The sequence below is a fragment of the Paenibacillus sp. HW567 genome, from assembly GCF_000374185.1.
Classification (GTDB): domain Bacteria; phylum Bacillota; class Bacilli; order Paenibacillales; family Paenibacillaceae; genus Paenibacillus_AQ.
In genome coordinates this window covers 3468631-3526301 of record NZ_KB910518.1, presented here as the reverse complement: position 1 = coordinate 3526301, position 57671 = coordinate 3468631, and the positions used below count along the sequence as shown (strand labels likewise).

General features: G+C 51.4%; 52 protein-coding genes (2 of these 52 only partly in view). 36 read left to right on the top strand and 16 right to left on the bottom strand.

What is annotated here, in order from left to right; all coding sequences use genetic code 11:
- Window positions 1-2583, top strand: the 3' portion of a protein-coding gene (locus B212_RS33210) for a choice-of-anchor I family protein (RefSeq protein ID WP_019911965.1). The gene continues 4242 nt to the left of window position 1, outside the view; 2583 of the gene's 6825 nt are visible here — the last part of the coding sequence; the start codon falls outside the window, past its left edge; its stop codon occupies window positions 2581-2583.
- A gap of 165 nt (window positions 2584-2748) precedes the next feature.
- Here B212_RS33210 and B212_RS0116165 read toward each other — a convergent pair whose 3' ends face one another.
- Window positions 2749-3300 carry a hypothetical protein gene (locus B212_RS0116165; protein WP_019911964.1) on the bottom strand — a complete coding sequence of 184 codons (552 nt, stop codon included), beginning with the start codon at window positions 3298-3300 and terminating at the stop codon, window positions 2749-2751.
- Window positions 3301-3473: 173 nt separating this feature from the next.
- On the opposite strand from B212_RS0116165, the gene B212_RS0116160 reads away from it, so the two are divergent.
- Window positions 3474-3860 (top strand): iron chaperone, encoded by a 387-nt coding sequence (locus tag B212_RS0116160; RefSeq protein WP_019911963.1) that lies wholly within the window; start codon window positions 3474-3476, stop codon window positions 3858-3860.
- A 102-nt stretch (window positions 3861-3962) separates the two neighbouring features.
- On the opposite strand, the gene B212_RS0116155 is transcribed toward B212_RS0116160, so the two are convergent.
- Complete coding sequence (locus tag B212_RS0116155; protein WP_019911962.1) at window positions 3963-5654, bottom strand: M3 family oligoendopeptidase; 1692 nt, start codon at window positions 5652-5654, stop codon at window positions 3963-3965.
- A gap of 98 nt (window positions 5655-5752) precedes the next feature.
- On the opposite strand from B212_RS0116155, the gene B212_RS0116150 reads away from it, so the two are divergent.
- On the top strand, window positions 5753-6247 hold the full coding sequence (locus B212_RS0116150; RefSeq protein ID WP_019911961.1) for a DUF1801 domain-containing protein: 495 nt from the start codon (window positions 5753-5755) through the stop codon (window positions 6245-6247).
- Here B212_RS0116150 and B212_RS33860 read toward each other — a convergent pair.
- Window positions 6207-6992, bottom strand: a complete 786-nt coding sequence (locus B212_RS33860) for an alpha/beta fold hydrolase (protein WP_019911960.1) — start codon at window positions 6990-6992, stop codon at window positions 6207-6209. The genes B212_RS0116150 and B212_RS33860 overlap by 41 nt on opposite strands.
- 134 nt (window positions 6993-7126) lie before the next feature.
- Between B212_RS33860 and B212_RS0116140 the strand changes: the two genes are divergently transcribed.
- Both B212_RS0116140 and B212_RS0116135 read left to right on the top strand, forming a co-directional pair.
- Window positions 7127-7564 (top strand): GNAT family N-acetyltransferase, encoded by a 438-nt coding sequence (locus B212_RS0116140; protein ID WP_019911959.1) that lies wholly within the window; start codon window positions 7127-7129, stop codon window positions 7562-7564.
- Between the two features lie 250 nt (window positions 7565-7814).
- Window positions 7815-8537, top strand: a complete 723-nt coding sequence (locus B212_RS0116135; protein WP_019911958.1) for a GNAT family N-acetyltransferase — start codon at window positions 7815-7817, stop codon at window positions 8535-8537.
- Between the two features lie 18 nt (window positions 8538-8555).
- Here the strand turns inward: B212_RS0116135 and B212_RS0116130 are convergent, their stop codons facing one another.
- The gene (locus B212_RS0116130; RefSeq protein WP_019911957.1) at window positions 8556-9371 is read right to left on the bottom strand and encodes a sugar phosphate isomerase/epimerase family protein; all 816 of its coding nucleotides are present in this window, start codon (window positions 9369-9371) and stop codon (window positions 8556-8558) included.
- 168 nt (window positions 9372-9539) lie between these two features.
- Here B212_RS0116130 and B212_RS0116125 point away from each other — a divergent pair, with 168 nt between their 5' ends.
- Both B212_RS0116125 and B212_RS0116120 read left to right on the top strand, forming a co-directional pair.
- Window positions 9540-10532 carry a Gfo/Idh/MocA family protein gene (locus B212_RS0116125; RefSeq protein WP_019911956.1) on the top strand — a complete coding sequence of 331 codons (993 nt, stop codon included), beginning with the start codon at window positions 9540-9542 and terminating at the stop codon, window positions 10530-10532.
- Between the two features lie 49 nt (window positions 10533-10581).
- Complete coding sequence (locus B212_RS0116120) at window positions 10582-11409, top strand: GNAT family N-acetyltransferase (RefSeq protein WP_019911955.1); 828 nt, start codon at window positions 10582-10584, stop codon at window positions 11407-11409.
- Between the two features lie 258 nt (window positions 11410-11667).
- Here the strand turns inward: B212_RS0116120 and B212_RS0116115 are convergent, their stop codons facing one another.
- Window positions 11668-12894 carry a hypothetical protein gene (locus B212_RS0116115; protein ID WP_019911954.1) on the bottom strand — a complete coding sequence of 409 codons (1227 nt, stop codon included), beginning with the start codon at window positions 12892-12894 and terminating at the stop codon, window positions 11668-11670.
- 27 nt (window positions 12895-12921) lie between these two features.
- Complete coding sequence (locus tag B212_RS31625; protein WP_019911953.1) at window positions 12922-14175, bottom strand: S8 family peptidase; 1254 nt, start codon at window positions 14173-14175, stop codon at window positions 12922-12924.
- Between the two features lie 167 nt (window positions 14176-14342).
- Here B212_RS31625 and B212_RS33200 point away from each other — a divergent pair, with 167 nt between their 5' ends.
- On the top strand, window positions 14343-14714 hold the full coding sequence (locus tag B212_RS33200) for a hypothetical protein (protein ID WP_019911952.1): 372 nt from the start codon (window positions 14343-14345) through the stop codon (window positions 14712-14714).
- Between the two features lie 177 nt (window positions 14715-14891).
- On the opposite strand, the gene B212_RS0116100 is transcribed toward B212_RS33200, so the two are convergent.
- Window positions 14892-16112, bottom strand: a complete 1221-nt coding sequence (locus tag B212_RS0116100) for an IS110 family transposase (protein ID WP_019909933.1) — start codon at window positions 16110-16112, stop codon at window positions 14892-14894.
- Window positions 16113-16437: 325 nt separating this feature from the next.
- Here B212_RS0116100 and B212_RS33195 point away from each other — a divergent pair, with 325 nt between their 5' ends.
- The 4 genes from B212_RS33195 (at window position 16438) to B212_RS0116075 (ending at window position 22371) form a co-directional block, all read left to right on the top strand.
- The gene (locus B212_RS33195) at window positions 16438-17154 is read left to right on the top strand and encodes an alpha/beta fold hydrolase (RefSeq protein WP_019911951.1); all 717 of its coding nucleotides are present in this window, start codon (window positions 16438-16440) and stop codon (window positions 17152-17154) included.
- A gap of 466 nt (window positions 17155-17620) precedes the next feature.
- Window positions 17621-18472 (top strand): phosphotransferase family protein, encoded by an 852-nt coding sequence (locus tag B212_RS0116085; RefSeq protein ID WP_019911949.1) that lies wholly within the window; start codon window positions 17621-17623, stop codon window positions 18470-18472.
- A gap of 150 nt (window positions 18473-18622) precedes the next feature.
- Entirely contained in the window at window positions 18623-20047 is a 1425-nt protein-coding gene (locus B212_RS0116080; RefSeq protein WP_028530881.1) for an FAD/NAD(P)-binding protein, read from the top strand.
- Between the two features lie 482 nt (window positions 20048-20529).
- Window positions 20530-22371, top strand: coding sequence for a UbiD family decarboxylase (locus B212_RS0116075; RefSeq protein ID WP_019911947.1), 1842 nt, complete (start codon window positions 20530-20532; stop codon window positions 22369-22371).
- A gap of 914 nt (window positions 22372-23285) precedes the next feature.
- On the opposite strand, the gene B212_RS0116070 is transcribed toward B212_RS0116075, so the two are convergent.
- Both B212_RS0116070 and B212_RS0116065 read right to left on the bottom strand, forming a co-directional pair.
- Entirely contained in the window at window positions 23286-24449 is a 1164-nt protein-coding gene (locus tag B212_RS0116070; RefSeq protein WP_036668231.1) for a copper amine oxidase N-terminal domain-containing protein, read from the bottom strand.
- A 141-nt stretch (window positions 24450-24590) separates the two neighbouring features.
- Window positions 24591-25373, bottom strand: coding sequence for a helix-turn-helix transcriptional regulator (locus B212_RS0116065; protein WP_019911945.1), 783 nt, complete (start codon window positions 25371-25373; stop codon window positions 24591-24593).
- Between the two features lie 107 nt (window positions 25374-25480).
- On the opposite strand from B212_RS0116065, the gene pyk reads away from it, so the two are divergent.
- From pyk to B212_RS0116050, 3 genes are read left to right on the top strand one after another with little or no spacing between them, the layout of a single operon-like run.
- On the top strand, window positions 25481-26899 hold the full coding sequence (gene pyk, locus B212_RS0116060; protein ID WP_028530880.1) for a pyruvate kinase: 1419 nt from the start codon (window positions 25481-25483) through the stop codon (window positions 26897-26899).
- Window positions 26900-26925: 26 nt separating this feature from the next.
- Complete coding sequence (locus B212_RS0116055; RefSeq protein ID WP_019911943.1) at window positions 26926-27489, top strand: GNAT family N-acetyltransferase; 564 nt, start codon at window positions 26926-26928, stop codon at window positions 27487-27489.
- 6 nt (window positions 27490-27495) lie between these two features.
- Window positions 27496-28413 carry a helix-turn-helix transcriptional regulator gene (locus B212_RS0116050; RefSeq protein WP_019911942.1) on the top strand — a complete coding sequence of 306 codons (918 nt, stop codon included), beginning with the start codon at window positions 27496-27498 and terminating at the stop codon, window positions 28411-28413.
- Between the two features lie 127 nt (window positions 28414-28540).
- Here the strand turns inward: B212_RS0116050 and B212_RS0116045 are convergent, their stop codons facing one another.
- Window positions 28541-29701, bottom strand: coding sequence for a glycosyltransferase family 4 protein (locus B212_RS0116045; protein WP_019911941.1), 1161 nt, complete (start codon window positions 29699-29701; stop codon window positions 28541-28543).
- Between the two features lie 145 nt (window positions 29702-29846).
- Here B212_RS0116045 and B212_RS0116040 point away from each other — a divergent pair, with 145 nt between their 5' ends.
- The 6 genes from B212_RS0116040 to B212_RS0116015 all read left to right on the top strand — a co-directional run bounded on the left by B212_RS0116040 (window position 29847) and on the right by B212_RS0116015 (window position 35694).
- A complete protein-coding gene (locus tag B212_RS0116040; RefSeq protein WP_019911940.1) occupies window positions 29847-30566 on the top strand; it encodes a lantibiotic protection ABC transporter ATP-binding protein in 720 nt (239 codons plus the stop codon).
- Window positions 30559-31317, top strand: a complete 759-nt coding sequence (locus B212_RS0116035; protein ID WP_019911939.1) for a lantibiotic immunity ABC transporter MutE/EpiE family permease subunit — start codon at window positions 30559-30561, stop codon at window positions 31315-31317. The genes B212_RS0116040 and B212_RS0116035 overlap by 8 nt, the downstream gene beginning before the upstream one ends.
- A 1-nt stretch (window position 31318) precedes the next feature.
- The gene (locus B212_RS0116030; protein WP_019911938.1) at window positions 31319-32083 is read left to right on the top strand and encodes a lantibiotic immunity ABC transporter MutG family permease subunit; all 765 of its coding nucleotides are present in this window, start codon (window positions 31319-31321) and stop codon (window positions 32081-32083) included.
- 20 nt (window positions 32084-32103) lie between these two features.
- Complete coding sequence (locus tag B212_RS0116025) at window positions 32104-32790, top strand: response regulator transcription factor (RefSeq protein WP_019911937.1); 687 nt, start codon at window positions 32104-32106, stop codon at window positions 32788-32790.
- A gap of 14 nt (window positions 32791-32804) precedes the next feature.
- The gene (locus tag B212_RS0116020; protein ID WP_019911936.1) at window positions 32805-34238 is read left to right on the top strand and encodes a HAMP domain-containing sensor histidine kinase; all 1434 of its coding nucleotides are present in this window, start codon (window positions 32805-32807) and stop codon (window positions 34236-34238) included.
- A 139-nt stretch (window positions 34239-34377) separates the two neighbouring features.
- Window positions 34378-35694 carry an MFS transporter gene (locus B212_RS0116015; protein ID WP_019911935.1) on the top strand — a complete coding sequence of 439 codons (1317 nt, stop codon included), beginning with the start codon at window positions 34378-34380 and terminating at the stop codon, window positions 35692-35694.
- A 170-nt stretch (window positions 35695-35864) separates the two neighbouring features.
- Here B212_RS0116015 and B212_RS0116010 read toward each other — a convergent pair whose 3' ends face one another.
- Window positions 35865-36845, bottom strand: coding sequence for a zinc dependent phospholipase C family protein (locus B212_RS0116010; RefSeq protein WP_019911934.1), 981 nt, complete (start codon window positions 36843-36845; stop codon window positions 35865-35867).
- A gap of 192 nt (window positions 36846-37037) precedes the next feature.
- Here B212_RS0116010 and B212_RS0116005 point away from each other — a divergent pair, with 192 nt between their 5' ends.
- The 3 genes from B212_RS0116005 to B212_RS0115990 all read left to right on the top strand — a co-directional run bounded on the left by B212_RS0116005 (window position 37038) and on the right by B212_RS0115990 (window position 41617).
- The gene (locus B212_RS0116005; protein WP_019911933.1) at window positions 37038-37454 is read left to right on the top strand and encodes a VOC family protein; all 417 of its coding nucleotides are present in this window, start codon (window positions 37038-37040) and stop codon (window positions 37452-37454) included.
- A gap of 244 nt (window positions 37455-37698) precedes the next feature.
- Window positions 37699-39525 carry a methyl-accepting chemotaxis protein gene (locus B212_RS0116000; RefSeq protein WP_019911932.1) on the top strand — a complete coding sequence of 609 codons (1827 nt, stop codon included), beginning with the start codon at window positions 37699-37701 and terminating at the stop codon, window positions 39523-39525.
- 307 nt (window positions 39526-39832) lie between these two features.
- Entirely contained in the window at window positions 39833-41617 is a 1785-nt protein-coding gene (locus tag B212_RS0115990) for an aminopeptidase P family protein (protein ID WP_019911930.1), read from the top strand.
- Here the strand turns inward: B212_RS0115990 and B212_RS31610 are convergent.
- Together B212_RS31610 and B212_RS31605 are read right to left on the bottom strand one after the other, a co-directional pair.
- Window positions 41610-42530 (bottom strand): NAD-dependent dehydratase, encoded by a 921-nt coding sequence (locus B212_RS31610; RefSeq protein WP_332258064.1) that lies wholly within the window; start codon window positions 42528-42530, stop codon window positions 41610-41612. The genes B212_RS0115990 and B212_RS31610 overlap by 8 nt on opposite strands.
- Window positions 42530-43282 carry an RNA polymerase sigma factor gene (locus tag B212_RS31605; protein WP_019911929.1) on the bottom strand — a complete coding sequence of 251 codons (753 nt, stop codon included), beginning with the start codon at window positions 43280-43282 and terminating at the stop codon, window positions 42530-42532. The genes B212_RS31610 and B212_RS31605 overlap by 1 nt, the downstream gene beginning before the upstream one ends.
- 240 nt (window positions 43283-43522) lie before the next feature.
- Here B212_RS31605 and clpP point away from each other — a divergent pair, with 240 nt between their 5' ends.
- From clpP to B212_RS0115955, 5 genes are all read left to right on the top strand, one after another.
- Window positions 43523-44104, top strand: a complete 582-nt coding sequence (clpP, locus tag B212_RS0115975) for an ATP-dependent Clp endopeptidase proteolytic subunit ClpP (RefSeq protein WP_019911928.1) — start codon at window positions 43523-43525, stop codon at window positions 44102-44104.
- Window positions 44105-44123: 19 nt separating this feature from the next.
- Entirely contained in the window at window positions 44124-44330 is a 207-nt protein-coding gene (locus B212_RS0115970) for a hypothetical protein (RefSeq protein WP_019911927.1), read from the top strand.
- A 506-nt stretch (window positions 44331-44836) separates the two neighbouring features.
- Entirely contained in the window at window positions 44837-46036 is a 1200-nt protein-coding gene (locus B212_RS0115965) for a saccharopine dehydrogenase family protein (protein WP_019911926.1), read from the top strand.
- Between the two features lie 20 nt (window positions 46037-46056).
- A complete protein-coding gene (nspC, locus tag B212_RS0115960; protein WP_028530878.1) occupies window positions 46057-47193 on the top strand; it encodes a carboxynorspermidine decarboxylase in 1137 nt (378 codons plus the stop codon).
- 483 nt (window positions 47194-47676) lie between these two features.
- Window positions 47677-48657 (top strand): phosphotransferase enzyme family protein, encoded by a 981-nt coding sequence (locus B212_RS0115955; RefSeq protein WP_019911924.1) that lies wholly within the window; start codon window positions 47677-47679, stop codon window positions 48655-48657.
- A gap of 354 nt (window positions 48658-49011) precedes the next feature.
- Here the strand turns inward: B212_RS0115955 and B212_RS0115950 are convergent, their stop codons facing one another.
- Both B212_RS0115950 and B212_RS34545 read right to left on the bottom strand, forming a co-directional pair.
- The gene (locus tag B212_RS0115950; RefSeq protein WP_198015865.1) at window positions 49012-49233 is read right to left on the bottom strand and encodes a copper amine oxidase N-terminal domain-containing protein; all 222 of its coding nucleotides are present in this window, start codon (window positions 49231-49233) and stop codon (window positions 49012-49014) included.
- A gap of 69 nt (window positions 49234-49302) precedes the next feature.
- A complete protein-coding gene (locus tag B212_RS34545) occupies window positions 49303-49440 on the bottom strand; it encodes a hypothetical protein (protein WP_156830144.1) in 138 nt (45 codons plus the stop codon).
- 160 nt (window positions 49441-49600) lie between these two features.
- On the opposite strand from B212_RS34545, the gene B212_RS0115945 reads away from it, so the two are divergent.
- The 5 genes from B212_RS0115945 to B212_RS0115925 all read left to right on the top strand — a co-directional run bounded on the left by B212_RS0115945 (window position 49601) and on the right by B212_RS0115925 (window position 54468).
- Window positions 49601-50224, top strand: coding sequence for a deoxynucleoside kinase (locus tag B212_RS0115945; RefSeq protein WP_019911922.1), 624 nt, complete (start codon window positions 49601-49603; stop codon window positions 50222-50224).
- Window positions 50221-50880 carry a deoxynucleoside kinase gene (locus B212_RS0115940; RefSeq protein WP_019911921.1) on the top strand — a complete coding sequence of 220 codons (660 nt, stop codon included), beginning with the start codon at window positions 50221-50223 and terminating at the stop codon, window positions 50878-50880. The genes B212_RS0115945 and B212_RS0115940 overlap by 4 nt, the downstream gene beginning before the upstream one ends.
- Before the next feature lie 39 nt (window positions 50881-50919).
- Window positions 50920-52101: a MalY/PatB family protein gene (locus B212_RS0115935; protein ID WP_019911920.1), complete on the top strand. Its 1182-nt coding sequence runs from the start codon at window positions 50920-50922 to the stop codon at window positions 52099-52101.
- 28 nt (window positions 52102-52129) lie between these two features.
- Window positions 52130-53080 (top strand): nucleoside hydrolase, encoded by a 951-nt coding sequence (locus B212_RS0115930; RefSeq protein ID WP_019911919.1) that lies wholly within the window; start codon window positions 52130-52132, stop codon window positions 53078-53080.
- Between the two features lie 143 nt (window positions 53081-53223).
- The gene (locus B212_RS0115925) at window positions 53224-54468 is read left to right on the top strand and encodes a stalk domain-containing protein (protein ID WP_019911918.1); all 1245 of its coding nucleotides are present in this window, start codon (window positions 53224-53226) and stop codon (window positions 54466-54468) included.
- A gap of 62 nt (window positions 54469-54530) precedes the next feature.
- Here B212_RS0115925 and B212_RS0115920 read toward each other — a convergent pair whose 3' ends face one another.
- On the bottom strand, window positions 54531-55343 hold the full coding sequence (locus tag B212_RS0115920) for a polysaccharide deacetylase family protein (protein ID WP_019911917.1): 813 nt from the start codon (window positions 55341-55343) through the stop codon (window positions 54531-54533).
- Between the two features lie 189 nt (window positions 55344-55532).
- Between B212_RS0115920 and B212_RS0115915 the strand changes: the two genes are divergently transcribed.
- A complete protein-coding gene (locus B212_RS0115915) occupies window positions 55533-56492 on the top strand; it encodes a radical SAM protein (protein ID WP_028530877.1) in 960 nt (319 codons plus the stop codon).
- A 189-nt stretch (window positions 56493-56681) separates the two neighbouring features.
- On the top strand, window positions 56682-57671 hold the 5' portion of the coding sequence (locus tag B212_RS0115910; protein WP_019911915.1) for an L-rhamnose/proton symporter RhaT. 24 nt of this gene lie beyond the right edge of the window; only the first 990 of its 1014 coding nucleotides appear in the window; its start codon is at window positions 56682-56684; its stop codon lies off the right edge, out of view.

Sequence of the window (57671 nt, the reverse complement as noted above, 5' to 3'; positions counted from 1 at the left end):
GACTATGACGGGAATTACAAAACGCATTATAAGGCTGGCGTACAGCCTGACATGGTAACCTTCACGCCTGACAACAAATATGTGCTGACGGCTGACGAAGGAGAACCTAGAGAAGGCTACACCGCTCCGGCAGTGGACCCTAAAGGCTCTGTAACTCTGATCAATCTGGAGAAGCAGACGGCCAAGGTGATTGATTTCACCGCGTTCGACAGCAGCGAAGCACGAAATGCACTTTTGTCCAATAATGTAATTTTGAAAAAACAAACTGCGCCTTCTGTGGATCTGGAGCCAGAATATATCGCAGTATCCGCAGACAGCAAGCGGGCATTCGTATCCCTTCAGGAGGCCAATGCCATTGCCACGCTGAATCTTGAAACAGGTGTTTTTACAAGCATTAAGGGTCTGGGCTTCAAAGACCACAGTGTTCCTGGCAATGAGCTGGATATGCGCCGGGACGGCAAAATTGACATTAAAGCCGAACCAAATGTACTAGGCATGTACAATCCGGACGGAATCACTACCTACACTGCCGGCGGTAAAACCTATGTAATCACGGCAAACGAAGGCGATTCGCGGAGCTGGAAAGACTACACCAATGAGAAGGATGTTACACTCGGCAAAGGCCAGGATGGCGATGCTACCAAGAATATGAAGGTAACGACCTTTGACACTTCGGATTATGAGGTGGGAGCAGGCGGTGCAGGATTTGTGAGCGGCAAAACCTATCTGTTCGGTGCACGCTCCTTCTCCGTCTGGAACGCAGAGGACATGTCTCTGGTATATGACAGCGGAGCAGATTTCGAGCAGATTACGGCTAGACTGGTTCCGGAAGGCTTCAACTGGTCGAATGATGATTACGTCTTTGAGAAACGAAGCGCCAAAAAAGGCCCAGAGCCTGAGGATGTCAAAGTTGGCGTTGTAGACGGCAAGCCGTATGCCTTCATCGGGCTTGAGCGGGTCGGCGGCAATATGATGTATGACCTCTCGAACATCAGCGCGCCTGTCTTCTACGACTATCTGAATACAAGAGATTTCAAGAACTCGGTAGATAATTCAGGTACCAAGCCGGCTTACCGGATTGCCGGGGATGTATCGCCTGAAGGCCAGAGCTTCATTCCGGCGGATCAAAGCCCGACACGTTATCCGCTGCTGCTTGTAGCCAATGAGGTATCGGGAACGGTATCCGTCGTTGAAATCGCAAAGGGCTATTACACACCGCCAACGCCTACATCGACACCAACGCCGACTCCGACTCCGACAGCATCGCCAATTCCGACAGCGTCGGCATCGGCAACGCCGACACCAACACCAGCGCCAACACCGCCGTCAGGGACGGCAGCACCTGCAACAGCAACCGTGCAGCCAAGTGCTTCGCCACAAGCAACGTCAGGCGTTACGGTTACGGATACTGTGGCAGTAGCGGCAATGACGCTGAATAAAGAGTCAGGCGAAGCGAAAGTCGTACTGACGGATGATGCCAGCCAAAAGCTGCTGGATAACGCCAAGGCAAGCGAGAAGGCAGGAAAACAAACCGTGGTGGAGATTCGCGGGGAAGCTGTGCAGGGAGCTACCAAAGTAACGGTTGAGCTGAGCACCGCATTCTTGACGGGGCTGTCTTCCGGCACACAGGCTGATCTGAAGATCGGCACCGGGTTCGGAGCAATTACCTTGGGAAGCCCGGCCCTGGCCGCGATCAGCAAGGCAGCCAAGGGCCAAACCCTGAACATCAGTATTGCACAGGCTTCAAGCTCGGCTTGGAGCGGCAGCACTCAAGAACTGACAGCAGGCAGACCGGCCTATGATTTCACCATCTCCGATGGAGCAACCACCATTACAAGCTTTGCAGGCGAAGCGGTTAAGGTGCAGATCCCTTATAAGCGTGGCGCAGCAGAGAATGGAAATGCGGTTGTGGTATATTATGTGAATAACAGCGGCAGCGCCGAAGCTGTAGCCAGCAGATACAATGAAGCGGCACAAACGGTGGAGTTCAGAACCAGCCATTTCTCCACCTTTGCCGTCGGCTACCATGCCGTAGGCTTTAACGATATTGCGAATCATTGGGCGAAAGACAGTATTGACTTTGCGGCAGCACAAGGCTGGCTCACAGGCACTTCAAGCAGCACCTTTGCGCCGAACCAGACCGTAACCCGCGGGATGCTGGCAACGATTCTTGGAAGAATGTCGGGTGCGGATCTGACTGCCGCCCAGTCCTTTACAGATGTGAAGGCTAATAAATATTATTCGCCTTACATTGCCTGGGCTGCATCGAACGGCATCGTTCAAGGAACCGGCAACACAACCTTTGCCCCGGACCGGATGGTTACGAGAGAAGAACTGGCAGTGGTACTGAACAATTATATGAAATATTCGAAGCTGCCGCTGAAGAATTCGGGTACTGTCGCTGCATTTGCAGATGATAGACAGATTTCAGGGTGGGCGAAAGACGCGGTAGCAACAATTCAAGGCCAAGGCATCATCAGCGGCAAAGCGGGCAATGTCTTTGATCCGAAGGGAACCGCAACAAGAGCCGAGATTGCCACGCTGCTGAAGCGGATTTTGAATAACAGCCTGGATGTAAAGTGATTTTTCAGTAAAAAGCATACAGCATGAATAATGAGGGGCTGTCCCGCTAAATGGGACAGCCCCTTCATTTATCCAAAAGACATCATCTAACGCCAAATCTATCAATCAAATCTGCAAACAATGGACTAAAATCACAAGGACCTAATGGAAATAGGATTTCAATCTTCAAATTCCCGGTTGATTTTTTGCCTTTCTCGGCCAAATAAAATAAGAGCTGGTGATGATCAAATCAATTCCCACAACCATAGACCATATCTTAAGCACACCTGACAGAGCTTCAGTGCGTAACGGATCGTCAATCCAAGTAACCAGGCCGAACAGAATCCCTGCTCCAATCAGAAAAGCCAGCACATGCCTCAAGAAGCTTTTCAAATAATGCCTGGCATGCTCCATCCCATACCGCTTGATTGGCTTGGGTCCCTGTTTAGTTACATAATAGCGGAAACGTTCATCGGACCAGGCAATCATGCTTTTGCCGAACACAATAGATACGGAAATATAAATGGCGGCCAGCGCATGTGCTGTTGTGGCGGAGGCGCCGTGATACAGATCAATGCCTGCAATCGCCAGCAAAATAATATCGAGAACAGGAGTCAGAGCCAGGAAGAACAGCCCGAGCTTCTTTCTTGAGAAAATATACCGTGCTGTAAAGCCTGCTAAGATCACAACCCAGAATAAAACCTCACAGGTGACGATTGCCCATGCAACAAAATTCATTCTTACACCCCTTAAGTAAAATCAATCGTTTTATGACAACAAATGGATTATATCAGTGGAATTTAATTAATACAAATGTATTAAATTAATTTTTGGCTTTGATTCTGCCGCAGGCTATAATAAGGACATGTTATAAGAAGGATCATACGGAGAGAAGCAGAGGGGAGAATAGTATGGAGTCTGAGAAGATCACCTATGAATCCATTGATGATTACATTGCCAAATCGCCGCTGGAGGTTCAAGAGAAGCTTGAAGCTCTAAGGAAGGTGATCAGAGAGTCTGTGCCCGAGGCCCAGGAGAAAATAAGCTACCAGATGCCGACCTTTTACTTGCATGGAAATCTGGTGCATTTCGCGGCGTTTAAGAAGCATATCGGATTCTATCCGGCGCCCCGGGGCATTGAGGCTTTCAAGGAGGAGCTGGCACAGTATAAAGGGGCTAAAGGGTCTGTGCAGTTCCCTCTGAATCAGCCGCTGCCCTATGACTTGATCCGCAGAATCGTTAAGTTCAGAGCAGATGAGAATATCAGCAAGGCGGAAGCAAAAGCCAGGAAGAAGTAGTTCTGGACGCGGTTTCCGGCGGTCATACTAAAGACCGGAAGGGCGGCTGCTCTTCCGGTCTTTAGGTTTAGAATTCAGTGGAGCGGATGTCCGCTCTTCAAATTACAGTTTTTTGTCGTCTACCCCGTTCAGCCAGCCTTCAATATCTCCAATGACAGAGCTGATGCAGCCATCCTCAAAAGGCGAGGTCAGCCCGGCAAGCTCGACCAGCTTGAGGAAAGACAGGCTTCCCCCGGCTTGACAGAGCCGCAAATAATCGCTCCAGGCGGATTTGAAATCCTCATTGGACCGTTTCCAGAACTGGAACGCACAGAGCTGGGCTAAGGTGTAGTCAATGTAGTAGAACGGAGAGCGGAAAATATGGGCCTGCTTGTGCCAGAACCCGCCATTCTCCAGATATTCATTGCCGTCATAATCGCGGAGGGGCAAATATTTCTTCTCAATTTCCCGCCAGGCCTGCTTGCGTTCGGCAGGGGTCGCTTCAGGATTGGCATAGACAAAATGCTGGAATTCATCCACGGAAACTCCGTAAGGAATGAACTGCAGGCTATCTCCCAGATGGTTGAAGCGGTATTTGCCGGCATCCTCCTCAAAGAACAAGTCCATCCAAGGCCAGGCAAAAAACTCCATGCTCATCGAGTGAATTTCCGCTGCTTCATAGGTTGGAAAAGCATATTCCGGAATGTGGATATGGCGGCTCTGATAGACCTGGAAGGCATGCCCCACCTCATGGGTCAGAACATCAATATCCCCGGAGGTTCCGTTGAAGTTGGAGAAAATAAACGGCGCCTGGTATTGGCTGATATAGGTACAATATCCCCCAAACTGCTTGCCCTTCTTGCTGACAAGATCCATAAGCCCATTCTCCTGCATAAACGTAAAAAATTCATCCGTTTCCGGGGACAGCTCTTTGTACATTTTGGCCCCGTTCGCAATAATCCAGTCAGGATCGCCTTTCGGAGTAGCATTGCCGTTATTGAAGTTCAGACTCTCGTCGTAATGTTTCAATTCTGCCAGACCTAAACGCTCAGCCTGGCGATTCTTCAGCTTCCCGGATACAGGAACGATATGCTCCTGCACCTGCTTGCGGAAGCCCGCAACCATTTCAGCGTTGTAATCGGTGCGCATCATCCGGTCATAGCCGAGTTCTACGAAGCTGCTGTATCCGAGCTTTTTGGCGATACCGGTGCGGACCTTAACCAGATCGTCGTAAATACGGTCAAATTCAGCCTCATGCTCTGCCATGAAATTAAATCTGGCCGCCGCTGCGCGCTTACGCATATCGCGGTCTGGAGATAGCTCAAAAGGTGTAAGCTGGGACAATGTGCGCTCTTCGCCTTCAAACGGAATCTTGGCGGAGGCAACAAGCTGCGAATACTCTGTGGAGAGCTTATTCTCAAGCTGCAGATCCCCGATGATTTCCGGACTGAATGTCCGAAGCGAGATTTCCGCAATCTGGAGCAGTTGCGTACCCCATTCCTGCTCAAATTCGGCTCTGAACTTGGAGTGGACAAGCGCTCTGAAGTAATCGGTTATGTACTCTTGAACGATAGGCCCGGCTTCATCCATATAATCCTGCTCTGCTTTGTAGAATTCATCCTCCGTGTTGATGGAGTGTCTGATGCTGACCAGTGTCTCCATTGTGTTAAATTCATCGCGCAGCTTATTAATCGCGGTAAAAGCGGTGCGCTGCTCCTCCAGACTATCCGCGCTCAGACCTTTGAGCAGCTCGGTAAAGGAGGTCTTCAACCGGTCTACATCCGGCCGCTCATAACGGTATTCGCTAAATTTCATGACAACATCAACATCCCTTCAGGTTAACTTTTATAACATGCATATTTATTATATAATCTGGAGGACATTTATTACAGCCGCAGATTGGAGAAAAAAGGATGAAATTCGAATCGGCAAGTCCCGGGGAGTATATCAGCCAGCTCCCGGAAGAGCGGAAGGAAGCCGTGGAGAAGCTTAGACAGACGATGAAGGCAAACCTTCCGGCAGGGTTCCAGGAAACCATGTCCTATGGAATGATAACTTACGTTGTCCCTCACGGGCTGTATCCGCCGGGCTATCATGTCAATCCGGAGCAGCCGCTGCCTTTTATCAGCATAGCCTCCCAGAAGAACTTCATCGCACTGTATCATATGGGAATCTACATGTCGCCCGCGGTGCTGGCTTGGTTTCAGGAGGAGTATCCGAAGCATGTCCAGACGAAGCTTGATATGGGAAAGTCCTGTGTGCGTTTCAAAAAAATAAATAACATTCCGTATGACCTCATCGCTGAACTAAGCAGGAAGATCAATGTGCAGGAATACATCGAACGATATGAGAACGCCATAGCCGAAACTAATTCGAAGTCAAAACGGAAGCCGGCACCGAACCAATAGGATGCATCATCAAAAATTGCAGAATTGAATCATTCACCAAAATTGGGTTCTCTCGCAGCATATGCGGTCTGTGGCTGCATCCCGGAACAACAAGATACTCAGAGCGCTCAACTAGGGCTGTCAACAATTGAAGCTGCGCTTCCTTTACAAAAGGATCATACTCTCCGGCGATAAACAGGGCAGGACAATGGATGCTGCGGAGCTGTTCCTCAGTTAGCTGAGGAAATAACCTCCAATCCGCAGCGCTCTGCCGCATGAATTCCTGCCAGTTCCCCCGGTGCGCCTCCTCATGCCTTTCGAGCATTTGCTGGATGATGTCGTGCTTGCCGTGTGCTATAAGCCATTCGGGTTCATATTCATCTGCGCCAGCCGGATCATTAAATCCACTGTGGCCGATGGCAGTCAAGGAAGCTGCCCGCTGCGGCGCGTTTACAGCAACATACGCGGCGACACCCGCCCCCAGGCTGTAACCGATTAAATGCGCTTTGGAGATATTCAGCTTGTCCATAAACTCCGAAATATCCTCAGCGAGCTGCGGGGTGCTCCAAGCCAAACTCTCACATCTGGTTCTGCCGTGACCTCTGAAATCCGGGAAATAGCAGGTGTACGCATTCTGGAAATCAAGAATTTGACTGGCAAAAGCCAGAATCCCCCGCGAATATGAGCTATGGAGAAAGATTACGGGCTCTCCGCTCCCCATTTTCTCATAAAACATGTCTAAACCGTTCAACTGGATGTATGGCATGATACCCTCCCTATAAGAACAAATGTTCTTTACATTCTACTCCTAATAATTGGATATGTCACGGTCAAAATTTACAGCTTCATGTGATATAATGTGTAGGAATTTATTTCCTGTATAGAGGAGTGCCGACACCAATGATTAGTCTTAGAGAGATTGACAAGGGCAACTTTTGGAGAATTATCAGCCTTAGTGTAGCCGATGAACAGAAGGATTTGGTGGCCAGTAACGCAATCTCCATTGCACAATCCAAAGTACAGCCCGAATGCGTGGCACTCGCTGTTTATTATGAGGATACACCTGTAGGGTTTGTAATGTATGCTATGGACACGGATGATCATGAGTATTGGATTTACAGGCTGATGATCGACAGGAAATTCCAGTCCAAGGGATATGGACAGCAAGCAATGAAGCAACTGCTCTCTTTGATCCAGAAGGACAAAGGTCATCAGGTCATCTACATCAGTTTTGAGCCAGCGAACGAGAGGGCTAAGCTGCTGTATCGGAGTCTGGGCTTTATCCCGGATGGCCGGATTATTGAGGATGAGGTTGTTTATAAATTAACGTATAAGTGAGTTATATGAGCTGAACTTGAAAAATGAATCCATGGGCAGAAGTGTGTATATTCAGGAAATTAGTCAACTGCCCGCAGATCATGTCTGCGGGCAAAAACATTTTACATAAGTTCTGTGCCTACTGCCGTCCTTCCCAATCCCTTACAATAAAGACAACACAATAGTAGGGGATGAGTGCATATGGCAATAAATTATAGGGCGTATACTTCGGACGATATGATGAGAGTGCGCCAATTTCTCTCGCTCTCCTATGCAAGATTCAAACGGCCGAGCAACAGATAATGGAGAACTGGCTGCCGTAGTTTGCAGGGATGGGGATTTTTATTTTCAGCTTGATACGGACGACCCGCAGGAGGAGCTGCTGCGTGAGATGTTCGAATTCATCGAAGAGAGGTCAGCGCCGGGAGCCGTGAAGCTTGCGATTCCACAATTCATACCCAAGCTGCAAAAGATGGCTTACAGCCGGGGGTATGCGCTTTTTCCAAATGAAAGTGATAATGTTGTCTCGATCAGGCTGGATCAGGATTTTCCGGTGGACATTCCTCCGGGCTTCAAGCTTCAATGCGGAGAGGAAGCAGCGGATAGAGCGAAGGCGCAGGGGCATATTATGGCGTTCAATTATGCGGGTACTGCACATGCAGAGCAGATGCTGCAAATGTACGGGGGAATTCGTCAAGCACCGGGCTACCGTCCCGGACTGGACCTGTCACTCGTCAATGAGCAGGGGGAGGTTGTATCCTTCTGCAATGCTTTTGTGGATGAGGCGAACGGCATCGGAATTCTTGAACCTGTAGGAACGCATGTCGATTACCGGAGACGGGGGCTGGGCCGGGCAGTAATCTATGCAGCCCTGAACAGACTGCGCTCATTGGGCATGGTTCAAGCGTATACGGGTCCTATGCAGCCCTTTTATCAGCATATTGGCTTTGAGCTGGATGTGGAGTTCCAGGTGTGGGGATCGCAGCGTGTCTGAGACCCCCCCATGCCCGTCCTATTTGAAAATATCCTGAAGCCACGCCGCCGATTTCTCCATGTAAGCCAACTGATCGGAAGCATCAAAATGCTCGATAGCCAGCGTATCCCCGTATCCCATTGCCTTCAGCCGTTCCGCGATTTCCGCCATCGGGATGCAGCCGGAGCCAACGGGAGAAGGAAACAGCCGGGTTCCATTGGTGCTGATCTTGGGCGTTTCATCACTGTGCTCCTCCAGCGAGCGGTCTTTGCAGTGAACATGAACGATTCTGGATTTCAGCTTCTCGAAGGCGCGCAGCTCATCTTCACCGCGATAGATGAAATTGCCCGTATCGTAGGTGCAGCCGAGCTTCGGAATCTGCTTCAGGAACCACAGCAGTTCACCGGAAGTGGAGAAGGGCGCACGGCTGTCATCGAAATCCTCCAGGGTGACTGTAATTCCTTTCTGTTCCGCATAGTCACATAACACTGTCAGTGCTGCAGCCATCCTGTGAAGTGCATGCTCCCGCTCTTCCTGGGTGGCCGCTTCGTCAATAAATCCGGGGATCACCAGCACTTTTCCCGCACCTAAATATTCAGCCGTATCTATGAATTTCAAGCCGGGCTCCACACCCGGATCATTGCCGAAATCAAAAAATGCATACATCGAAGCCACCGAGATCCCGGACTGCTCCAGCAGCGCTTTCATGTCCTGCCGGCTTGGCTGCACCTCGTCGAGATCAAGCTCCACTGCGCTGATGCCAAATTCGCGGGCCCGTTTCAGCACCTCCGGCACCGGCAGTCCCGTCTGCTTGCCCGCAGTAACAATATGGTTGTAAAAAACAGAAATGTGCATCTCCATATCCCTCCTGTTCCATTGGAATCCTGTAATCGCTTCCTTGCTAAGTATATTGGATATTCAGCAAGGATTCCACCGGTTATGGATAGTAAGGACAGTTGATCTTCGCTACCAGTCAAGGAATGGGCTATTATGGAATTATTGCTCTAAAGGGAGAGGATACGTTTGAGTACAGCGAAGCTTAGCTTTATCGGTGCGGGGTTCCATGCGTCGACTAATATTTTTCCATCGGCAATAGAAGCAGGTGCGGAGATCACCGCCGTTGCGACCCGTAATCTTGAGCGCTCCAAGTCCGCACTTCTGCGGTTCGGCAGCAGCGGCAAGCCTTATGACGATTACCACAAAATGCTGCAGAATGAAGAGTGCGATGGAGTAGTAGTTGTTGCCCAGCCGCATGATCAAACCCCGCTGATACTGGACTGCATCCGTGCCGGGAGACATGTGTATGTGGACAAACCTCTCGGCTGGAATGGACCGGAGGCCCTTCAGCTTGCCGATGCCGCAGAACAGGCCGGGGTTGTGCTGATGGTGGGATTCATGAAACGCTACGCGCCTGTCTACATGAAATTGAAGGAGCTGATTACTGAAGGGACATTGGGAGCGGCGCGTTCTTTTCAAGCCCGGTTTGCGGTAGACAGCACCCCCTTCTGTAAGAATGAGGAGCAGTTCCTGAAGCTTGCCGCCATTCATATTGTAGATTTGCTGCGTTTCTTGTTTGGCGAGGCGGTACAGATATCAGGATTCACTAACAACAATGGCGAACAGATCTCCCAGAGTCTCTCGCTGAGATTCAAGAACGGGATTGTCGGAAGTGTGTATTTTGCAGGGATGAGCGCCTGGTCCAGAGAAAGCGAGAGCGTAACGGTTACGTTCGATCACGGATTTGCCTGTGCGGATGAAATTGTGAAGCTGTCGGTTCACCATTCTTTTGCAGCCAGCGGCCTGCCTTGGCAATCGCTTGCGGAGCAGGATACGGTGTTCACCCCATCTGCGTCAGCGATGTCCGGCGGCTACAGAGATCTTTATTTACGCGGCTTTGTAGGCGAAATGGCGCACTTCATGAAATGCTGCCGGGAGGGTCTGACACCTGCTTCCAGCGGCAGAGATAACGTGAAAACTATGGAGCTGTGCGATGCGATTCTATCTGCCTTAAGATAAAGATGAGGTTAAGAGCCCGGACGGATACCTGATATGGAGGTCGTACAAGTTGATAACTGAGCTGCGCAAAACAGAGTTTTACAGGATCAGGCACATTGCAGACACCTGCAATAATATTGAGGTGAAAGCTATCGTAAGCGGAATGAATCCGGGCAGGGTATTTGCCGATCACCCTGAGAATATAAGGGCTGCTCTAATCTGGATTCAGGGCCAGAGCGGGTTCCATATCGTGGGAGATCCGCAGAGCAAAGCTTTTGTAGACGGCCTGGCGTCCTACATGCAGCGTGAGATTGAGCCCTGGCTAAACAAGCTGGATATCGGCTATGTCGAAATTAGCTGTGAAACAGCAGGCTGGATGGAAGCGATAGAGGTTATTTTCGGTAAATACAAGCTTTCGAATTGTCATCAGCATGTCTACAGGCTCGGGGAAGCTATGAAAATGGATGGAATCCCGAGCGGTAACGTGACGGTTCATAGAATGGACAAAAGTCTATTCTATGACAAGCGGGTCAGCAACCTGGCATTTGTAGAGGACAAGCTATCCCGGTTCTGGGACTCGCCGGATGATTTCTTCCGGCACGGGTTCGGTTATTATGCCCGGTGCGACCATATGGTGGTAAGTCTTTGCTTCTCCGCTTTTGTTGCCGGTCAGACTCATGCCATTGATATCGAAACGTTAGAAGGGTATAGAAAAAGAAACTATGCGGCCGCAGCAGCACGGGCGTTTGTGGAGGAATGCGGCAGCAGAGGGGTTCAGCCGTATTGGGACTGTTCCCCGGATAATTCCGGCTCACTTCGTCTGGCGGGAATGGTGGGGATGGTTCCTCATTTTGACTACAGGATATTTTGGTACAGCTTACAGTCTGTAACTTCTTAAACGTGTATTCGTAAGCAGTACTATATCAGTTGAACTTAAAAAATCATAAAAATGGGAGAAGTGACGGAGGGGAAGTTTGGATACTTACGGAGCGAACGCGTCCGCCTTTGTCTTCAGGTTTCATCCGCTAAGCGCGGTATAGTTCAAGAAACTTGAAGGCGGGCAGCGGCCGGAAGTCCAAACATTCCCCGTAGTTACGACCAGAGCCTGATATGAAAATCTAAAGTTCAACTTATGTAGCAGCCTCTACCGAAATCATTATCCGCAAAAAATATGCAAATCCGCCCCGGCAACGTAGCCGTAACTCGCATAACGGCCGGCAATGCTGTGAACCGCTTGCTTGGAGTGAAGATCTATTAGCTCGAACAAAAAGGCATCCTTAGCCGGCAGGTACTTGCGGGTGGAGGCATACCGTCCGTTGACCAAACGGACCATCGCTCGGGCCTCACCAGTGAACAATATTTCGCCGTTGCTAACATTGACTATACTTTCTTGTGTTCCATCGTTGTGAATACCAAAAGCCCGTAAATTTTCAGTCAAATAGAGCCGCTCATAGGTAGCTTCCATCCGTTGCCTCAGCATCTCTTGTGTAACCGGATTGTACAGACACAACTCGGAAGTATCCTCATCAAAATGATGCTTGTACAAAGAAACCGCGCCACTAATACGGGAGATATATGCATATCCGCAGGTTGGGTCACACTGATCAATGACAAAAGATTCATCGAGAGGGGTGTTGTTCTTAACCCGGTCAACGAAAGCCTCCAGCGGGATGAGAACGACGCTGTGGGTAGCGCCCCCTTCGATCATGTCATATTTGCGGCGCTTCCATTCCTCTCGCTTCTCGTAAGCTTGAATTCTGCCGGTTACGAGCACAAGCTGCTCCTCAACCTCATGCTCAAGCACAGCAACCTCAGATGTATGTACAACCCGGTCCTTCGGCCCGATGCTGTCCGGGACGCTGAAGTGCTCCTGAAGCTCAAGGTCAATCAGCAGGTACCCGGAGAAGCCGGAGTTATGTTTCCTGCAGGATGAATCATCAATTTCAGGCACCGCTACGAGAACGTACCGCTTGCTGAGCCCATGGAATTCAGCCCGCCGCAAGGCGGACTGTTCCATGTTCTCCGCAAAATCATCGGTTAACCGAAGGGTGTAGACTTCCTGTGTCTTCATGCTTCTGCAATCCAATTGATACAGGACGTAGACAGCAGTCTGCTCCTCCCATTTCAGATCCACGTAGTAAATCCACTCTTTGGCAGATGAGATATTTTCAATATAGGAGCCTGGCCCGTAGCTGACAAACTCCTGCGATCCGTTCACTAAGTCATATCGCAGTACACCGGCCATATACGGCTCTGCTGCGGTAAGCTCCTCCCCAACTCTAATGTCAGTGACATAGAAAAGAGCATATCTATCTTCTATTGTAATCCCTGCGTAGCTCACAAATTGGTTCACAAATCCTTGTATATGCCTGGTACGGACCATTGAAGTGGAATCTCCTCTCTAAAGGTTCTAACGGTGTTTCAGAAACCGTACGTTCACCTCGCCGCTGCCTGCGGTGTTCGGCTTCAGCCCTAATCGAAACGCATGTTTCTTCAGCCTGGCTTTAACTTGACAGGGAGTCAGGGCGGGGCAGCTCTGCAGCAATTGTGCGGCCGCACCGGAGACGATCGGCGTAGAGATGCTGGTCCCGGACAGCACGAAATATTGTTTGCCGAACCTGAGGTACGGAAATTGCCTTGCCAGTTTAGAGCCGGGAGCCTTAAGCGAGATGATGGACTCTCCCGGAGCTACGAGATCCGGCTTGATTCTTCCTCCCGGCGCCGGTCCCCGGCTGGAGTAGAAGGTGATTCGGTCGTCGCCTTGCCGGACAGTCCGGCGGTCATCCACTGCCCCGACTGTGATTGCGGAGGGGCTTATCCCCGGCGATTCTATCGTTCCCCGTCCGGGGCCGCTGTTGCCGGCGGCGATCACAACGGTGAGCCCGGCCTTGACCGCTTTTTCAACCGCTTGGCTGAGCAGATCATCTTTGCTTGAGGCACTCACCGGTCCGCCGAAGGACATCGACAGAATACGCAGCTTTAACCGCTTGCGCTGGGCAATACACCACTCAATTCCCTTGATGATCGTGGAGTCATAACCGTCACCGTTCCGGTCCAGGACCTTGACGCCGACTATTCCCGCATCAGGGGCCGGTCCCTTGTATTTTCCTTTGCTGGACCAGCCATTGCCTGCCGCATCCCCAGTGATATGTGTGCCGTGGCCATTGTCGTCATAGGGGTGTTTGCGGTGATTGATAAAATCCTTGAAGGCGATGATGCGGTTCACGGGCCGGATCAGATCCGGATGACGGAATACACCGGTGTCGAGAATGGCGATGTTGATTCCTTTTCCGGTAAGTCCTCTCGCTCTTTGGACCGCTGTTGCACCAATGGAGGGAGTAGCGATATTTAAAGATATTGTTTTAACTTCGTTGAGGTAGACCTTGTGAACTCCGCTCCAGCAGCACATCCGTTCCAGACATTTCAGAGAAATGTGCGAGGATACCGCATTCAGCAGGGGAATCCGGTGCTTGACAGGAAAGGTGTGCGGGCCTAAATGCTTTTTCAAGGCTTGTATGCGGGAGGGAGAAATTTGTTGCTTGAATTGAATAATGACCGGAACCGCCGCTGGCGTGCCACCTGATTGCACAGATTTCCGAATATGGCGCTTCAATGGCCGATTGATTTTGGCAGCATGCTGCTGCATCCAGAGTGTATCACTCATTGCTGTAAGATCACCTCTTCTGTGCAGGATATGCACGGAAAGAACAGGCGGATACATATCTATGAAACTGAGGTACCGCCACATTTTTGAACGATAGGCAGGAATTTGTTTCAGACAACATGCAAATAGCATCTACTAATGTATCCTAAAAGAAAGTGGTGATGCAAATGAAAGAGTCCGAAAAGAAAGCATTGATGGCAAGAAAAGCACTGCTGGCAAAAAAAGCAATGATGGCGAAAAAGGCGAATGCGGCTGCAGTGAGACGCAGACGCAGAGTTAGACAAACGTTCGACAGATTCGTCGTGCTTGCTACCAGCCTCGGCAATGTGAATAAGGACACTACTGGCTGGACAGCTTCCTTGACTACCGGTACAGTAACGATAACTACCGATTTTGACGATTTTGGTGTGGCTAGATTTCCTACTATTGTAACTTTAACAACGGTATCCTATATTCTGAGAATCAGAGATGACGCCGGCAATCTCTTAACGACCAAAAATGTTTCCGCCAATCGTGAGTTTTTTGTCGCCAGATTCTAATTATATTGATTCAAGGAGTGAAGGAAGCAGTGTGTGCCGCTAATGGCGGTATGTGCTGCTTCTTTTTTGGCTGTCCAATGCCCTGGTCATTCTGCCCTGAAAATAAAGTTGCTCTAAGGAACCAAAAGTGCGCATACCAAAACAAACCCCATGTTTTTATTTTTTTGAAATTGGCCGTTAGGCCGATTGTTCACTCAGGTTTACTTGATACCCGAGCGATTCCAAGCGTTTTATGGATCGGTTCATTACCATCTCGCGGTTTCGTTGGTCGAAGTAGTCAAACCCTAATTCTTTATATGCTTGTCTTCGCGTTAACAAGACATAGACTATCGCTAAAATGCTGTGCCCGACGGCTACGGCTGCTCTGTTTTTCCCTCGCCTGCCTGCGATCCGGTGATATTGGGCCGACAGGTAGGTGTTCTTTTTTCGTCCTGCCGCTCGCGCCGATTCCACCAGTGCACTTCGCAGCTTTTTATTCCCTTTTCGTGTCCTTGCTGATCGTTTTTTCCCCGCGCTTTCATTGTGACCTGGAGTCATACCTGCCCAAGAGCATAAATGCCCTGCGCTCGGAAACCGTGTCATGTCGGTCCCAATTTCCGCCAGAATTTGTTCGGCGGTTCGTTTACCGACACCGGGAATGGTATCCACTAACTTCAGGTCCTCTGCAAAAGGGGCCATTCGGCGCTCAATCTCTTCATCCAGTTCAGTGATCAACCCATTCAACTGGTCAATATGTCCTAATTGTTTCTCCAGCATGAGCAACTGATGAGGACCTAGGCTTCCCTCTAGTGCCAGCTTTAATTGTTCTTTCTTGGCTTTCAGCTTCTTTTGCGCAAAGTCCGCTAGAATCGAAGGATCCGTTTCGCCCTGAATCATCGCTTCCAACATGTTTCGTCCTGACACTCCAAGCACATTGGATGCCACGGACGAGAGCTTGATATTGCCTCCTTCCAGCACCTTTTGCAATCGGTTCACTTCCCGGCTTCGCTCTTCGATGATACTTCGCCGATACCGGATCACTTCCCGAAGTTCCCGCTGCTCCCGATTCGGAATATAGCTCCCTTGCACCAGCCCATGCCGGAGTAATTTCGCAATCCATTCCGCATCTTTCACATCTGTTTTGCGTCCGGGCACGGCTTTGATATGCTGCGCATTCACGACAACCGGCTTGACGTCTTCCAGTTCAAGCAGGTTATAAATCGGTTTCCAGTAATCTCCGGTGCTCTCCATCGCGACATGGGTGCACCGCTCGCTTTTAATCCAATCCACTAAATCGACTAGCCGGCGAGTCAGCGTTTCAAAGCTTCGAATCTCCTTTCCTTTCGGGGTGATGATACAGGCTGTGATACTCTTCTTGTGTACATCTAATCCACAACAACGTTCAATGAGGATCTCCATCTTTTCTGTCTCCTGCCTGCTGGCGCTTATTAAGGCTGGTGCAAAGACCAATGCTAAGGTTATTCTGCCCTGCGTGCTTCCCCGGAGGGAGCAACAATCTGTGATGCACCGGGTCGTTGGGGTCCGTCTTATATTCGGGTTCGTAACACCAAGAAGTTCCGACCTACCTTCGCCAGCCCAGTAACCAGTATAGACAATATTTTCATTCCTCAGTGATGCCGCGCAGCGGCATGGGTGTCTTATATCATTTTCGGAATAACCGCTTCCATGATATTCTTTAGGAGGTTGAATTTAGGGACATGAATCTTTCTTGGAGGGATTTCGATTGAAAAGCTATTTTGTTCATAATGGACCTGTGGTGCTGCATGTACTGGAAAATGGAGAGTCAACGGCCACAAGGCCGTCGCTCCTGGTGATCAGCGGGTTATGGGAGCCTGCCGAGCGGGCGATTCCGCTTTTGACCCATCTGCCGGGGCATGTGGTGGCGTTTAGCTTTCGCGGCCGAGGGTTAAGCTCAACACCGCAAGCTGGTTATGATCTTGAGGATCACCTGTCAGATATCGCGGCTGTGGTTGCGCATTGCGGGCTTGAGAACTACTGTGTATTGGGATTTTCCAGGGGGGCTTCCTACGCGCTTGGCTGGAGCTTGCAGAATCAGCATCAAATGAAAGGCCTTATTCTTGTAGATCAGCCGCCTATCCATCGGAGTCTTTCAGCGGAAGCCGTGGATTTTTGGAGCGGGCTGGTGTATATGCAGGTGCCTATCCTGAACTTCATGCGCCGCGAGGCAATTGAGGGGCTGGGAAGGGATGCCCGCGAGGTGGACTTCACTGCGCAGCTATCTCAGCTTAAGCTCCCTGTTACGTTGTTTGCCGGAAGAAACCCGGCTGCCGAGATTCCATCTGATATCTCAGATGAGACATTAGACAAGTACACCCGGTATCTTTCATCCTTTCATGTGGTTGAGTTTATGCATTCCGGGCATATGATCCCGGACGAAGAGCAGCAGAAGTATATTGCTGAGGTCGGGTTATGCCTATAATGGAAGTTGAGATTATGGGGAGGGCAGAGCATGGAGAACGTTCAGGTTAGGACAGCCAGGCTTTGTGATACGCTGTGCAAGGATTTTATTGCGGGAAGAGAAGTGTTTTACTCGTTATAGCTGGTTAAGTAAGAAGAGGAACCTCTTTTCAGCGGCCCTCCTCTTTAGGGGTATATTTGTCTAGGATTGGTATTTTGTTTTCATTCTCAAGGATTTTATTAGTTATTTTAGTATTTAAGAGCACCTGAATGCCGATAAAGGAAATAATCAATATCCCAATCAAAATGATAATTATAGTGATTATTTTTTGTTTCATAATTAAGTTGCTCCTTTTATTGGAATTTTAATCTATTTAATAATAGCAAATCCTTGCAGAAATCCAACATGATTATATATTTTTGCCACTGTTGACCTTAGCAAAAGGTTCACAGCTAGAGGCTACTCATAGAAGGAGAGGCAACAAGCTATGAATACTATACTGGGAAAAAAAATCGGAGAAGGTGGATGTTCGGAAATACACGAATGGGAAGATGCGAAGAAGATCATTAAGCTGGGGAAAAGCAACACCGGAATGGATGCGCTTCACAATGAGTTGACCAAAACGCAGCTTGCTTGGGATCATGGGCTGCCGGTACCCCGTCCTTATGGACTGACTGAAGTCGATGGCCGTCCGGGGCTGATAAGTGAACGGATCTACGGAGAGTCGCTGATGGAACGGTTCATGCGGCTGTTCATGCAGCCGTCCGAAGGCAGGGAATGGGGCGCCGAGGATGATGAGAATATACGTATCGCTGCCCGCATTTTAAGTGGTATTCATAGCCAATCCATCCCGTCGATGCCGCCGCAAAAAGAAATGCTGATCTGGGGCATCCGTGCAGCTAATTACCTGACCTCCTCAGAGAAGGAGCAGATCGTTCAAATGCTGGACGGCCTGCCTGCCAAATACCAGCTCTGTCATGGAGATCCCAATCCGGGGAACATCCTGGTCCGGGAGGGGGAGCCGGTACTCATTGATTGGATGAATGCCTCAACCGGTAATCCCGAAGCCGATTTGGCTGAATATATTATCATGATGAGGTACGCCATTTTGCCGTCCGGTCTGCCAAGAGATGTACCTGATTTCTTTGATTCGATAAGAGAGCATATTATCGCTGTATTTTGTGAGGAGTATGAACGGCTGACTGGACTTGCTTACCGTGAAGTGGAGCCGTGGCTGGTGCCAACTGCAGCACGTAAGCTAAGCGCTGATGGGATTGGTGAAGAAGAGAAGGAGCGGCTGCTGAAGGTTATAAGAGAAGGACTTTTGTCAAGATCATAGACATGTTAAAGACAAATTGTTAGTGATGGTTTACAAAGAGAGCGGCGGATTTTGGCTGCCATGACAATAAACTTGACATCACCATTCAAAAGACGGGGCATACACGCTATAATATGGCCTAAAGATGCCACCCGAAAGGTCTGAGGAATGATGAGTCTGGAAATTTTAAATGAACGAGTGCAAACCGATCTTTCCTACCTTGCCTATGGCGGCGCAGACTGGGTTCGTCCGCTGGACCATGCGGAAGGGCATGTGTATGACGTTGTGATTGTTGGCGGCGGACAGAGTGGCCTCGGGGCTGCTTTTGGATTGCTGCGTGAACGGATAGCCAATATTCTGGTAATCGACGAGAACCGTGAAGGAATGGAGGGGCCTTGGGAGACATACGCCCGTATGGTCACGCTGCGCACACCCAAGCATTTAACCTCTGTAGATCTGGGAATTCCTTCGCTGACCTTCCGTTCGTGGTGGGAGGCGCAGCATGGACCGGAAGGCTGGGAGGCAGTGGACAAAATCCCGCGCGGCGACTGGATGGATTATTTGCGCTGGTACCGCAAAATCCTCAGCCTGCCTGTGGTAAATGAAGTCCGGCTCAAGCTGATTGAGCCTGGGCAAGATGGAATTCACCGCCTGCATATCGCAGGGGCGGGGGCACGGTCTGAGCAGCTTCTGGCGCGCAAGGTTGTGCTCGCAACAGGGATTCAAGGCGGCGGCGAGTGGCATGTGCCGCCGATGATTAAAGACCGTCTGCCCAAAGCGCTGTATGCCCATACCTCGGAGGCTATTGATTCTGCTTCGCTCCGGGGCAAACAAATCGCCGTTCTCGGCGGCGGCGCCTCGGCCTTCGACAACGCCAACTTTCTGCTCTCGGAAGGGGCGGCAGAGGCGCATGTATTTGTCCGCCGCGAGCAATTGCCGGACATCAATCCGATCCGCCAGATGGAGGTGTCGGGCATGATTGAACGGTTCCATACGCTGCCGGATGCAGATAAATATGCAGTCATTTCGCATTTCTTCAAATATAATCAGCCGCCGACCAATGATACCTTTGCCCGTGCGGCCGCTTGGCCGGGCTTCCGGCTTCATCTCGGCTCACCGTGGCTGAAGGTGGAAGCAGCAGGCGGCAAGGCGGTGGTCACAACCCCGAAAGGGGAATTCTCCTTTGACTTCCTGGTAGTGAGCACCGGCCTGCTCAGCGATCCGGGTCTGCGTCCCGAACTGCGGCTGGTGGAGAGCCATATCGCCCGCTGGAGCGACCGCTACGAAGCTCCGCCCGGGCTGGCGAATCCGCTGCTGGAGGCGCATCCGTATCTCAGCCCCGGCTTTGCGCTGCAGAGCCGGGACAGCGCAGGCCACGCGCTTGTGCATGGGCTGTTCGTCTTTAATTACTCCGCGCTAGCCAGTTGCGGGCTGTCGGCGTCGGCCATCTCCGGCATGAGGAATGCGGTGCCGAAGCTTGTAGCCGGGGTAGCAGATCAGTTGTTTCTGGATGACCGCCAACAGACTTTAAAGGACTTTTTCGACTATGATGAGGTTGAATTTACCGGTGTGTGGCCTTTGAAGACGCAGGAGTGATGCGCCCGTGAAGCCCGCGAGATATATGTACTTCAGGAACCCCAATTAGGTTTGGGGTTTTTTCTGTTCTATTGCACTTTATACAGCAGACATCCATGCCGCTCTTTAGCGGCACTTTAGACGATGAAATTTCATAGAAGACCCTCAATTTGGCTTCGCCAAATTCGAGGCTTCCATAACAATGTCCTCTGTTCGGACATCGTTATTTCAGGATAGACAGCAGAGATATTCACTGGAAAATGAATGCTGTTGTATTTGGTACAGCAGATTTCCGCTCAGAAGCAGAAGAGTGGCGGGTTTGGTCTTTATGAGTGTAAAAAGTGCAATAGAATTGAAAATCCGTTTGAACGAGACCCAATCTATTGCAGAAAGTGCAGCAGAAGAGTTCGCGTGGTCTTAAATCCTCCCTGGCGTTGACCTTGAGTCTCCCCTCATTGATAATAAAGAGAGTTCACATTTCTTCTGAAGATTGGAGTAAGACCATGAGATACCGCAATATGGAAGAATGTATTATGGATTTGGAGAAGCACGGACATCTGATCCGTATTCATGAGGAAGTTGATCCCCATCTTGAGATGGCGGCGATTCATCTGAAGGTCTATGAGGCGGGAGGTCCGGCCCTGCTGTTCGAGAAGGTCAAAGGCTCGAAGTACCGCGCGGTGTCGAATCTGTTCGGGACTATTGAACGCAGCAAGTTCATATTCCGCGATACCTGGGAATCGTCCCAGGCAGTTATTGCTCTGCGCAGTGATCCCATGAAGGCGCTCAAGCAGCCTTTCAAATATATTGGAACGGGCCTCTCGGCGAGAAAAGCGCTGCCGCTGAAGAAGCGGGGCGGAGTTCCCTCCGGCTTCGAGGAGATTCAAATCTCCGATCTGCCGCAGATCAAGCATTGGCCGGAGGACGGCGGGGCGTTCGTGACGCTGCCGCAGGTCTATTCCGAGGACCCGGATAAGCCGGGGATTATGAATTCCAACCTTGGCATGTACCGTATCCAGCTTAGCGGCAATGAGTACGAGCTGAACAAGGAGGTCGGTGTCCATTACCAGATTCACCGGGGAATCGGCATCCATCAGGCGCAGGCGACAAAAAAAGGCCAGCCGCTGAAGGTTAGCTGCTTCATCGGCGGTCCGCCGGCCCATACACTGTCCGCGGTGATGCCGCTGCCGGAGGGCCTCAGCGAAATGACCTTTGCCGGACTGCTTGCCGGACGCCATTTCCGGTACAGCTATGTGGACGGCTACTGCATCAGCAGCGATGCCGATTTTGTCATAACGGGCGAGATTTATCCCGGTGAGACCCGGCCTGAGGGGCCTTTTGGCGACCATTTGGGCTACTACAGCCTGACTCATCCCTTCCCCGTTATGAAGGTGCATAAGGTATATGCCAAAAAAGGGGCGATCTTTCCCTTCACCGTTGTCGGACGCCCGCCGCAGGAGGATACCTCCTTCGGGGAATTGATCCATGAGTTGACCGGCGGGGCTGTGAAGTCGGAGGTGCCGGGGGTTAAAGAGGTGCATGCCATAGATGCGGCGGGTGTGCATCCGCTGCTGTTCGCTATCGGCAGTGAGCGCTACACGCCTTATCAGCAGCTCAAGCAGCCTGCGGAGCTTCTGACCATTGCCAACCGCATACTCGGGACCGGCCAGCTCAGCTTAGCGAAGTATCTGTTCATTACTGCGGAAGAAGAACGGGCGATTAGCACGCATGATATCCCCGATTTCCTGACTTATATTCTGGAGCGGATCAATCTGCGGCGGGATATTCATTTTCAGACGAATACAACGATTGATACCTTGGACTATTCCGGTACGGGAATCAACAGCGGCAGCAAAGTGGTTTTCGCGGCGGTGGGGGAGCAGAAGCGGAGTTTATGCACAGAGGTGCCGGGGCTGCTGAAGACGTTGCCGGTATTTGGGCAGGCCCGCATGATTATGCCCGGCATCGTGGCGGTGCAGGGACCAAAGTTCGTGAGCTACAAGGAAGCGCAGCTCGAAATAGACAAGTTGTGCGACACCATCCAGGAGCAAGGTCCGCTCGAGTCCTGCCCTATGCTCATTTTGTGTGATGACAGTCTGTTCATGAGCGAGACCTTGAGCAACTTCCTGTGGGCCACCTTCACACGCAGCAATCCCTCGCATGACATTTACGGTGTGAACAGCACGGTGGAGAACAAGCATTGGGCTTGCGACAATGTCATCATTGATGCCCGCGTGAAGCCGCACCAGGCACCGCCTCTCATTCCCGATCCTGCTGTGGAGCGGAATATTGAACGGCTGTTTGCGGCAGAGGCCAGTCTGGGCCGTCTGAATCTCCGGCGATAGGTCCGTCTTTGGGGCAGATCCCCGCAGGAAGTGCAGAAGAGGAGCTGAACTACCGCAACAACTATACAGCGGGGTGGCGTAAAAAGTAATGGCTAACCGCGGCGGCGGGCGCAAAGGACGCATGCCGCGGTTTTTTTAAGACACTTGTAAGGAAAGGTTCATAGGATCGCTGTGATAGTAACATCAACTGTATAGGACGTAAAATCAGGTGCGGGCGAGCATCGGCTGCCTAGTTGGCGCTAATTGTATTTTGTACAGTTAAAAACGCAAAAAATAGGTGCTTTCAAGAGATACCTGCATTTTATACAATTACTTGGACGGGATTCGGCGTTAAGAGCCTATTTGGTCTAATCTAACTGCAGCAAATACATCTAAAGTTGAGAAGCAACCATTTTTCCCTAAAATAACTGCAGCAAATACAATTAGAATGCTCCAGCCCAACTCAGCCCAACTCAGCCCAACTCAGCCCAACTCAGCCCAACTCAGCCCAACTCAGCCCAGTTCAGCCCAACTCTAGCCCAACTCAGCTCAACTCCAGCCCAACTCAGCCCAACTCTAGCCCAACTCAGCTCAACTCCAGCCCAACTCTAGCCCAACTCAGCTCAACTCCAGCCCAATTCAGCCCAACTCAGCCAGACTCAGCCCAACTCAGCCAAACTCCAACCAAACTCAGCCAAAACTCCAGCCTAAATTCAGCCGAGACTCAGACCAGTAAGCCTAGATCACCCCAACTTCGCGCCACTCGCAAGCAGTTACGTACCAGTTCAATACATTCCCTTACAGTCCAGTCCTGGACCAGTTCTATGCTAGTCCCGCAACCTCCCGTTCCGTGTCTATCCCGTGCCGTCAATCTCCCCTCACGAGCTTCCATCACTGCGCCTGAACCTTCCCCCGCCTCTGCATTCACAGAAGAGTTACTTCCCTGCCGGTAAAGTGTAGGTGTACACCTGATCCTTGCCTACGTTGTTATATCCGGTAAAGGTCAAGGTGTTGCCGCTGCGTCCCGTCAGGCGGATGTAGTCACCGGGGAACATGGCGTCCGTCTGCTCCAGTACATGCTGCCGGTTGGCGTCGACGAGCTCCTTATAGAGCACAGTTTGAGCACCGGTGCTGCGGTTGACGAGTGTTAGAAAGGCTGTATCGCCGGGGCGGACGAGTAGTATATCGGGATACACAGCCTCAACGTTGTAATATACATTCTTCGTAACAGTGCTGCCCATCAAGCGGGTCAGATTAATGGTTTCGCTGACTGCTCCCGAGCCGTCCTCAATCAGCCGGAGCGTCTGGCCGTCATTCAGCACCAGCTTGCCATCTGTCCATAGGGCGGGATCGCCGAAGGTGGTATGAAAATCGGTATGGCCCTGGCGCAGGATGCTGCCGTTCTTCAAAAGGAAGGTGTAATACTCCTGGTGGATATGCGGTTCACCGTAATTGTTGCTGACGCGCAGCAAGGTCAGGCCTGCCGGTGTCTGTTCGAAAATGAGGTCAACAACATCCAGCCCGCTGTGAAGGCTGGCGAGCTTGCGTTTTGCATTTTTGCCGGAGGAGATGTACAGCTCGCCGGAATCGGGAGACACGGAGTAAACATAACCGCCGAAGGATTCAGAATAGCTGCGGTACATATGCAGACCGGTTGCCTGAATTACGTTATTCTTGGAATCCCACTGTACAGGGCCGCCTTCCAGCGCGGATACAATGAATTTAACCGGGATATAGAGCTCCTTGTTGTACATATAGGGAATCCCGCCAATGTCGATCTTCTTTCCATCGAGCACGCCGGTGCGGCTGCCAAGCTGTACGGTGAAGCTTTTTTCCCAGCCGCTAAAAACAGCACGTTTACCTGAAGTCTCCCATTTGATCTTAATCCCGGCTTCGCCCACCATCCAGGCCGGCATATAAGAGACCCCATTTTTTACTTGGCCTCCCCCCCTTTCATCACTGGATAGGGTATAGCCGTTACTAAAGGTCAGTAGAACCTGTGTAGTTGGCGATGGTGCAGCCAAAGCCGGGGGCGGTGTTGCAGCGGATAAGAGCAGGAGAGAGAGGGCGGAGAGCAGAAGAAGTTTTTTGACTCTCAATGAGGTTCATCCTTTCAGGATTAATATGAGGACTTATCTCCAGTGCGCGACTGTTCATATAGACGAAATTGGAAAAGGAAGGTTTCGGTAAAGTTTGGCTATAAACTAAAAATGTATGAAAAATATGGATTCCGGGGCTCTCTAGAGATGTATTGATTTATTGAGCAAATAATCTGAAGGGGATACTCCGATGATTTGCTTAAAGATTCTACTGAAATAAGATACGTCATTGTAGCCCAAAAATTCAGATAATTCTGTGATTGTTAACTGAGATTCCTCCAACATGTACACAGCGGTTCTCATCCGAATGGAGTGAACATAATTACTTATCGTCTGGCCGGTAATCGAACTGAACAAGGTGGCTGTATGATTGGGACTCTTTTGAATTACTTCGGCCAGCTCTTCTTTCGTTATTTTTTCCCGATAGTGTTCCTGTATGTATCTTTTCATTGATTCCACGTACCTATGTTTCATAGGGGTGATATCCGCACGATCCAGTTCGCGATTTATATGTATGAGGATTTCTATCAGCATTGAGGAAGTATACAATTCAAAGTAGGGTGTCTTCTCAGTCCATTGTTTCCCAATAATTTTCATCTTCTCATAAATTACACTAAAACAACCTACCTGCCTATGTAAGTAAACTTTGGATGCAAGAATCGGCAATAGCGGGTACTTTGAAATTGGTTCGAAATGAACGACATATTTTGTATGGAATACCGTGGGTATCTGTTTCCATCTGTATTTAATTCCATTAGGAATTAAAAGAATATCCCCCTTGTTCAAGACGATTCTATTATCGTTGACCCAATATACGCATTTCCCATAGGTCATTAAGCAAAAATGAAAGTCAGTAAAATCTCCTTCGGAGTTATCCGACATTGGAGCCGTCATATCGACTTGTAGTGCTCTAATTGTTAACAAGCCCTATTCACCTCATCGTACAATAATACATCCATAATACTATTTTTTATGGGACTATAATGCATTAACTGTTATATTGTAGGAAAATAATGAATGGGGGCATGAAAATGCGAAAAACAAAAATACTCTGCACGATGGGACCTTCTTGTGATTCTCCTCAGGTACTGAAGGATATGATTGATTATGGAATGAATATTGCCAGACTCAATATGGCGCATGGCGAACCGGAGGAGCATAGTGAAAGAATTAGCAGAATCCGCCAGATCGCAGAAGAACTCAACGTTGTTATTCCCATACTGATGGATATTAAAGGTCCGGAGATCCGGATCGGCAAATTAAAAGAAGCCTCGGTTGAACTGTCAAAGAATGATGAAATTATTTTGACTACGGAAGATATACTTGGCGATTCTCACAAAATTCCCGTTAATTACATAGATATGCCGAGTATAATGAAACCGGATTCAAGGATATTGTTGGACGATGGATTAATCGAATTGGCAGTAGCTTATGTTCAGGGGCCGGATATTCATTGTAAGGTAATCAACGGAGGCAAATTAAAACCGAGAAAAGGGGTAAACCTTCCTGGAATAAAAACGACATTGCCGGGAATTACAACGAGGGATGTGGCTCACATCAAGTTTGGACTGGATCATGGAATTGATATTATTGCGGTTTCCTTTGTTAGAAAAGCTGCCGATATTGAAGAAGTTAGAAGAATTCTAAAAGAAAGGAATGCCGAGCATATCCAAATTATCTCCAAAATTGAAAATGAAGAGGGGGTAGCAAATTTGGATGAGATTATTGAAGTATCAGACGGAATCATGGTAGCCCGCGGCGATCTAGGCGTTGAAATCCAGGTCGAGGAGGTTCCACTGGTTCAACGGGAAATTATAGAGAAGTGCAACATCGTTGGGAAGCCCGTAATTGTAGCTACTCATATGCTGGATTCCATGCAGGTCAATCCAAGACCAACCCGGGCTGAAGTCAGCGATGTATTTACCGCAGTGCTGCAAGGCGTGGATGTACTCATGCTCTCCGGAGAAACTGCCGCAGGAAAATATCCTTCGGGTTCAGTTCACACTATGGGTATGATTGCAGATAAAGCGGAATCAATGATTAATTATACAGAGCAGTTTGTACAACGAAAAAAGAAGCATTCAGCAAATGTGACTGAAATTATCAGCCAAGCTGCGGTTAGTTCTTCGTTAGAGCTGGATACAAAAGCCATCATTGCTCAAACCGAAAGAGGGTTTACCGCCCGGATGATTTCTAAATATCGTCCGAAAGCGCCGATTATTGCGATCACCCAGCATCGCAGCGTGTTGCCAAAGCTTAGTCTTATGTGGGGAGTTATACCTGTATTAGGTAATCAAGTGCGGTCGACGGATGATATGTTTGAATCTGCCATCGAAAATAGTAGAAAGACAGGAATAATTAATGATGGAGATTGTGTTGTCATCTCAGCCGGGGTTCCTATTTCGAAAACAGGAACTACTAATTTAATTAAAATTCATCAAATTCATTAGAATTGAGTAGTGAAAGGATGAAAGAGATGGAAACAAAGCGATTATTGATAAGGGGCTTCAAGCCGGAGGACTGGGAGGACCTGCACGAATATCTGTCACAGGAAGAGGTCGTGAAGTACGAGCCTTACGGTGTTTTTGATGAAAAGGCCAGCAGAGACGAGGCGCTCAGACGTTCTACGGATCATGCGTTTTGGGCGGTATGCCTGAAGGATACAGGCAAGGTAATCGGTAACCTGTATTTTCAGCAGCAGGAGCCGGAGCCGTTCCGGACGTGGGAGCTTGGTTATGTGTTCAATAGCCAATTTCAGGGCAAAGGTTATGCGGTAGAAGCCTGCATCCGGCTGCTGGAGTATGGATTCGGCGAGCTGCAGATTCGAAGAGTGGCGGCCCATTGTGATCCGCGCAACTCCCCTTCCTGGCGGCTGCTTGAGCGGCTGCGGCTACGGCGGGAGGGGCATTTTCTCCAGACTGGTTATTTCAAGACCGATGCTGACGGTCAGCCGATGTGGCATGACACCTATGCATATGGGGTGCTCGGACAGGAGTGGCTGGTCAGCCGCCGGGAATCAGCGGAGAAGGAGCAGGGATAGCCGAAGATGAAAATCGACCGCTTGCTGGGCATCGTAGTCTATTTGCTGGGCCGGGATACGGTCAGCGCCCGGGTGCTGGCTGAGAAGTTCGGGGTGTCGCCGCGCACGATCCAGCGTGATATCGAATCTATCAGTCTTGCGGGAATTCCCGTTGGTTCGCTGCAGGGGCAAAGCGGGGGATATTTTATTGTGGACAGCTTCAAAATGAACCGGCAACTGCTGCAGGCTGAGGATTATGCGATTATTCTGGCTGCGCTTAAGGGGCTGCTCTCCGGGTATGACAATGAACGGGCGCAGAACGCGGTGGATAAGATGATGGCGCTCTCTCCAGACAGAGCATTGCCTCAGCAAGCATTTCAACTGAACCTGGGCGTGCTGCGCGAAGGAAAGAATACAGCTCAGGATATGGCCGTCTTGGAGCAGGCGATAAAAGAGAAAAAGGTGATCCGGTTTCAGTATACGGATGCGCGAAATATAGTTTCGGACAGGTGTGTGGAGCCGCTGCTTCTGACCTACAAATGGTATGCCTGGTATCTGTTCGCCTATTGCCGCGATAAGCAGGATTACCGGCTGTTCCGCATCTCCCGGATGCGGCAGGCTGCTTCTATGTCGAAGCCCTTTGCCGCCACTCATGCAGACGCGGAAGATCTGCTGGCAGCTCACACGGATCACCGGCACAGCATTAACGTCAAGCTGCTTTGTGCGGCGGAGGGCAGGGTGCTGCTGGAAGAGGCTTTTCCAAACGCAGAGCTGCTGGACGTCCGTGAAGTTGGGCTGGTGATGTCCTTCTCCGTTCCCGAAGAGGAGAGCGGCTGGTTCGGACGGTTGCTGGAACACAGTGACCTGGTTACTGTGCTTGAGCCTGAGAGCCTCAGGGAGAGGATGCGCAGCCTGGCAGAGCGGATGGTGAAGAAATATGGCTGAAATGATGGGAGATATCCAGGCTGCTCTCAGTATGAACTAACAAAAAAACTATTGATCTCCCTGGCTAAAAAGGCTAGGACAGTCAATAGTTTTTTTGTCTGTTAACAGACTTGCGCCCCTTTGCCGGTCAAGCCGTAAATATCCCCGCTCTGCTCTTCACGCGTCTGTTATCAATGACCTCTTCATAATCGGTGATTAGTCCGTCGAAAATCTGCTCCCAGGAGCGCCCGAGCGCTGCTCTCCGTCCCTCAACGCCCATAGCTGCCCGCTGTACGGGCTGATCGGCTATTTTGCTGATTTCCTCCACCAGCGCCCCCGGATTCTGCGGCTCAAACAGCCTGCCGGTAACCCCGGGCAGGATCAGTTCCTTGCTTCCGCCTGCACCGGCGGCAATAACCGGGAGACCTGAAGCCATCGCTTCGAGCACGACGTTGCCGAAGGTTTCCGTGCTGGACGGAAAGACGAACAGGTCGCCGGAGGCGTACAGCTCCGCCAATTCCTCGCCGTGCTTGGCACCGGTGAAGGTGACATTGTGAGGTGCGTTCGCCCGCAGCTCGGGCAGCAGCGGGCCGTCGCCAACCACTAGCAAATGAATTCCGGCTGCGAGGGATTCCGGCAGTTGCCGCATGGCCTGAAGGAGGGTGGCGATATCTTTTTCCGGAGCAATCCGCCCAACATACAGCAATACCAGCGGCGCGGCAATTCCATACTGTTCCCGTACTCTGCGGGCGTTGCGTTTGTCCGGGGAGTACATCCGGCAGTCAATTCCTCTGGACCAGAGCTTCAGCCGCTCAATACCTTGGCGGGAAAGAGTGCTGACCGTTTCCTGGGACGGGGCAAAGGTGGCGTCGCAGGACCGGTGGAACCATTTCATGTATTTCCAATAGAGGGGAACAATCGGGCGCATCCGGTAATATTCGAGATAACGGTCGAAGTGGGTATGGTAAGAAGCTACGTGAGGAAGGCCGTGCTTATGTGCATAACGGAGGCCGCAGAGGCCAATGTTGAACGGCGTGGCCATATGCAGCAGATCGGGCTGGAATGATTTCAACTGATTCTGGATGGAAGACATGCTTGGCAGGGCCAGCCTGCATTCGGGGTACAGAAAAAAAGGGATGCTGGCAATAGGACGCACCGGGTCAGGATAGCTGTCCTCCGGTGAGGATTTCGGCGTGAACAGCAGATGCTCAATCCCCCGGCGGTTCAAATGTCCGGTTAAGCGGCTAAGCGTACGGGCTACACCATTCGTCTGCGGAAGAAACGTGTCTGTAAATAAGGCTAGGCGCATGGAATCCCTCCCTGTGTTCTTCTTGCCCTGATCTTAGCAAGCGAATATTTCAAGGGCGTTAACCGGGGGTTAAAGAACAAACATTATAGAATCTTTATTTTCTCTGGTTAAGCTGTGTTCAGACAGAACAGAGAGGATGAATGAAATGGAGTCATATCTTTTGGAAACCAAGCAGCTAAGCAAGCGGTTCAAGCGGCAGCGGGCCGTGGAGAATGTCTCGCTCAGTATCCCAAGGGGAGCGATTTATGGTCTGCTTGGACCAAATGGTGCCGGCAAGACAACAACACTGAAAATGATTACAGGACTTCTGCGGCCAAGCGAAGGGCAGATTCTGCTGGGTGGCAAACCCTGGGAGAGACGGCAGCTTGACCGGATCGGCGCATTGATTGAAGCTCCGGCGCTGTACGGGAACCTTACGGCCCGCGAGAATTTGCGGGTACATGCCAAGCTGCTCAAGTTGCCTCCGCAGAGAATTGAAGAGGTGCTGCATACTGTGGATTTAAAAGACACCGGCTCCAAAAGGGCATCGCAGTTCTCCCTTGGCATGAAGCAGCGGCTCGGCATCGCGATTGCTCTGCTGAACCGGCCGGAGCTGCTGATTCTCGATGAGCCGACGAACGGGCTGGACCCGCTCGGAATTCAGGAGCTGCGCGAGCTGATCCGCTCCTTCCCGGCCCAGGGGATCACGGTCATTCTGTCCAGCCACATTCTGTCCGAGGTGGAGCAGATTGCCGACCATATCGGGATCATTAGCGGCGGACGGCTTGGCTATGAGAGCAAAATGCACAAAGGCGAGGATCTTGAGGCATTGTTCATGCAGGTTGTTGCGCAGAACCGGGAACAGGCGGGGGTGCGGCATGCTTAACATCCTTCAGGCTGAGCATTTAAAATACAGACGCAGCTTTTCGGTGAAGCTGGTATGGGCCGCTCCGCTGTTCATTGTGCTGTTTGCGCTTGTTGCCCTTCTCTTTCTTCCACAAGGGGAGAGCATACCGGGCAGCTTGTTCCTCAGTATGGTGTTCAACTGGTGGCCGTTTGTGTTTGTGCCGCTGGGTACGGCCCTGCTCTGCGCACTGGCGGAGGTTAGGGAACGCAAAGCCGGCAGCTACCGTGGCCTCCGGCTGCATAATATTCATCCGTACGCGCTGTGGTTCGGCAAAATTGCAGTACTTGCCTACTATATGCTGCTGTCATCGCTGGGAACCATAGTCACTGTGCTTATCGCAGGTCTTCTGGTTACAGGCGGAATCCTGCCCGTGGGTAAGGTTGTCAGCGCCAGTCTGCTTGTCTGGCTGGTATCGCTGGGATTGATTCCGCTCCAATTGCTGGCGGCGGCGTGGAAGGGAATGGCAGCATCCATAGGCCTTGGTGTTGCAGGCATGTTCGCAGGAGTATTAACGGCTCCCAAGCCGAATTGGCTCTATGTGCCGTGGAGCTGGCCGCTGCGGCTGATGAGTCCGGTAGCTGGAGTGAACCCGAACGGGGTTCCGCTCCTTCCCGGCGACCCGCTGCTGGACACCTCTGTGATTCCAGCGGGTATTGCAGTTTCCCTGCTGTTCTTTGCAGCCTGCTCCTGGCTCACGGGAGTATGGTTTGCCCGAAGAGAGGTGAAATAACTTGCTGCTGCGTTTGGTGTCTTCGGATTGGCTCAAAACGAAGCGGACGCCTATCCGCCTGCTGACGGCTGCCGCGATTCTGGGTTATCCTGCGCTGTTCCTGTGGTATTTCGCGCGCCGGGCGCATACGGCGGAGCTGCCTTTTGTAATTCACGAGATCTTCTTTGATTCAGCCAGCATTGTGCTGCCAATGGGTACCGGCTTGCTGGCAGGTCTGCTGGCTGCTCAAGAAGAGAACGCCGGACATTTCAACGGCTTGCTCGGCCAGAACGCGTCAAGAACGATGGTCTATATAAGCAAGCTGCTTCTGCTTGTTCTGCTGGCGGCAGTATTCCTGTTCGGTTCCTTGCTCCTGCTGCTGCCCGGGATGCGGTATATACTTCATCTGGAACAGCCCGGCGCGGAGATGTTTCTGCTCAGCGGCTTGCTGGCACTGGCGGGAAGCCTTGCAGTCTGCACATTCCATCTGTTCCTGGCGCTGGCTTACGGGCTTGGGGCTTCCATTGGTGCAGGAGGAGCGGGGCTGCTGGTGGCCGCCATTATAGGCACAACTTCCATTGGCGATCCCATCTGGCCTTACGTGCCATGGTCCTGGCCGGCAAGACTGGCCCGGCTTCCGGCGGCCGCCATGGCCGGAAATTCCCATACGCTTCTGCGGGATGGGCTGATCCGGGGGCTGGTTCCGGCAAGTATAGTGTTCTTGATTGCAACCGTTTGTAGTATACTATGGTTTTGCAGATGGGAAGGCCGCAAGAGCTACGAATAGCGGAGAACAGGAGGGATAGGGTGAGCAGAATTCTGATCATCGACGATGAGGAGGCTTTGGTTAATCTGCTCGCGGATGAGCTGCAGGCCAAGGGACACGAGGTGCTGACAGCCTATGACGGCATTGAAGGGGTCCGACTTGCAGAGAGCGAACCGGACCTTGTTATGCTCGACATCATGATGCCGGGGATGAACGGCTTCGAGGTATGCCGCAGCATCCGCGATCAGGTAAGCTGCCCGATCATATTCCTGAGCGCCAAGCAGTCGGAAGCAGACCGGGTTCGCGGCCTGACGCTTGGCGGGGACGATTATGTGGTCAAGCCCTTTGGCCTCCGCGAGCTGCTGGCCCGGATTGACGCCAACCTGCGGCGGGAGGAGCGGTCGCGGCAGAAGCCTGCGCAGATCAGCAGGCTGCGTTTTGGCAGGCTTGAGCTAAGCCTGAAGGAACGGCTGGTAAGCGTTGCCGGGGAGCCGGTTACGCTGACCCGGCGGGAATATGACATCACCGAGCTGCTGGCGCTGTATGCCGGCCAGGTATTTTCGCGTGAGCATATCTATGAGAAGATATGGGGCTACGACGCCGAAGGCGATGCTTCCACCGTGGTCGAGCACATTAAGAAGATACGCGCCAAGCTGGCAGCAGCCGATCCGTCGGGAGATTACATTTCCACGGTGTGGGGCATCGGCTACAAATGGACAAATCAGTAAGAAGGAGCTGCCGCATGAACAGAAAACCGCTAAAAACGCAGTTTCAACTGGCTTTTACCTTTATTATTCTGTGCAGTGTGGTGGCGACGGTGATCACCTACGGGTTGGCCATAATGCTATATATGCGGGTGGAGAACAAGCTGGTTTATCCTGGTAATTACTATGAGAAGCATTTGCCTGCCATTGAAAGATATATTAAGCAGGAGAAATCAGCTCTGCTGGACCCGTCTGCCAGACAGGCGCTGGAAGCGGTGATTCCGGGCGAAGGGATCTATTATCAAGTGGTGGACGGAGATGCCCGCAAAATATATGGCACACTTGAGGGAGTCAAGGTTCCGGACAGAGAGGCGCTGTACAAGCTCTTCAACAAAACCAGCAGGATGCAGGGCCGGTTTGTGGTGACGGTACCGATTATTGAATCGGGCAGCGTGATCAAAGGCGCAGTGATGATGTCCTATGAACTGCAGCCTACATACGTGCAGAAATCCGGCAACTGGTGGCTGAGGATCATTTTTATCGCTGCCCTGCTGTCGCCGTTCATTTATATTATCCTGTTCACCCTGCTTTTCTCGCGGCTATTTACGAATAACATCAATAAGCCCCTTCGGCTGCTGATGGAGGCCGCGCGGAAGATCAAGGAGAAGGACCTCGATTTCGAAATCGGCTATCATGCGGATAATGAGCTGGGGCGGCTGTGCGGCGCTTTTGAAGAAATGAAGGCTGAGCTTCAGCAGTCGCTCTCTGCGCAATGGCGGATGGAGCAGGAACGGGTGGAGATGGTCGAAGCGCTGGCGCATGACCTGAAGGCTCCGCTGTCCATCATCCGCGGATATGCCGAAGCGCTGATGGATTCCGAAGCGGAGAAGGACGGGAGGCTACAGCGTTATCTTGGCGTAATCTGCGAGAATGCGGACAAGAGCAGCGAGCTGGTGCGGCAAATGCAGTATACCTCGGATCTGGAGCGGAAGGGCTCTGTACTCCAGGCGCAGCCCTTTGAGCTTGCGCCTTTTCTGGAGCGGAAGATGAAGGCCTACGAGCTGGAGGCGGGACGGAAAGGCATTGCAATGATGTTGCGGATGGATGCTGCTGCGGGGGGTTCATTATATACCGACACGGATCTGCTGGAGCGCATTCTCGATAATGTGGTGATGAACAGTCTGGAATATACACCGGACGGAGGTGTGATTTCACTGTCAGTCAAGACAGAAGGGGAGCGTATTTCCTACGAGATTAGCGATACCGGTCCCGGGTTCAGCCGCAGGGATCTGGAGAAGGCGATGCAGAAATTTTACCGGGGGGATGACGCAAGAGGCAGCAGGGACGGGCATTCCGGGCTTGGCCTTTATATTGCGGGACAGCTCGCAGCGAAGCTGGGCGGTTCCATCCGGCTCAGCAATGCACCCGCAGGCGGGGCCTGTGTGAAGGTGGAGCATACAGGAGTCATTTGATGTATCCATTCGTACCGTAAATTAATACTCCCCGAACATGGGCTGAATACCGTGCTGACATTTTCTCTGTATACTCGGTGCAGACAATACAAGCTTACAATGCTTGGAAATTTGGTTCTGTGAGAGGAAAATGATCCGAATGAACAAATCTGCAGTACGCGCCTGGCTCATGTATGACTGGGCGAATTCGGCTTATGCGACCACGGTATTGGCAGCGGTGCTGCCGATTTTTTACAGCTCGGTGGCGGCGAAGGGACTTGGTGAAAATACAGCCGCTTCCTATCTGGCTTACACACACGCTGTCGGCATGGCGCTGGTCGCGCTGGTGTCACCGCTGCTCGGTGCGATTTCCGACGTTTCAGGCCGCAAAACAAGCTTTTTGACCGTGTTTGCCCTGCTTGGCATCGTTTCTACTATGGGTTTTGCCCTGGTCGGTGAAGGGGACTGGCTGCTCGCTTCATCGCTGCTTGTCCTGTCCACACTAGGGTTCGCCGGGAGTTTGACCTTCTATGATTCGATGCTGCCTGACCTGGTTCCCTCCGGTAAAAGGGATGATATCTCCGCCAAGGGTTATGCCCTTGGCTATGTCGGCGGAGGTGTGCTGCTGGCGGTCAATCTGCTGATGATCCAGCAGCCGCAGTTGTTCGGCATGAAGGATACGCTGATGGGAACACGGGCTTCGTTCGTATCCGTAGGGCTGTGGTGGCTGATTTTCTCCATTCCGGTGATCCGCCGTGTGCCTAATCTCCCCCGGCAGTTGACCGGCTTAAACGCTGGAGGGTATGTCCGTGCGGCAGGGCGGAGAATCGTCGGATCATACCGTGATATCAGGCGCTACCCCCAATTGGTCCGGCTGATTGCTGCCTTCTGGTTCTACAATGACGGGATCAACACGATTATATTGATGGCTACGATCTACGGGACCACGCTGGGAATCGGTTCAAGCGATCTGATTCTGGCCCTGCTGATTACGCAGTTTGTCGGCTTTCCAAGCACCCTACTGCTGGGCAAAACGGCGGAGCGCTTCGGCGCTAAGAAGATGCTGCTAATCTCGCTGTTCGTTTATTTGCTGATTGTGCTTCTCGGTTTCGGGATGACGAGTGCCACGCATTTCTACATTCTGGCGGTCATGGTAGGACTGGTGCAGGGAGGCAGCCAATCCATTTCCCGTTCCTTGCTCAGCGATTTGATGCCGGCTAAGCGGACCGGGGAGCTGTTTGGCTTCGTGAATATCACAAGCAAGTTCTCGTCCATCTTTGGCCCGTTTGTCTTTGGCCTGGTCGGTCAGCTCACCGGGAATCCAAGACTGGGCATTCTCTCTCTGCTGCTGTTCTTCGGACTTGGCATTGCCATTGTACTGAAGCTCGACGTAAACCGCGGCAAACAGGATGCGCTGCACGGCGAAGAGCCACCCAACCCGGCTCCGCTTCCGGTGCATGGGACAGTAGAAGCATAACCGCCATACGAATGGTTGAATCGTGAGTCCGTGAGAGCTACGGTTCATTCGAATGTGACACCTGCCGCTGTACAAGCGGCGGGTGTTTGTGCTGCATTGAAGGGCAACACAAAAACAGACCTCCCTGCGGAGGTCTGCTTCGGATCAGCCTTCCAAGCGGCAGCAAGCGGTCAGGAAATGATGCCTGCTTCCCAGATCGGCTCGGCATACAGATTCTTCAGCTTGCTGCTGCATTCCTTGCCTGTGTCGTAGGAACGGTCGCCCAGCACATGCTTGAAATGCTCCAGTGCGCGTGCAGCTTCCCCTGGCACGGCACTGTTCACCCATGCGGAGAGTGCGTGCAGCACCGTCCGGCCTTCCGCAAGCGCCTCCTCCCACAGGTCCCAGACGCTTTCGGTCCGCACTTCGGAGTAGAGTGCGGAATGCCGCCACTCGCCATGCTGTTCGTTTAAATAATCAAGCCGTTCCTCGGCAGGGGATGGCTGTGCGAAGAACAGGCGGCGGGCTTTGCCCCATAGCAGCGCCTTCTTCCAGCCCTTCGGATCGAACAGGCATTTATGAGCCAGCAGCATATCCAGATAAGCCTCCTGCCAGATTTCCACCGGGAGCCGTTTCGCTTCCGGGTACCAGTTAGCAGCGGTTTCGTGGAGAATCGTATGAACAGAGAAGGGCATCTGGGAGCCGACGTTGATTTTTTTCCAGGAGGCGTTTCGCCAGGTATCGAGCTGCTTCAGCCGCTGCATGAACAGGGTGTCGAGGACAATCTCAAAGCGCTGGTGATCCCTGTGCTTGTAGCCCGCCTTCCAATTAATATAAGGATGAAGATTGCGGTCCAGCAGATGATGGGTAAGGAATCCGAGGAAATACTGCTGCGCTTCCTTCATCTCGGCAGGGGGAAGCGAAAGGGTCCGCTGCCAGAATTCGATTAATACCGGCCCGCAGTTCTCCGTGTGCATGAGGTCGCCTAACCGGAGCGCCGGGGTATCCTTTTTCCAGGGAAGAAAGCTGTGATACAGCAGAAAATCCGGTCCTTGGCAGCCAAGCTGATACAGCTCGGGGCGATCCCTCATATCCGCCAGAAAAGGAAACTCCTCTCTGAACTCCTCCGCGAGCTGCTGTCCGTATTCAAGATGCATCCAAATGTTCGGCATTCCTTTCACCCTCCCGTCTTATTTATCTCCAGCATACAGGCCGCGTGTTAGAAGAGATTGAATAATGCTCAAGCCAAATGTAATTCTTGTTGTGAAAAAATAATACACCCGAATCCGGCTGTTATCAACTTTAGCGGATATACGCTATAATCAAGTGGCAACACTCAAAATACATGCAGAGGTGATCAGAAAATGGGGTTTCAGGCTCGTCAGTTGTTTGTCAATTTGCCGGTAAGTGATCTAGAGGCTTCGGTTAACTTCTTTACCGCGCTGGGTTTTGAGTTCAACCCGCAGTATACGAATGATAACGCCACATGCATGATTATTAATGAGAACACTTTTGCCATGCTGCTGACGAATAAATTCTTTAAGACCTTTGTATCCAAGGAAATCGTCGACACCTCCGGCCACACCGAAGTGATTCTGGCTTTCTCCGCAACGAGCAGAGCTGAGGTGGACGAGCTGGTTCACAAGGCGCTGGACGCCGGAGGCCAGAAGTATAATGACCCGGTAGACCACGGCTTTATGTACAGTTGGAGCTTCGAGGACATCGACGGCCATCTGTGGGAGATTGTGTACATGGAAGAAAACACGGCGGAAAACGCATAACAGACATCCATCCGCGCGCTCTCGGCACTGTAGACGATGAAATTTCATAAAAAAATAATCATGCAAGCAATTTAGTCCTATTCGCCATGTCCGGTGGATAGGACTTTTTCTGTTTTGTTAACATTTTCGCAACAGATTCTTTACGATCTGCATACAAAAGCTAGGAGTTTCGTTAATATCCAGCTCCTACAATGAGTGTGTTAGTAAAATATACCTATTGTAATACGAAGTTTGAGATGAAGGGATGATTCGTTTGAAGGGAAACCCGCTGCACTTTTCTATGAAATGGAAGCTGATTCTAAGCTTTTCCGCCATTACACTTATTTTTCTGGGGGTGGCACTGTACCAGGGGAATAAGATCAGCGAAGTAGAGCGTTCCATGGAAAAGCAAAAAACGGAGATGGAAAAAAGAATCACCGTCTCAACGATCACCCAATTGCTGCAGGAGATGAACCGGGCGGAAAGTGCGCTTGCCGAGTCGAGTGATGTGGAGCTGGCCGGGCAATTTAAGGACAAGCAGCAGCAGCTTGCCTCTGAACTGGCGAAAGTGAATTTTGAGGCAGATACGCCTGCCTTCAAGGTGCTTCAACAATTGCGTACCCAAGCCGGAGAATATAAAGGAATTTTTGACAAACTGCTCGGGGTAATGGGAGATGCCAGCCTCGATCCATTGACTGTGCTGGAGCAAATTGATGACTTACATACGAAGGCATTGGCACTCAGCCAATCCATGCTGAAGACGAATGGCGAGCTGTATACGGCGGCTGCCGATAATGCGGAGAAGGCGCAGAGTTATTCTTTTCTTATGCTGGACCATACGGTATCCATCATTGTATATGCGGCAGTGGGCGTATTCCTATTCACCCTGCTGCTTGGCTGGATGCTGATCCGCTCTTTCATGACGCCGGTCGGGAAGCTGCAGGCGGCGCTCAAGGAGATCTCCGAAGGGGATCTGCGGCAGCAGATCAATTCTCCCTACAATGATGAGCTTGGACGGCTCAGCCACCATTTCGATCATATGGTGAGCCGGGTCCGCGATATGCTGCGGCAGACCTTGTCCGCGGCTTCATCACTTGCAGATTATTCGCATTCGTTCCAGCAGTCCTCTGCAATTACCGCCCACGCCAATCAGGAAATCCTCCGTACGATACAGGAAATTTCGGTGGGGGCGGGACAGCAGGCGGTGCAGTCTGAACAGAGCTCGGAGCTGCTGCAGGAGCTGGAACGCGAGGTTCATGAAATTACCGATCATACCGGTGTGATGCTCACGACCAGCGAAACGGCTAACCGGAATACACGCAAAGGCTCCGAGACGGTCACCGCGCTGCGGGAGATTTCAGCGCATTCCCGGACTTCCATTAACAAGGTCTATGATGCGCTGGAGAAGCTGGTCCAGCAGTCAGGAGATATTTCGCGCATTACCAACTCCATTACGGAGATTTCCAAGCAGACGAATATCCTGTCCCTGAACGCCGCCATCGAAGCGGCCCGGGCCGGCGCTTCAGGCAAGGGCTTTGCCGTGATCGCCGATGAGGTTCGGCATTTATCCGTACAGACGAACGATTCATCCATACATATCAGCCGGATTATCAGTGAGCTGCAGATCAGCATGGCGGATTTCCAGCAATACATGCTGGAAACCAAGAAAAGCCTGGAGGATCAGGATCATCAGGTAGAAGAGACCCTGGCTTCCTTCGGGGCCATTGACGAATCAATTACCGGAATCAGCCGCCAGATTGGACAAATTCATCAGAAGGTGGAGCAGACCCGGAAGATCAACTCCCGGCTGGCTGAATCCGTACATTCTGTGGCCTCCGTAGCCGAGCAGACCGCAGCGGGTGTGCAGGAGGTTAATGCTTCCAGCACCCAACAGGATCAGGCAATCAGCGATATCGCCCGGCAGGCGGTAGAGATCAATGAAATATCGCAGCAATTGTTCAAGGAAATCAATGTGTTCAAAATCGAAGAGCAAACCGGTCCGGAGACCCCGGCCGGTCTGCTGCTGATCCTGGATGAACCCGCCCGTGAGGATGCCGAATCTACAGGCGAGCTGCTTGCAGTGGGGGAGTGAATTACTCAGCATTGTGTCCAGCTCCGGGAACTATGTTGCCAGCTTCAGACAGTACAAGCCCGCTCTGCGGGCTTGTACTGTCTTCATATGCCAGAGCGTCTTCAATTCTAAGCGGGATCATGTCCGGACTGGCTATTTTGTTCAAATATAAGAATTTAGCCGTTTCCACTTCACATCATCAGTTTCACCATCGGATTTGTTTGGAAGGAACTGGGATATTTATCCTTGATTTATCTGCACTAGCGGACGTACACTGGGAAAAGTCGAAATAATAGATTCCTCAATTTACTTCAAGGAGACGATACACATGGAAACCCGAGAAAAGCTGTCTATGCTGCGGCAGTGGATGGACAAAGAAAACATTGATGTTTGCTACGTTCCGAGCAGCGATGCCCATATGAGCGAGTATGTAGGGGAGCATTGGAAAAGCAGAGAGTGGATCAGCGGATTTACCGGATCGGCGGGAACGGCTGTGATTCTTAAGGAGAGCGCCGGCCTATGGACGGACGGGCGTTACTTCATTCAGGCGGCGCAGGAACTGGAAGGCTCCGGGATTGCGCTGTTCAAAATGGGCGAGCCCGGCGTGCCAACTATAGAGGAATGGCTGAAAGAAGTCCTTCCCTCCGGCAGCCGCTTGGCGCTGGACGGCAGAACCGTGTCCATACGGACTATGGAGACATTATCGAAGGCCACCGAAGGCAAGAACATTGTATTCCTCACGGACAAGGACCCCATTGGCGCCATATGGCAGGACCGTCCGGAGATTCCAGGAGAAAGCATCTTTCTTCATGCCGAAGAACTGGCGGGCACAAGCAGAGCAGAGAAGCTGACTCTGATCCGCACGGCTATGAAAAGTCTTGGAGCGGATTATTACCTCCTGCCGGTGCTCGACGAGATTTGCTGGCTCTTGAATATACGGGGCCGGGATATCCTCTACAACCCCTATGTAACCTCATATGTAGTTGTGGGACCGGATTCCGCATGTCTGTTCACCGATCTCCGCAAGGTGCCGGAGGAAGCGGTACGCGCCTTGGCAGATGACGGAATCCGCGTGCAGGCTTATGATGCAGTGTACGGCTATTTGAACGGGTTGGAGGCTCCGGCGGCCCTCGTCCTTGATCCTGCCAAAACCAACGTCCGGCTCCGCACCTCCATTGCTGAAGTTATCCGGGTGATTGAAGCGCCAAGCCTGGTTACGCCGCCCAAAGCCGTCAAGAATGATACGGAAATCGGCCATATCCGGGACGCGTATCTCAAGGACTGCACCTCTTTGGTCCGCCTGTTCAAGTGGATTAAAGACAACGTGGACCAAGGAGGCATTACCGAGATAGATGTCGTGGACAAAAGCCTGGAATTCCGCGGGCAGCTTCCTCTATTTCAGGAGTTTAGCTTTGCAGCCATTTCGGCCTATGGCGACCACGCAGCGATGATGCACTACAAGCCGGTTCCCGAAGCCCAATATACCCTGAAGCCGGAAGGCTTCTTCCTTCTGGATTCCGGCTGCCACTTCCATAATGGCACTACGGATATTACCCGGACCCTTGCGCTGGGACCGCTCACGGATGAGCAGAAGAAGGACTTTACCTTGGTGCTGAAATCCGTCATTGCCTTGTCCACTGCCCGGTTCCTGTACGGCTCCACCGGCTCCAGCCTGGATATTCTGGCCCGCAAGCCTTTGTGGGATAACGGACTGGATTACAAATGCGGCACTGGACATGGCGTAGGCTATTTCTCCAATGTCCATGAAGAGCCGCAGCGGTTCAGCCATAAGCCCAATATGGCAGTCCTGGAAAAAGGGATGCTCATTACTGTGGAACCCGGCGTCTACAAGGAAGGCCGCCACGGTATCCGCACGGAAAATACCCTGCTTGTGGTGGAGGATGAAACCACCGAGTTCGGCACCTTCTTCCGGTTTGAAGAGCTTTGCTATCTGCCGATTGACCGGGAAGCGATTCTTCCTTCCCTACTGACGGATTCAGAGCGCAGTTGGCTTAACCTGTACCACCAGGAAGTGTATAACCGTCTGAGCGGCACCGGTATGCTGAGTACTGGAGACCTGGAGTGGCTGAAGCGGGAAACCGCAGCTATTTAAGTGAATGATTCAGCGCTGCGACCAGCTCCGGGAACCATTCTGCCAGCTTGAGAAAGTGAAAGCCCGCCCCGCGGGCTTTTGCTGTATCCATATGCCAGGACTCCTCGATTCCAAACGGAGACATGTCCGGGGTGGCTGTTTCTTTCACGACAACTGCCTGCTGGCCGGTCACTTGCTCAATGATAGAAATGATCTCCCCAATCGCCAGCGTGCCGTCCGAGCAGGCGTTCACGGGTCCCGTCAGCGGCGAGAACCCCAGCCAATACAGGAAATCTGCGGCTTCATCGGAGCGGATAAACGAGATAACCGCGCCCGGATTCGGGATTCCGACAGGTCTGCCCGCGCGCACATGCTCAAGGTGAAAATGCAGACGTTTCGTGTAATCATCCGTTCCGAGCACAATCGGAAACCGGACCGCAGCGGCTGGAAATGCCGATTGTGTCAAAAGAACCGTCTCGGCCAATCTTTTGCCCTCCTGGTAACTGAAATCCTCCTTCGCCCCTAATTGCAGAGGATAGAATAACGGATCAAAATCAGCCTCAAGCAGAATGTCCGGTCTTGGATCATATACAGATAGGCTGGAGGTCAGAATATATCGCTTAGCTGTGCCGGCAAAAATACGGCTGGCCGCTGCCGCCTCATCCGGGGAAAAGCAGATGTTGTCGTAGACCACATCCCATGCAGCAGCCCCCACCGCTTCAGCAAGCGCTTCGGAATCTGTCCGGTCTGCGTTCAGCCGCTGAACACTCCCGCCAAAGCTGTCCTCCGCGAATCCCCGCGTGAGAAGAGTTACCCGGGTGTCTGGGTCTTGCAGCAGCCGTTCAACTAATCTTTTGCCAAAAAAACGGGTTCCCCGAGTACAAGTATGTTCCTCATCGTATACACTCCTCAAAATTAGATCAGTCTGCCTCATTATGCCGCCATTCTTAGCTGTGTCATAGTTCCGATAGCCGGGGTAGCGTTGATGCTGATTCCGCCAAAATGTCCCTGTACGGTGCTGCTGCTTACCGCCATCGTCATTTCCGCCGCTGTCTCCTGACGGAGCAGCTCCAGCATGACGGGAAGCTGGCCTTTCTCATAGGAAGCGGCAAGCGCGCGCAGCAGAATTCTGAAATCCATGTCCTGCGGCAGTCCGGGGCCCTCATGCTCCGTCAGCTCGCGGCGGACCGCGTTCAGAGCCTGCCGCGCCCGGTGCAGCGCAGCTTTGACCGCTCCTTCAGTGGTACCGAGCAGCTCTGCCGCTTCGCTTGCCGGATAACCAAGCACGTCGCGCAGCACGAACACTGTTCTTTGCAGCGGCGACAGATGCCGGATTAGAGCCTGGAACGCCAGCTCGATTTCGGTCAGGCTGTTCTCCGGCATGTGCCCGGAATCGGGACCGGAGGAAGCTAACGTGCGCTCCAGTAAGCGCGTCAGGGACGCTTTGCGCCGCACATCGTCAATCCAGGTGTTCTTGGCAATCCGCAGCAGCAGCGCTTCAGGATTCGGGCTATCCGCAAATTTCCCGTAAGCAAGCGCTTTGGTCCAGGTGTCCTGGGCCAAATCCTCTGCGTCCGCCCGGGAGCGGGTCAGCGACAGGCAATACCGCTGCAAGGCTTCACGAAGCGGTGCTAGGCTGCGCTCGTCTGTCAGGCTCACGGTGCTGTATGGTTCAAGGATCGACATCTGCGATCATCTCCTTCTTATTTCATGCTGAAACGGATACCCTTCTATTTAAAGACGCCGCAGCCGTTACCGCTTGATGCTGAGTTTTCAGTTACCTCTATATTATATAAACGAACAGTTCATTGTAAAAGATACGCTGCATCCCCATTGGCTGATTTCCTGCTGCCTGCGTATCCTTCACGGCAATTCCTCCGTTTACAGAGTATAAAAACAAATTTCAACTCACTAGGAGGCATGAATATGAGCATAGTTCCTTATGTCATTGAACAAACGGGCAGAGGCGAGCGTTCCTATGATATTTATTCCCGGCTGCTGAAGGACCGGATTGTATTTGTGGGTGCGGCGATTGATGATCAGCTTGCGAATAGCATCATTGCCCAATTGCTGTTCCTGGCGGCAGATGATCCCGACAAGGATATCCAGATGTATATCAACAGCCCGGGAGGATCGACTACCGCAGGCTTCGGCATTTATGATACGATGCAGGTAATCAAGCCGCAGGTCAGTACGATTTGTACAGGATTTGCAGCTTCCTTCGCTTCACTGCTGCTGCTGGCCGGAGCCACAGGCAAACGTTATGCGCTCCCGAACAGCGAAATTATGATTCATCAGCCGCATGGCGGGGCACAGGGGCAGGCCAGCGACATAGCGATCAGCGCGAGACGTATCCTGCAGATCAGGGAGAAGATCGTGCAGATCAGCGCAGAGCGCACGGGACAGCCGGCCCATAAGGTGGAGAAGGATATGGACCGGGATTATTTCATGTCGGCCCAGGAGGCGCTGGAATACGGGATTATCGACAAAGTGATTACCAAACTTTAAGACGGGGAGCGGGATTCAAATGCTGACAGCTTTGCTTGGGCAAGAGGTAACAATTCAATTTTTGGACGGCTCGAATGCCGGTGGCGGTGTGCTGGAGGAGCTTGACGAGCGGTTCGTGAAGTACCGTACGGAATACCAATTGCTGTACATTCCTATCACCTCTATCCGGGCGGTAGCCGTGGTGACTAAGGAGCGGGAGCGCCCCCGGGTTGGATTCGGGCAATAGCCGCTGAATTCACAGCACACGGACTTTTTATCAAGTCTGCACACAACAGCCTTCATTTCTCTATGGGTATAGGGAAGTGGAGGCTGTTGTAGTTTGCGGGCGGGTCAGGGTATTGTATTAGCTGCGCTACACATAATAAGTCTAACGGGGTATAACGGTGCGGCACCCATAGGATGGGGATATGCAGTCGCAGAGGTGAGCCATTTCATAGCTTTTCAAATATTATTATGAAGTAGGCCGCTACTGTGGTACAATTGTCTAGTTGTTCTGATCCAGGAAGATTTATTCCCTATTAAGCTTTGCAGTATTTTGAATTTGAAGAAGAAACCGCAGAGAAACGGAGCATTTCAGCGTATTTCCATGTGTTTCAGAGTATTAACGTGAAAAGTAGAAGATTTTACAGTCTCGGTATCAATTTTTGTCGTTTTTTATTGATTTATTGCTGTGCATTATGTATAATCAGCGTTGTTGATTTTTCAATATGGAATTTTAGGAGGTAATCAATTTTGGGAAAAGCGTTAATTATTGGCGCTGGCGGTGTAGCAAGCGTTGTTGTTCATAAATGCTGCCAGAACCCGGATGTATTTGAAGAGATCTGCATAGCGAGCAGAACCCTCGCGAAATGTGATGCTCTGAAAGATAAATTGGCCGGAGGCCAGACGAAGATTTCTACGGCGCAGCTTGATGCAGACAACACGGAAGAGGTAATTGAACTGATCAAGAGCTTCCAGCCGGATGTCGTGATTAATGTCGCTCTCCCATATCAGGATCTGACTATTATGGATGCTTGCCTGGCAACGGGAGTGCACTATGTAGATACCGCCAACTACGAACCGCAGGATACTGCGAAATTCGAATACTCCTGGCAATGGGCCTACAAAGAAAGATTCGAGAAAGCCGGAATTACCGCGCTGCTCGGCAGCGGATTTGATCCCGGTGTAACCGGCGTATTCACGGCGTATGCGCAGAAGCATTATTTTGACGAAATCCACACGATTGACATTGTTGATGCGAATGCGGGCGACCACGGTTATCCGTTTGCGACCAACTTCAATCCTGAGATCAATATTCGTGAAATCACCGCCAACGGACGTTACTTCGAGAATGGCGAATGGATCGAAACCGCTCCACTGTCCGAGAAAAAAGTCTACGATCTCCCGGAGATCGGCCCGAAGGATATTTACCTGCTGTACCATGAGGAGCTTGAATCTCTGGCTGCGAACATCAAAGGCGTGAAGAAAATCCGCTTCTGGATGACCTTCTCGCAGAACTACCTGACTCACCTGAAGGTGCTTGAGAATGTGGGCATGACCTCCATTGAGCCGATTGTATATGAAGGCAAGGAGATTATTCCTTTGCAGTTCCTGAAGGCCATTCTGCCTGACCCGGCTTCTCTGGGACCAAGAACCAAGGGCAAAACGAACATCGGCTGCATTATTCAAGGCACCAAAGACGGTCAGCCAAAAACCTATTATGTCTACAATGTCTGCGATCACGAAGAATGCTACAAAGAGGTTGGCTCCCAGGCCATTTCCTACACTACCGGCGTTCCTGCGATGATCGGAGCGATGATGATTATAAAAGGCATCTGGAAGAAGCCGGGCGTATACAACGTTGAAGAGTTCGACCCGGACCCGTTCATGGATGCACTGAACAAATACGGACTGCCTTGGCAAGAAGATTTCTCGCCAACGCTTCTTGACTAGGACGTAAGGCAATGAAGGATATAGATATTGATATCAGCACGCTGCCGTCGCCCGCTTATCTAGTCGATGAACGGCTGCTTAAGAAGAACCTGGAAACGTTGAACTACGTGCAGGAGCGTACCGGTGCAAAGATTCTGCTCGCGCAAAAAGGCTTCTCGATGCACGCGCTCTACCCGCTGGTCGGCAAATACCTGCATGGCGTAACCTCCAGCTCCTTGTTCGAAGCGAGACTCGGCTATGAGGAAATGGGCAAAGAGGTGCATGTCTACGCTCCGGCTTATGTAGACCGCGAGTTAAACGAGCTGCTTCGCTACAGTGACCATATGGTATTCAATTCGTTTGACCAGTGGAACCGGTTCAAGGAACGGGTGCAGAATGCGCCTAAGGCAATTAGCTGTGGCATCCGCGTCAACCCGGAGTATTCCGAGATTGAAGTGCCGCTGTACGATCCTTGCTACAACTACTCCCGTATGGGAGTAACGCTGCCGAACTTCCGCCCGGAAGAGCTGGAAGGCATCGACGGGCTGCATTTCCATACGATGTGCGAGCAGAACTCGGATACCCTTGAGCGTACGCTCAAGGTAGTCGAGGAGAAGTTCGGAGAATATCTGCACGGCATGAAATGGCTCAACTTCGGCGGCGGACATCATATTACCCGCCCGGATTATGATCTGGAGACTTTGATTAAATGTATCCTGCATATGAAGGAAACCTATAATGTCCAGATCTATCTGGAGCCGGGCGAAGCCGTTGCGCTGAATACCGGATACCTGGTAGCGACTGTACTGGATACAATGCACAATGGAATGGATATTGCCATTCTTGATACTTCGGCAGAATGCCATATGCCGGACGTGCTGGCAATGCCGTACCGTCCGGGCATTATCGGAGCCGGAGAGCCGGGAGAATACCCGTACACCTACAGACTCGGCGGCATGACCTGCCTGGCGGGAGATGTTATCGGGGATTATTCGTTCCCTGAGCCGCTCAAATACGGCGACAAGCTGGTATTCCTCGACATGGCGCATTATTCCATGGTCAAGAACCATATGTTCAATGGCGTGAACCTCCCAGCCATCGCTTCCTACAACGAGGAAGAGGGCCTCAAGGTAATCCGTGAATTTGAATATAAGGATTTCAGCGGCCGGTTGTCTTAAAAAAAGGTTTATATAAAATGAACTTGAGGTTTGATATGTTAGGTTATGGTCGTAACTCCGGGGAATGTTTGGACTTCCAGCCGCTGTTGTCTCCATATTTCTTAATTTGAACCGTTTTTTGGTTGAAATACGGAGACAGCTTATGCTTACGATGCCAGCTTTCCTACGGAAAGCTCTCAGGCGGACGCTACCGCTCCTACAGTTCCAAACTTCCCTTGCGCACTCCTACCTTTTTAATCAGTTTCTAAGTTCATTTTGTACAATAAGGGGCGTTCCGCTGGCCGTTGAGGCTGGCTGGGACGCCTCTTTTTTGCGTATAGAATATCTTAATTTATTTATTACATGGCTCCTGCGCGGGGGTTCAAGTAAACTGAACTCAGTTTGCAAGTGAAGGGAGTGATCGGCATGAAACGCCGGGCTAATAGAATAACTGCTGCAGAAAAGGTGAGTGAAACCTGATATTATAAGGAGCTGCTGCAGAGCGTGTTGAAATTAAAATATTTGTTCAATAATGTGGATTTGGCGGAAATGCTGCTGGCGAACTGGGAGTTTGACCGGGAGTCGCTGCATTTGTTTCAGTATTATAGAATCTCGTCCAATGCGATTTATCCGTTTGAATGTGGTGGACAGAACCGGTTGTTAAGGTTTGCGCCGCAGTCCGAAAAGCTGAAAAGCAATCTCCTGGCGGAACTGGAATTTATCGCTTATCTTCGAGACCGGGGGTATGGAGTGCTTGAAGCTGTGCCTTCCCGGGGAGGGGACCAGCTAATAGAGGCGCAGACGCCTTGGGGGGCTTATTCTGCGACGGTGTTCAAGCGCGTGGCCGGGGTGCGGATGGATAATGTACCGATGGATGACAAGACCGTATTCCGTTACGGTCAAGCCTTGGGAGAGCTGCATCGTCTATCCGGCGAATACAGCCCTGTACAGAGCAAACGATGGTGTCACAACGAGGTGCTGGAGTGGATTCGGCAGGTACTGAGCGGCTTCCCGGAGGAGACGGCGGCGATGGCGGAGACAGAGGTGCTTGCGGAATACTTTCACACCTTGCCGGTTACCAAGGCCAACTATGGGCTGATCCATTATGATTTTGAGCTGGACAATGTTTTTTATGACGAGGCAGGGGATGCGGTCAATGTCATTGATTTCGATGATGCCATGTACCACTGGTATGCAGTGGATATCGGGCAAGCACTGGACCACCTGCAGGAAGAGGTTTCACCCGAGGTGCTGGATCATAAGAAACAGTGTTTTATGGACGGTTATGCCACCCGCTACAAGTTGCCTGAGGATGGCCCGTCCATCGCGGCATGCAGACGTTTTGCCGGCTTGTACGGGTATGCCCGCACCCTGCACTCCACTGCGGAGAAGTGGGAGCATGAGCCGGAATGGCTAATCGGACTGAGAGGCCGTCTGGACGCTTACAAGCAGTCCGAAGCTTCCCGGTTCGGAGAGAAGCTCTAAATATAGTGCGGCCTGAACTATGGATTCCCGGATTCGTTCACCAGGGAAAGGCTTGCCCGAATTGCCTCGCTAACAGGAATTTGAGATAGTTGTATTCTGTGCAGCTAAAAGCTTACTTTTGCCGGTGATCATGGAGTTAACTGTATTCCGTACAATTAAAAACGCCGCAGGAAGCCATAAATCCGCAAAGTCCGATTTATAATTGTATACAATACAAATAAGTCAAGAAATTGGCTGTTCCAGCATCGGATAGCTGTATGAAATACATTTATCTTATTCCCGCCTCCGCGCGATCTTTACGCATAACTGACAAATACGGCCAGCCTCTACATGATGTGGAGGCCGGCCGTTTGTCTATTTCATTGTAATGGCAAGGGTCTCCTGCTGCGGAAGCCAGTTGACTGAAGCACCAAGCTGCTCGCTGATAAACCGTAAAGGCAGGTATACCTTGCCGGATACAATAAAGGGAGGCGTAGGCAGCATTACACTTTTATCATTGACGGTGGTTGCCCAGGTCACCGTGTTGATCGTAATGGACAGCGCCTGCTTATCTGCGGCGTTTCGGGTAATAGTCACCTTTTTACTCACCGCGCGGATCATGCCGCCGGGCTGTCTTTGCCGGCAGGTGCGGATTTGACATCCTCCTTATAGTATAGGCCACTGTTGCCCCAGCTTGTCGAACAGGGAACGCAGCGGGATAAAGTTCTGACCATTGCAGATGATCACGCCATTCATCAGGCTGACATTCTCGCCGTTCAGAGAGACGGCAATCGGTTTCTGCATAGCTGCACTTAGACGCGGCCGGACAGCGAAAGGATTCTCTAAATTTACGCATTCATAGGCACCTCACCTGTGATACAATAGTTTAGTCTGTTTTTAGAGAACATTAATTTTAGCGGGCTTCATCCGGTATTGACCGTATTTGAGGAGGATATCAGCATTAATGGAACATGCACCTTTTATTGCAGTGGAAGGCCCCATCGGAGCCGGCAAAACAACACTCGCCACCATGCTGGCGGAGAAACTACAGCTTCCGGTGATCAAAGAAATTGTGGATGAGAATCCTTTTCTGGACAAGTTCTATCAGAATATGGACGACTGGAGCTTTCAACTGGAAATGTTTTTTCTCTGCAACCGCTACAAGCAGCTTGAGGATACCGTGAACCGGTACATAGATAAAGGGAAGCCGGTCATCTCGGATTATCATATTTATAAGAATCTGATCTTCAGTGAGCGTACACTCAAGGGGACGAAGCGGGAGAAGTACCGGAAGATTTATCATGTGCTGACCGATGATCTGCCGAAGCCGGATATTATCCTGTACATTCGTGCGGATCTGGATACTCTGCTGAAGAGAATTGCCAAGCGTGGACGTTCTTTCGAAGAAGATATTGCGCCAGCTTATCTGGAGCAATTGATTGAGGATTACGACGAGGCGATGGCCTCGCTCGCCCTCACTGAGCCGTCTACCCGGATTGTCACCATTGATGGAAATCAGGTTGATTTTGTGGAGAATAATGAAGACTTTACCGCAATCGCCGCACACCTAAAGGAGCTTATGAAATGAACGCATACAACATCCCGGATAACGCAATTATCACTGTAGCCGGAACGGTGGGGGTCGGTAAATCGACGCTGACCGCAGCCCTGGCGGAGCGCCTGAATTTCCAGACCTCGCTGGAGCAGGTGGACCACAACCCGTATTTGGAAAAATTCTATCACGATTTCGAACGCTGGAGCTTTCATCTGCAAATCTACTTCCTGGCCGAACGCTTTAAGGAGCAGAAGAAGATGTTTGAGCTGGGCGGAGGGTTCGTGCAGGACCGTTCGATTTATGAGGATACCGGTATTTTCGCTAAAATGCATGCCGATCAAGGCACCATGTCCAAAACGGACTATGAGACCTACACCAGCCTGTACGAGGCTATGGTCATGACGCCGTATTTTCCTCATCCCGATGTGCTGATCTATATCGAAGGCAGCCTGCCGTCGATCCTTACCCGGATCAAAGAACGCGGACGCGAGATGGAGATTCAGACCGATGTCTCTTATTGGGAGCACATGCACGGGCGTTATTCACAGTGGATCAATGAATTCAGCGCGTGTCCGGTGCTGCGGCTGAACATAGATGATTATGATGTGAACGACCCTGCCTCCATGGCGGAAATCCTGAAGCAGGTGGGAACGGCGATCGGGCGGGATGCCGGAAGCGTCTCCCCGTGATACAATAATTGAACAAGCAGAAAGGAAGGGTGAATACAATTGAAGTATGATTTTAACCGTGTCATTGACCGCCGCAATACCCGCTCTTACAAATGGGACCAGTCCGAGAAGCTCTTTGGTGATCAGGATATTCTGCCGCTGTGGGTAGCGGATATGGATTTTGAAAGCCCGCCCGCTGTGAAGGAAGCGATTCTGCGCCGGGTGCAGGAGGGTATTTACGGCTATAGCATAGCTAGCGAATCCTACCAGGAAGCCATTAAGGATTGGTACCGCAGACGTCATGATTGGGACATTCAAAAGGAATGGATCAGCGATTCACCGGGGATCGTCACCTCCCTCGGCCTTTCTGTCGAGCTGTTCAGCAAGCCGGGGGATCAGGTGATTCTGCAGTCTCCGGTATATTATCCTTTCTATGATGTTATTCGGATGAATGACCGCAAGGTGGCTATTAATCCGCTAATTGAAGATGAAGGCCGGTACGTTATGGACTATGCCCAGCTTGAGGAGCTGATGGCCGGCGGCGCCAAGCTGCTGCTGCTCTGCAATCCGCATAACCCGGGCGGCAGAGTGTGGGAACGGGAAGAGCTGCTGCGGCTCGGAGAGTTATGCCTGCGGTACGGAGTTACCGTTATCTCGGATGAAATCCATTGCGATATGATAATGCCGGGCCACAAGCACATTCCGTTCGCCTCCTTGTCAGAGGAATTGTCCAATATTACGCTGACTACACTGGCGGCTACCAAAACCTTCAATCTGCCCGGTCTGCAGACCTCCTATATTGTCACCTCAAATCCGGCCTTGAAGCGTAAATTCGACCTGAAGCTGAAGGCGCTGAGCGTGCATATGGCTGCTTATTTTGCAGCGGAGGCGGTGGAGGCAGCTTACAACGAAGGTGAAGAATGGCTGGACGAGCTGACCCGGCATATCAGCGGAAATGCCGGGTATGCCATTAGCTACTTGGCAGAGAATTTGCCGCAGGTGACGCCGATGAAACCTCAGGCTACCTACCTGCTGTGGGTGAATTGCCGGGCACTTGGACTAGATAGCGATGGATTGAAAAAGCTGATGTACCGCGAGGCCAAAGTAGCTTTTAACGAGGGTTCTGTCTTCGGCACAGAGGGACAAGGCCATCTGCGGATCAATCTGGCCTGCCCGAGATCCATTCTGGCGGAAGCGCTGGAGCGTTTCTGTAAGGCCGCTGCCCCATACGCAGTGAAGTAAACAGTTTCGAGGAGTGGAGAACATAGAGATGGCAACAACCCGAATAATTATTGACTGCGATACCGGCATTGACGATGCCATGGCGATTCTGTACGCTTTGCGTGCTCCGGGCGTTGTTGTCGAAGGTATTACAACGGTATTTGGCAATATTGATGTCGCACAGGCGGCTGACAATACACTGCGGCTGCTGGCACTGGCTAATCCGGGGTATGAGATCCCGGTCGCCATCGGCGCCTCGAAAGCGCTGGTCCGGGAGCTTACCGGCTTCTCGACTCATGTGCATGGTGAAAATGGCATTGGCGGCGTTCAACTGCCGCCGTCAAGCCAGCGTCCGGTCAGCGAGACGGCGGCTGAATTTATCGTCCGGCTGGCGAATGAGCATCCCGGGGAGATTGTGCTGGTTACGCTCGGCCGGTTGACCAATTTGTCGCTGGCGCTCGACCTGGACCCTGCGCTGACCGGCAAGCTCAAAAAGGTAGCTGTTATGGGCGGGACGATCTTTAAGCCCGGCAATGTAACTCCGGTAGCGGAGGCCAACATTTGGGGCGATCCGGAGGCGGCTGACCGGGTGTTCACCTCTGGACTGCCTGTGCTGATGGTCGGCCTGGACGTTACGCTTAAGACGCGCATTACTTCAGAGCATCTGGAGCTTCTCAAGCGTTTTGGACGGGAAGACTGCAAGGAAGTTATTGCATTCATGGACCAGTCGCTGGTGCATTATTTTAAATTCTACCGTGAGGCCAATTACCTCATTAACAGTGCGCCGCTGCATGATCCGCTGGCAATGATGGCCGCGCTGCAGCCTGATCTGCTGACCTGCCGGCAAATGAAGGTTCGTGTCGAGCATCAGGGCGAGCATACCGCGGGGATGGTGGTTGCGGATTTGCGGGCACAGCCCAAGGTTGGCGAATTCATTGAAGTAGCTGTAGATGTGGACGCCGAGCGGGCGGTTGGTGTCTTTTTGAGCGCGTTCATGTAAAAGCCCGGCCTGGAGGATTGAAAGTGGTCTCTCAATTGTTACAGTCTCTTAATTTGCTAATAATATCTAATTTGGTAAAATGATAGAGGACTATATAGTTGAGAGATTACTAATTTTATCCTTACAGAATGGAGAATCGAAGCATGAAACGTTTTGCCAAAATAGTATTATGCGCAGCAATCTCAGCAGCAGGCTTCTCGGCTCTTCCGGCAAACGGTGCACAGGCCGCAGCAGGTGGCGTGAGTATTGTATTGGATGGCTACCCGCTGCCATTTCCGGTAGAACCGGCAGTGATGAGCGGAACCACGATGGTGCCGTTCCGGGCCATATCCGAGGCACTCGGGGTTACAGTCGAATGGAATCAGGCGGCGAAGCAAATCACTGCAACCAATACTGATGCTTCAGGCGAGAAGAAAGTCATACTTACCTTGGGCAGTACAAATGCATCGGTGAACGGCGCAGCCGTGAAGCTGGCTGTCCCGCCGCAGAATGTCAGAGGCACAACGATGCTTCCGCTCAGCTTCTTCGGGCAGCAGTTCGGCGCAAGCGTATCCTGGAATCAGTCTACTAAGACGGTATCTATCACTTCACCGAAGAAGGACATATATACGCTGGGATTCTATGCACAGGGGGCGTACAGTGAGGTTTCGCTGATCCCGAATTTTGATGCGGTTGCCTTTGGCTGGAGCCGGATTGACCGCAGCGGGCAATACACGACGTCCGGCACGGAATTCCGGTGGCCGCAGGCTGCCGGAGACGTTACACCGGAATCCATTGTCCAGAATGCCGCAGCCGGAGGCACAGCCCCTTATCTGATGGTCTACTCGGGAGACAAGGAGCTGGAGCTGACCAAAAATGTTGAGGATCTGCAGCTTCAGCAGAAGACCATTGCAGGCATTGTAGATACCGCTTCTCAGAAAGGGTTTCAGGGGATTGCGCTTGATCTGGAAGGGCTGGGCATGACCGGGGACAAGAAGCTGGTGCAGAGCCAGTATAATACCTTTGTCAAGAATCTTGCCGTCAAAGCACGGGCGGCAAATCTGAAGCTTACCGTCATTCTTCATCCGCTTAACAGCTCCTATAAGGGGTACGATTATAAGACACTCAGCTCTCTCGCTGACGATCTGGTAATTATGGCCTATGCTTATGAGGGCGAGACCGGGCCGGAGCCGATGAACAAAGTCGATGAATCCATTCGTCTTGCCCTGCAGCAGGTCAGCAAGGACAAGCTGATTCTCGGCATCTCGGTATACAGCGAGAACGAGAGCTCGGTCAACGCCAAGATCGGGCTGGCCAAACGTTATGGCCTTAAGGGTATTGCGATCTGGCGGCTGGGTCTGATCGGACAGCCGGTGTTGAGTCAGATGGGAGAATCGGTAGAGCTGTAATTTTGAATAAAAAGACACAGAGAAGGCTGCCGTGTTTGGCAGCCTTTTTTTTGTGTAGAACCCTAATGCTTCAATTGCTTCAGCTCGCCCGGCTTGATCTCAACCGGAGATTGGTCCACTGTGATCCAGACGGAGATGGCGCTGGGATTGTGTACAAGGCTACGGTCTGCCGAGAACTGCAGCCTGCCGAGCGCATTCTGATAGTCAATAATCTCCATATTGGTGGCGAACCAGATATCCTTCTGGGCGGACATCATGCGGCAAAAGCTCTCGATCTCATGCCAGTTGCCATGATTCTCAAATTCATAGCTGTGTCCCCAGACGTACAGCAGTGACAGCTTTCTTTTCCAGGGCATATCCCCCGTCAAGGCAATCAGTTGCTCACCGGCCTTCAGCATAGCGTTGTGATGGCAGGTAGGATTCCACTCCAGCGGATGCTGCGGCATGGCAAAAGAACCCGTGGATTGGACAGTCCGGGAGTATTCAATCCCGAGAGCAGGCAGGAGCTTTGTAACTTCTTCATTGTAGCTGCCGTAAGGGTAGGACATGCCGCGCACCGGGTAACCGCTTAAGTGCTCCAGCGCCCGCCGGTCCTCCAGCACCTCATGAATGATAGCCTCTCTCGGCAGTTCATCCAGGAAGGGATGGGATACGGTATGTACTGAAATCTCATGCCCCGCATAGAGCGATTGGACCTCTTTGGCAGAGACATATCCCTCCTGATCCAGTATGCCGGAATTTAAATGGAAGGTGGCTTTGATCCCGTATGTATTCAAAATGGAGACCAGCCGGATGTCATGGAGGGTGCCGTCATCGTAGCTCAGTGTAAGCGCTTTGAAGACTCCTCCGGGAAAACAGTTGAAGCGGATGTTCATATCTGTCCCTTCTTTCTGATTAAAATACATAAATGAATTTAGCAACAGGTTACTACCTAAGCCGCAAAAGTGCAACCCGCAATTGAAATGAGGGGCATAACAACAAATGTCACATTAACCTGGGCCGCAACCCTTTATAATTTATAAGGTTACCCTTTAATCAGACAATTATATTTTCAGGAGGACTACTTGAGCATGAGTATAAAATATAAATCACTGGAGCTGGACAAACCGCTGACATATGATCTGGAAGGACTAGAGGTCGGGGTTACCTCGAACTGCAATTTCCGCTGCGATTACTGCTGCGCATATAACAGAAATGACGGACAGAGCATCAAAGGCAAAGAGGTGATCCGCATTCTGGAGGATTTGCCTAATCTGAAGCGGGTTCGTCTCTCCGGCGGTGAAGTGACGCTCAAATTCGAGGACTGTGTGGAAATTGTAGCCTACTGCAAATCCCGGGGCATTCTGACCCAGCTCAACTCCAACGCCAGTCTGCTGAACGCCGAACGGATTGAGCGGCTGGAAGCTGCCGGACTGACGACGATTCATATTTCCTTCAATTTCACGAATGCCGAGGCTTTCTCACGCTATTATAATATTCATACCAGCATCTATGACAAGATCAGAGAGAACATTACGATGTTCGCCAAAACAAGCGTGGATGTCGTACTGGAGACGCTTCTGTTCAGCGAAACCCAGGACAATATGCAGGAAATCAGCGAGCATGTCTATGCGATGGGTGTGCGGACCCACGAGATTCAGAACAGCATCATCATGGGCCATACCGGCTGGAAGGCGATTGCTGCCCGCGAACAACTGAAGAATGCCGTAAGCGAGCTGATCGCGAACAAAAAAGAGGATACAACGCTCTACTTCACCTGCATGGACCGCTTTATGGAGAAGCTTGGCTTCCAGGAGCAGCCCGGGGTCTACTTCCCGCATTGCATTGAGGGCAAGAAGCAGCTTCACCTGCACGGCAACGGCGATATTCTGATCTCCGAACTGTGTCATCCGGTCATCATCGGCAATATCTATAACGGCACCTCGCTAAAAGATATCTACACCGACATGCCCGCACCGCTTTCCAAATTCCTTGAGAAGCAGCCCTGCCCTGCGCTTACCGCTTTGTTCCCGCAAGAAGATTAGCATATCAGCGGCAGACCATTCTGCTGAACAAGACCGCAGCCTAACCGCTGCGGTCTATTTTTCTGATAGATTTTCATTCCAAAATGAAAGTTTTCATGTATAATCATCACCATGTGCAGGTTAATAATGCAGAGTTAATCTGCGTGATAACAATATAGAAATTGACTAGTGGGCTGGGAGGATTTAGTAATGATTTACGGATTTTTGCTGTTATTGCTTGCTTGCTGCTTTCAGGGCAGCTTTGGGCTGGGGATGAAGAAATACCAGCCGTTTTCTTGGGAAGCGTTTTGGGCGATTTTTTCTTTGGTGGGGATTCTGATCATTCCGGTCTTGTGGACCTGGGTTGAAGTGCCTGATTTCTTCAGCTATATCCGGCAGACACCCTCGAACGTGCTCTGGACGGCTTCCTTCTGCGGTTTTCTGTGGGGCATCAGCTCCATTATGTTCGGCAAAGCCATTGACTCGATCGGTGTTTCTCTTACATACGGAGTGAATATGGGGATATCGGCATCGCTGGGGTCGCTGATTCCGCTGTTTATCTTCGGCAACATTCCGGCGGCAGGCTCTTTTACAGTGCTTCTAATGGGTACGGCGATCATGCTTACAGGTGTTGCTGTAATTACCAAGGCCGGATTGTTAAAAGAAAAGATCATCACGGCCTCCGGCCAGGGAAGCGGCACCGGCGGCAGCAATCTGACCAAAGGCCTAATCATTGCTTCCGTAGCCGGACTGGGCTCAGCAGCAATGAACATCGGGTTCTCTTATGCGAACCAGACGGTAGACATAGCTGTTGCCGCCGGCACAGCCAAAATCAGCGCCAGTCTCATTTCCTGGGTAATTACCCTGTCGGGCGGCTTTGTCGCCAACTTCGTCTATGCGGTCATTCTGCTGATCAAGAACGGCACATACCGGGACTACACCGCCAAGGGAGCGGGTACAGCGTATGGTAAAGCCCTGCTGACTGCGGCGATCTGGTATTTGGCGCTAGGCTTTTATGCCAAAGCAACGGCGCTTCTCGGACCGCTGGGCGCTGTAGTCGGCTGGCTGGCTTTTAACGGATTATCCTTAATCATCAGCAACGCGTGGGGACTTAAGGATGGAGAATGGAAAGGGTTCGCCGCACCCAAAAAGCTGCTGCTGTGGGGGAATGTAATCCTGATTCTTTCCTGGGCCGTTGTG

Coding starts and splice junctions, on each gene's coding strand:
- B212_RS0116165 (WP_019911964.1), bottom strand. CDS start 3,300: ATGAATTTTGTTGCATGGGCAATCGTCACCTGTGAGGTTTTATTCTGG.
- B212_RS0116160 (WP_019911963.1), top strand. CDS start 3,474: ATGGAGTCTGAGAAGATCACCTATGAATCCATTGATGATTACATTGCC.
- B212_RS0116155 (WP_019911962.1), bottom strand. CDS start 5,654: ATGAAATTTAGCGAATACCGTTATGAGCGGCCGGATGTAGACCGGTTG.
- B212_RS0116150 (WP_019911961.1), top strand. CDS start 5,753: ATGAAATTCGAATCGGCAAGTCCCGGGGAGTATATCAGCCAGCTCCCG.
- B212_RS33860 (WP_019911960.1), bottom strand. CDS start 6,992: ATGCCATACATCCAGTTGAACGGTTTAGACATGTTTTATGAGAAAATG.
- B212_RS0116140 (WP_019911959.1), top strand. CDS start 7,127: ATGATTAGTCTTAGAGAGATTGACAAGGGCAACTTTTGGAGAATTATC.
- B212_RS0116135 (WP_019911958.1), top strand. CDS start 7,815: ATGCAAGATTCAAACGGCCGAGCAACAGATAATGGAGAACTGGCTGCC.
- B212_RS0116130 (WP_019911957.1), bottom strand. CDS start 9,371: ATGCACATTTCTGTTTTTTACAACCATATTGTTACTGCGGGCAAGCAG.
- B212_RS0116115 (WP_019911954.1), bottom strand. CDS start 12,894: ATGGTCCGTACCAGGCATATACAAGGATTTGTGAACCAATTTGTGAGC.
- B212_RS31625 (WP_019911953.1), bottom strand. CDS start 14,175: ATGAGTGATACACTCTGGATGCAGCAGCATGCTGCCAAAATCAATCGG.
- B212_RS33200 (WP_019911952.1), top strand. CDS start 14,343: ATGAAAGAGTCCGAAAAGAAAGCATTGATGGCAAGAAAAGCACTGCTG.
- B212_RS0116100 (WP_019909933.1), bottom strand. CDS start 16,112: ATGGAGATCCTCATTGAACGTTGTTGTGGATTAGATGTACACAAGAAG.
- B212_RS0116085 (WP_019911949.1), top strand. CDS start 17,621: ATGAATACTATACTGGGAAAAAAAATCGGAGAAGGTGGATGTTCGGAA.
- B212_RS0116080 (WP_028530881.1), top strand. CDS start 18,623: ATGAGTCTGGAAATTTTAAATGAACGAGTGCAAACCGATCTTTCCTAC.
- B212_RS0116075 (WP_019911947.1), top strand. CDS start 20,530: ATGAGATACCGCAATATGGAAGAATGTATTATGGATTTGGAGAAGCAC.
- pyk (WP_028530880.1), top strand. CDS start 25,481: ATGCGAAAAACAAAAATACTCTGCACGATGGGACCTTCTTGTGATTCT.
- B212_RS0116055 (WP_019911943.1), top strand. CDS start 26,926: ATGGAAACAAAGCGATTATTGATAAGGGGCTTCAAGCCGGAGGACTGG.
- B212_RS0116050 (WP_019911942.1), top strand. CDS start 27,496: ATGAAAATCGACCGCTTGCTGGGCATCGTAGTCTATTTGCTGGGCCGG.
- B212_RS0116045 (WP_019911941.1), bottom strand. CDS start 29,701: ATGCGCCTAGCCTTATTTACAGACACGTTTCTTCCGCAGACGAATGGT.
- B212_RS0116040 (WP_019911940.1), top strand. CDS start 29,847: ATGGAGTCATATCTTTTGGAAACCAAGCAGCTAAGCAAGCGGTTCAAG.
- B212_RS0116035 (WP_019911939.1), top strand. CDS start 30,559: ATGCTTAACATCCTTCAGGCTGAGCATTTAAAATACAGACGCAGCTTT.
- B212_RS0116020 (WP_019911936.1), top strand. CDS start 32,805: ATGAACAGAAAACCGCTAAAAACGCAGTTTCAACTGGCTTTTACCTTT.
- B212_RS0116015 (WP_019911935.1), top strand. CDS start 34,378: ATGAACAAATCTGCAGTACGCGCCTGGCTCATGTATGACTGGGCGAAT.
- B212_RS0116010 (WP_019911934.1), bottom strand. CDS start 36,845: ATGCCGAACATTTGGATGCATCTTGAATACGGACAGCAGCTCGCGGAG.
- B212_RS0116005 (WP_019911933.1), top strand. CDS start 37,038: ATGGGGTTTCAGGCTCGTCAGTTGTTTGTCAATTTGCCGGTAAGTGAT.
- B212_RS0116000 (WP_019911932.1), top strand. CDS start 37,699: ATGATTCGTTTGAAGGGAAACCCGCTGCACTTTTCTATGAAATGGAAG.
- B212_RS0115990 (WP_019911930.1), top strand. CDS start 39,833: ATGGAAACCCGAGAAAAGCTGTCTATGCTGCGGCAGTGGATGGACAAA.
- B212_RS31610 (WP_332258064.1), bottom strand. CDS start 42,530: ATGAGGCAGACTGATCTAATTTTGAGGAGTGTATACGATGAGGAACAT.
- B212_RS31605 (WP_019911929.1), bottom strand. CDS start 43,282: ATGTCGATCCTTGAACCATACAGCACCGTGAGCCTGACAGACGAGCGC.
- clpP (WP_019911928.1), top strand. CDS start 43,523: ATGAGCATAGTTCCTTATGTCATTGAACAAACGGGCAGAGGCGAGCGT.
- B212_RS0115970 (WP_019911927.1), top strand. CDS start 44,124: ATGCTGACAGCTTTGCTTGGGCAAGAGGTAACAATTCAATTTTTGGAC.
- B212_RS34545 (WP_156830144.1), bottom strand. CDS start 49,440: ATGCAGAAACCGATTGCCGTCTCTCTGAACGGCGAGAATGTCAGCCTG.
- B212_RS0115945 (WP_019911922.1), top strand. CDS start 49,601: ATGGAACATGCACCTTTTATTGCAGTGGAAGGCCCCATCGGAGCCGGC.
- B212_RS0115940 (WP_019911921.1), top strand. CDS start 50,221: ATGAACGCATACAACATCCCGGATAACGCAATTATCACTGTAGCCGGA.
- B212_RS0115930 (WP_019911919.1), top strand. CDS start 52,130: ATGGCAACAACCCGAATAATTATTGACTGCGATACCGGCATTGACGAT.
- B212_RS0115925 (WP_019911918.1), top strand. CDS start 53,224: ATGAAACGTTTTGCCAAAATAGTATTATGCGCAGCAATCTCAGCAGCA.
- B212_RS0115920 (WP_019911917.1), bottom strand. CDS start 55,343: ATGAACATCCGCTTCAACTGTTTTCCCGGAGGAGTCTTCAAAGCGCTT.